Source organism: Burkholderia torrens, from assembly GCF_984668525.1.
This window is the reverse complement of sequence record NZ_OZ480212.1, coordinates 2,512,636-2,567,746: the sequence shown is the minus strand read 5'-3', so window position 1 is coordinate 2,567,746 and position 55,111 is coordinate 2,512,636. Positions and strand designations below refer to the sequence as shown.

Below are 55,111 nucleotides of genomic sequence, written 5' to 3'. Positions count from 1 at the left end.
TCGCGCCGCGATGGCGGCAGCGGTTCTGCAGCACGTTGATCTCGCCGGTCTTGTCGCGCACGACGATCACCGGCTGGCGGCCGATCGTCGTCGTGATGAAGTCGCCGGGGTTCGGCAGCTCGCTTTCGTGCGCGACCCAGATCCAGGTGCGGTAGAAGATGCGGTCGAGCTCGGCTTCGAACAGCGCGGGATCGTGATACATCGCTGGCGCGATGCGGTCGGGCTGCGCGAGACCGTGCAGCGCGCGGGTGTCGATCGTCTGGTAGGAAATGTCGCTCATCGTCGTCGTGGGGAAAGAGTCGCGAAATCGGGCCGCGTCATGCGCGGTATCGGGTACCCAGTCTCGTCTTCCGCTACATATCCGTCAAATTGATCTAAAATTAGCCAGTCAATAAATACGGCCAATAATGGAGGCAACGATGACGTCGGTCGATCATCTCGATCTGAACCTGTTGCGCGTGTTCCAGGCGATCGTCGAGGAACGCAGCCTGACGAAGGCCGGCGAGCGGCTCGCGCTGTCGCAGCCGGCCGTCAGCTATTCGCTCGGCCGGCTGCGCACGCTGTTCGACGATCCGCTGTTCGTGCGCACGCGCGCCGGCATGCAGCCGACGCCGGTCGCGCTCGAGCTCGCGGGGATCGTCGGCAAGGCGCTCGACATGGTGCGCGTGGCGTTGCGCTACGCGGAGCGTTTCGATCCGGCCACCAGCACGCGCACGTTCCGGGTGTCGCTGTCGGATGCAGGCGAGATGGCGTACCTGCCGGCGATCTGCCAGGCGCTGCGCGAGCGCGCGCCGCGCGTGACGCTGAGCGTGCAGCCGCTGCCGGTGGAGGAGATCGAGGAGGCGTTGCGCGCGAGCCGGCTGGATTTCGCGATCGGCAACCTGCCGGAACTGATGCCGCGCACGCGCCACCAGGTGCTGTTCGAGGAAACCTACGTGTGCATGACGGGCCGCCGGCGCGGGCTGCCGGCCGGTGCCACGCTGAGTCTCGAGCAGTTCGTGCGCGCCGCGCACGTGAACGTGAAGTCGGTCGAGCATAGCCACCACGCGCTCGACGACGCATTGCGTGCGCAGGGCGTGGGCCGCAACATCGCGCTCGAAGTACCGCACTTCGTCGCGCTGCCGAGCGTGCTGTCGGTCACCGATCTCTACGCGACGCTGCCGAAGCGGCTCGCGCAGATCCTGAACCGCGACAACGCGTTCCGCCTCTATGACCTGCCCGTCACGCTGCCGCCAGCGCCCGTTACGATGCACTGGCACGAGCACTTCCACGAGGACGAGGGCAACGCGTGGATGCGTGCGCTGCTCGCCGAGCTCGTCGAGCGTTTCGACGACGTGTGACGGTGGCGGCGCGCGTTAGCCGCCTCAGAGATCCAGCACCAGCACCGCCGAACGTGCGCGCGACACGCAGCAGCAGATCACCGTGTTGCTCGCGCGTTCGGCTTTGCTGAGGCAGTGGTCGCGATGATCGGGCTCGCCGTCGACGACGGGCACCATGCAGGTGCCGCACACGCCTTCGCCGCATGACGTATCGACTTCGATGCCGATCCGCGCGAGCGCGTCGACGATCGACGTGTCGGGTGTCACGCGCACCGATTGCCCGCTGCGCTGCAACCGCACTTCGAAGCCGCCGGCCGGGCCGGTGCCGGCTTCGGCGTTGCCTGCCTCTGCGGCGACGGGGGCTGCAGCGAAGCGTTCGAGATGGATCGAGTCTTCGGGCACGCGCGTCGCGGCCGCCGCGACGACCGCATCCATGAACGCCGCCGGGCCGCACGTATAGACATGTGCGTGCGCATCGATCGATTCGACGCAACGGCCGAGTTCGGCCGCGAGCGCAGCGGGTTCGACGCCGTAGTGGAACGTCACGTGCGGCGCGAACGGCTCGGCCGACAGTGCATCGACGAAGGCTGCGTGCTCGCGGCTGCGTGCGAAATAGTGCAGTCGATAACGCGCGCCGCGCTTGTGCAGCGCATACGCCATCGACAGCAGCGGCGTGATGCCGATGCCGGCCGCGATCAGCACGTGTTCGCTTGCGTCATCCGCCAGACGAAACAGGTTGCGCGGCGCGCCGATCGACAGTTCGGCGCCGACGGCCACGTCGTCGTGCAGCGAACGCGAGCCGCCGCGCGACTGCGCCTCCTTCTTCACCGCGAACAGGTAGCTGCCGCGCTCGTCCGGGTTGCCGCACAGCGAGTACTGGCGCGTGATGCCGGACGGCGCGGTGACGTCGATATGGGCGCCCGGTTCGTACGCATCGAACGGCTGGCCGTCGATGCGCGAAACCCGGAAACAGCGGATGTCCTGCGCCGCGTCGATCAGCGCGTCGATCCGGACCTGGTGGCGGTTCGCTTGCATGGGAAATTCCGTGGGGTAGGAGGAAAGCGGCGCGGCAGGCACCGCGCCGTCATGCGATCGAGAATAGGGACGGGCATCGCATAAATCAAATCGATTAAAAAGCGATGCGTGAATCAGTGGAATAAATAATGGTTGGGGGCGCGATTGCGCTCAACGTACGGCAATCGCGTCGCCCGCATCGGCTGCCAGCGGCGCCGCTGCCGACGCGTGACCGCGTTCGCGATCGAGGCTGCGGCGATAGTGCCGGCAGCCGGCGGCGAGCAGCAGCGCCGCGAGCGTGGCCGCCGCGACGTTGACGATCGACATCGAATGGCCGACCGCGGCAGGCGCGCCGAACACGCGATCGGTGAACAGCGCGACGACGGTCGTGCCGATGCCGAGCGCGATCAGGTTCGACACGAGCAGGAACAGCGCGGAGATCTGCGCGCGCATCTGGTTCGGCGCGAGCGTCTGCATCGCGGCGGTCGACGTCGGCATCGGGAACGACGCGAAGAACATCGCGACGACCAGCATCGCCAGCGACGCGGGCAGGCTGTCGAGCTGCGTGAACAGCGTCGCGGGAATCACCATGCACGCGGCACCGATCGCACCGGCGCGCATCGGCGCATCGGTCCGGCCGCGCCGCAGCAGCCAGTCGTTGAGCCAGCCGCCGCAGAACACGCCGGCCGTATTCGCGACGAGCAGCACGATGCCGAGCGTGTAGCCGGCTTCGACTGCCGTCATCCCGAAGCGGCGGATATAGAACGCGGGCGTCCAGCTCAGCAGGCAGTACAGCGTCATCGCGTAGAACGAGAAGCCGAGGTAGTGGCACGAGAAGGTCGCGCGATGCGTGCCGACGAAGCGCAGCGAATCGCGCATCGACACGCGCCGCACGGCACCCGAGCGGTCCTGCGCGAGCCCCTTGCGCTGCGGGTCGCGCACGGTCGCGGCGAACAGCAACGCGACGAGGATCCCCGGCAGCCCGACGATCAGGAACGTGACCTGCCACGCGTGCACCTGCCCGACGACCGGCAGCGTGAACGCGCTCGCATGCTTGAGCAGCGCGATCACGTAGCCGCCGATCAGGAACGCGACGCCGCCGCCGATGAACGAGCCGAGCGAGTACACGGCGATCGCGCGCCCGAGCTTCTCCTTCGGGAAGTAGTCGGCGAGCATCGAATACGCGCCGGGCGACAGCGCGGCTTCGCCGACGCCCACGCCCATCCGCGCGATGAACATCTGCACGAAATGCTGGCTGAGCCCGCACGTGGCGGTCGCGACGCTCCACAGCGCGATGCCGATCGAGATGATGCGCGGGCGCGCATAGCGGTCGGCGAGATACGCGACGGGCAGCCCCATCACCGCGTAGAACAGCGAGAACGCGAAGCCGTTGAGCAGGCTGAACTGCGTGTCGGACAGATGCAGGTCGCGCTTGATCGGCTCGATCATCAGCACGAGGACCTGGCGGTCGACGAACGAAAAGACGTACGCGAGCATGCAGATGACGACGACATACCATTCGTACGTATAGCGCTTGCCGTCGGCAGCGCGGGCCGTGAATGCGGACATGCGGGTTCTCCAGGAGCGGGCGGTGGAAAAGCGCGGCATCGGCCTGGCGGGCCGGGCGCCGTCGCGGCGCGAAAGCGTGCGGGTGACACGATCGGAAACGCAGCGTAGTCGGCCAAATTCGGCCGCCATAGCCGGAGTGACAGCGGCGCCACACGGACATTTACCGACCCGGATAAAGAAAACACCGAGGCCGAGCGCGCGGGCCGCCGCGCAGCGCGCGTGCGGCGGGGCGCGCGCGCCTCATGCGGCGCATCTATAAGCGTTATAGAGCGCATTGCGTCGACGTCCGAAATTGTCGTTCCTAGACTCGGCCCGTTTTTGATCGGCAGCGTTGGCCCGTTGCGGCGGACGCGCATCACACCACGCGGCGCGACGCCGACCGGCGCCGGCACTTCTACGGGACGACGAAGATGAACCAACCGAACGGGCGAGCCGACCGGCTTGCCGCACCGCTTGCCGCGCTGCTCGCGTGCATCGCACTGCCGGCCGCCGCGCAGTCGAGCGTGACGCTCTACGGCCGCATCGACACCGCGATCGAATACGCGAACGCCGGGCCGAACCACGTGACGCGCATGGGCAGCGGCAACCTGTGGGCGTCGCAGTGGGGGCTGAAGGGTGTCGAGGATCTGGGCGGCGGCTACGCGACGATCTTCAAGCTCGAGGACGGCTTCAACGCGGGCAGCGGTGCGCTGTCGAACAGCAGCGCGCTGTTCGGCCGCGAAGCGTGGGTCGGCATCACGGGGCCGTTCGGCGGCGTGCAGTTCGGCGAGCTCTACACGATCCTGCATACGACGCTCGTCACGTACAGCCTGCCCGGGCTCGGCGCGGGGCTTGCATGGGGCAACGCGACCAACAACTTCGTCGGGCCCGCGTTCCTGCGCGTACGCAACTCGATGCGCTATACGTCGCCGCGCTACGCGGGCTTCCTGCTGCGTGCGATGGCCGCGCGCGGCGCCAACGGCGCGGCCGGCCAGCCGGCGACGCTCGGCGATACGTACGGCGCTGGCATCAACTACGTGCGCGGCGGGCTGTCGGTCGACGTCGACTACATGCAGCAGAAGTTCAGCCCGGTCGCCGCATCGACGCTCGGCGCGACGAGCACGGCCGAGAACGGCAACTACACGCTCGGCGCGATTTCGTATGACTTCAATGTCGTGAAGGTGGCCGCACTGTACCTGCGCCACCGCGGCGGCCCGGACGTCGCGACCGCGATCGACAGCCAGAGCGCGTATCCGCACAGCGACATCATGGAACTCAGCGCGACGGTGCCGATCGGGCGCGCGTCGCTGCTGTTGAGCGTCGGCCATTACCGGAAGGTCGCGGATAGCGACGGCAACGCCGATTCGTACGGCATCCGCTTCGACTATCCGCTGTCGAAGCGGACGGTGCTGTATACGGGCGCCGCGATGGTGCGCAACGGCGCGCATGCGCGCTTCGTCGTCAACGGCGCGGCGGGCGGCGGTGTCGCGGTCGCCAGGCCGGGTGCGACCGCGAGCTCGCTCGTCGCGGGGATCCTCACGTCGTTCTAGGCGTTCCGGCGGGCGCGCGCCCGTGCGCGGGCCCGCTTGCGCCGCTACGCGCAGGCGGGCGGCTGCGGCGCGAGCCATGCGTCGAACGGCGCCTGCTCGCCGATGTTGAACAGTTCGAGCAGCAGCGCGCGCAGCCAGCGATGGCCGGGGTCCGCGTCGAAGCGCCGGTGCCAGTACGCGTTGACGGCCCATTCGCCGGCGCCGGCGATGTCGTACAGCACGCACGGCTGCCGCGCGGCGAACGTGATCGCGATCGTCTCCGGCAGGATCAGCGCGTAGTCGCCGTCCTGCAGCAGCGCGGGCACCACCATGAAATCGGGCAGCGCCGCGCGTACGCGCGGCATCAGCGCGTGCCGTTCGAGCAGCTGCATCGACTGCGGATGCGACGTGACCGCGACGAAGCGCAGCGCGTCGGGCGCCGCGCCGTCGAGCACGAAATCGTCGGGTAGTCCGACGCGCTGCGCGGTGCGGCGCGGCATCAGCAGCACGCAGCGCTCGTGCAGCAGTGCGGTGCGCTGGAAGTGGCTCGACGCATCGGCGAAATGCCCGAGCGCGAAATCGATGCGCCCCGATTCGAGCGCGACGTTGAGCTGGCATTCGTCGACGTGCAGCGTCTCGATCACCGCGCCCGGCGCGCGCCGGTCGAACGCGGCGAGCAGCGTCGGCAGGAATGCGCTCGCCGCGAAATCGCTCATGTGCAGGCGGAACACGCGCTGCGTGCTGTCGGGTGTGAAGCGCGAGCCTTCGTCGAGCACGTCCTGCAGGATCGCGAGCGCCTTGTCGACGGAGATCGCGAGCCGCTGCGCGCGCGGCGTCGGCTCGACGCCGGTGCCGGTGCGCACGAACAGCGCGTCGCGGAACATCAGTCGCAGCCGGCCGAGCGCGTAGCTAACCGACGGCTGCGTGACGCCGAGCCGCAGCGCCGCACGTCCCACGTGCCGCTCCTCGTACACCGCACGAAACGTCTTCAGCAGGTTGAGATCGAGGTCCTGCACGCGCAGGCCGTCGGGCGAGTCGGCATCGTGCGCGGAAGGTTCGGCGCGGACTGGGGCCGCCGGGCGGCCTGAAGCGGTGGGCGTCATCGTGGTTGCCTCGCGGTGACGGAAGGCGCATGGCCGTAGCGTCGCGCATACGCCTTCGCGAAATGGCCGAAGCCATGGATGCCGTGCGCGATCAGCACGTCGGTCACACTGCGTGCGTCGCCGCGCTGCAGCGCCGCGTGCACGGCCGCAAGCCGGCGCTCGCGCACGTACGCGGCCGGCGTGGTGTGCAGGAACGTGCGGAACGCGTGCTGCAGCGTGCGCGGCGCGACACCCGCGACCTTTGCCAGCGGCGCCAGCGCGAGCGGTTCGCCGAGATGTGCATCGACGTGATCGCACGCACGGCGCACGTGCGCCGGCAGCAGCGGCGTGCCGCGTGAGAGTGCGTCACTGTACGAGTGCGGCAGGTGCGTGAGCAGCAGTGACATCAGCCACGCGGTGAGGTCGGCACCGAGCACCGGCCACGCCGTGCCGATGCCCGGCTGCGCGCCGAGCCGGCACAGGTACTCGAAGGTCGGCAGCACGAGCGCGGCGCCGGTGCCGCCGCTCGCGAGTTCGAACTGCAACGGCCGCTTGAGTGTCGCCTTCAGCATGTCCTGCAGCTTGCGTTCGAGCGCGTCGCGTTCGAGCCGCAGCACGAGGTTGCGGCAATCGGGGCTCGTGCGCAGTCGGCTCGCGAGCGCCGGCGACGATACCGTCAGCTCGCCGGGGCCCGCGTGTGCGACGACGCTGCCGGCCCGCAGCTCGCACGTCCCGGCGAGCGTCAGCCTGAACAGGAAGTGATCGGCATCGTCGCCGAAATCGATACGCGTTTCGCGGCCGTAGCAGAGTTCGAGCAGCGCACCGTGATGCAGCGGCACTTCATACAGTTCGGCATGAAACGGATCGCGGCCGTACGCGGCCATCCGGTGCGGCCCGAGCCGGTGCGCGACCGCGCGTTCGACTTCGTCGGGCGCCTGCAGCGTGCCGAGCCGGTTCGGCGCATGGCGGGAAAGGGCGATGTCCATCGATAGACCTCGTAGCGGATGCAGGGGCGCGGCAGGATGCGCCGCGCCGCGATTGCGTTGCGCGAACGGGCGTGTCGTTGCGCGTTTTGAAGCGACGCGGCGAGGGCGGCCGCGTAGTCTCGGAAACACTCAATCACCGGGAGAAAACGATGAAGGCATGTGTTCTGGGCGGCGGCCACGGCTGCCATGCGGCAGCGATCGACCTGCTCGAGAAGGGCCACGACGTCACGTGGTGGCGGCGCGACCGCGAGCCGCACGCGCGGCTGCGCGAGTTGGGCGTGCTGAACGTGACCGACCATCGCGGCAGGCGGACAGTGCCGCTCGGCGACGCGCCCGGTGCGATCCGCCTGACCGACGACCTCGCGGCCGCGCTGCGCGGTGCGCAGCTCGTCGTGGTGCCGCTGCCGTCCACGTCGCACGGCGCGCTGGCCGCGCAGGTTGCGCCGCTGCTGGAGGACGGTCAGGTCGTCTTCCTGCCGCCCGGCACGTTCGGCAGCGTCGTGTTCGCGCGTGCGGCGGCCGAAGCCGGCAATCGCTCGCGCGTCGCGTACGCCGAAACGGGCACGCTGCCGTACCTCGTGCGCAAGCACGGCGACAACGACGTCGTGATCAGCGCGTACGCGACGCGCCTGCCGACCGGCGTGTTGCCGGCGAATGCGGCGGGCTGGGCGTTCGACGTGCTGCGCGCGGGCTATCCGTCGGTCGAGCCGGTCGAGGATGCGTTGTCCGGCGCGCTGATGAATGCGGGCCCCGTGATCCATCCGCCGCTGATCCTGATGAACGCCGGTCCGCTCGAACACTTCGATGCGTGGGATATCCACAACGAAGGCACGCAACCGTCGATCCGCCGCGTGACGAATGCGCTCGACGCCGAACGCATCGCGGTGCGCGAAGCGCTCGGCTACCGTGCGCCGCATTTCCCGCTCGCCGATCACTACGCGACCGAAGGCGACGAATGGATGTACGGGCGCGGCGCGCACGGCAAGCTGACCGATAGCGGCGACTGGCGCGAGAAGATCGATTTGCGTACGCATCGCTACATGCTCGAGGACACCCGGCTCGGGCTGTCGTTCATCGTGTCGTGCGGGCGCTGGGCCGGCGTGCCGACGCCCGTCGCGCAGGGGCTGCTGAGCGTCGCGAGCGCGGTCGCCGCGCGCGACCTGTATGCGCAAGGGCGCACGCTGGAACGGCTCGGGCTTGCAGCGCTGTCGAAGGACGCGATGCGCGCGCTGCTCGACAAGGGGTACACGGCATGAAGGCGGCCGCTGATGTGATGCGCGTGCATGTGCTCGGCGCGGGACGCATGGGGCAGGGGATCGCGCTCGTGTTCGCGTTCGCAGGCCTCGACGTGACGCTGATCGACTTCAAGCGGCGCGATGCGGCCGGCTGGCACGTGTTCGAGGCGCGGACGCGCGACGAGATCACAAGGCCGCTGCACGCGCAGGTCGCGCTCGGCCGCATCGATGCCGCACAGGCCGGTGCCGTGGTTGCGCGCATCGCGCTCGTCTCGCATGGCGGCGCGGCGGAAGCGGTGCGCGATGCCGATATCGTGTTCGAAGCGCTGCCCGAAGTGCTGGATGCGAAAGCCGACGCGCTGCGCTGGCTCGGCGACCACATCGATGCCCATGCAACGGTCGCGTCGACCACGTCGACGTTCGTCGTCACCGAGCTGCAGCGCCATGTCGTGCACCCCGAGCGGATGCTGAACGCACACTGGCTGAATCCCGCGCTGCTGATGCCGCTCGTCGAGATCAGCCGCAGCGAGGCGACGGATCAAGCCGTCGTCGACATGCTCGCCGCGCTGCTCGAACGCGTCGGCAAGAAGCCGGTGATCTGCGGGCCGGCGCCGGGCTATATCGTGCCGCGCATCCAGGCGCTCGCAATGAACGAAGCCGCGCGGATGGTAGAGGAGGGCGTCGCGAGTGCCGAAGACATCGACACGGCGATCCGCACCGGCTTCGGCCCGCGCTTCGCGGTGCTCGGGCTGCTCGAATTCATCGACTGGGGCGGCTGCGACATCCTGTACTACGCGTCGAAGTACCTGGCCGGCGAGATCGGCCCGCGCTTCGCACCGGCCGCGAGCGTCGTGCGGAACATGGAAGCCGGGCGCGACGGCGTGCGCACGGGCGCCGGCTTTCACGACTATGCGGACGTCGACGTCCCCGCATACATGCAGAAGCGGCTCGGCGAATTCGCGCGGCTGCTCGATCACCTGGGACTCGCACCGGCGTTCGACAGCGCACGGCACGAAGCCGGGCGCTGACCGTCGCGCGATCATGCGGCGTCGCCGTGCGACCCGTCGGCATGCGTGGTGCGCGTCTCGCGCATCACGCACAGCGTCGCGACCGTCACGAGGCCGAGCGCGACGAGGAACAGCGACACGGGCCACGACGCGTGATAGCGCGCGAGCAGCGCGGTCGCGATCAGCGGCGACATCCCGCCCGCGAAGATCGACGCGACTTCATGCCCGAGCGCGACGCCCGAGTAACGCACCTCGGTGCTGAACAGTTCGCCGACGAGCGCGGGCAGCGTGCCGATCATCGCGCCGTGGCTGACGGCCGTGCCGACCGTCAGCGCGAGCCACACGAGCGGCGTCACGCGCGTATCGAGCAGCCAGAAGAACGGAAACGCGCACGCGACGAGGCTCAGCGCGCCGATCAGGTACACGGGCTTGCGGCCGATCCGGTCGGAGAGCCGGCCCCACGCGAGCATCGCGCCCATTTCGACGATCATCGCGAGCATCACGCCGGTCAGCATCACGCCGTTCGGGATGCCGACGTACTTGCCGTAGACGAGCGAGAACGCGAGGAAGATGTACGCACCGCCGTTCTCGGCCACGCGCAGCCCCATCGCAAGCAGGATTTCCTTCGGATGACGGCGGATGCACTCGACGATCGGCAGATGCGTGTGCGCGCCGCGCTTGCCGGCCAGCTGGAAGTCGCGGCTCTCCGGCAGGTGGCGGCGGATATAGATGCCGATCGCGAAGATGACGATGCTGGCGAGGAACGGCAGCCGCCAGCCCCAGGTGCGGAACATCTCGTCCGGCACCGTCTGCGCGGCCAGGAAGGCCGCCGACGACAGCACGAAGCCGCCGCCCACGCCGAGCTGGCTCCACGCCGCGTAGTAGCCGCGCTGCTCGGGCGGCGCGTTCTCGCTGATCATCAGCACGCCGCCGCCCCATTCGCCGCCGGACGCGATGCCCTGCAGCAGGCGCAGCACGACGAGCGCCGCCGGCGCCCACAGGCCGATCTGAGCATAGGTCGGCAGCAGGCCGATCGCGAAGGTCGAGGCACCCATGATCAGCAGCGTCCACACGAGCGACGCCTTGCGCCCGTAGCGGTCGCCGACGTGGCCGAACACGATCCCGCCGAGCGGCCGCGCGACGAAACCGAGCGCGAATGCCGCGAACGCGGCGAGGCTGCCCGCGAGCGGCGAGGCGCCGGGCGGGAAGAACACGTGGCCGAATACCAGCGCGGCGGCCGTGCCGTACACGAAAAAGTCATACCATTCCATCGCGTTGCCGGCGACGGAGGCGATGACGATCCGGCGTAGTTGCCGGTCGGCGAGCGGCGCGGCAGCGGCGCCCGGGGATTGCACGGTGTCGGTCGGGTACATGGCGGACTCTGAAGGGGGAGGCAGGCGCGTGCCGTCTTTCGCGGCACTGCGGGCTAGTGTTGTCGGCCCGCCGCTCCACGGTCAAATCCGCAGAAAAAGGGGAGTGTCATCACTCCCGCAAATGATGGTCGGCGCGCGGCCGTGCCCGCGCGCGCCCGGCGGCGTTACCGCTCGATCTGCCGATTCCACCGCGTATCCCACTGTGCACGCCGCGCGTTGATCGCGGTCCAGTCGACCACCGTCACCTTGCGCACGAGATCGTCGACATTGCCGAGGCTCTGCTGCATCGCGGCGGGCATTTTCGCGCCGCGGTTGGTCGGAATCTGCTTGCCGGCCTCGGCTGCCTTCGTCTGCGCGGGCGCGGACAGCAGGAACTGCGCGAGCTTCTGTGCGAGTTGCGGATCGGGGTTGTTCGCGACCACGCACAGGTCGACGAGCAGCAGCACGGGGCCTTCCTTCGGGTTCGCGTATGCGACGGGGATGCCCTTGTCCTGCAGGTCGCCGACGCCGGTCGGCGTGAGCGGGAACAGGCCGGCTTCGCCGGTCTGCACCATCTCCGAGATCTTCGCCGAGTTCGGGATGTACTCGACGACGTTCGGCCCGACCGTGCTCGCCCACTTGCTGAAGCCCGGCTCGACGTTCTGCTCGCTGCCGCCGAGCAGCCGGTTGATCGCGAGGAAGCCGTGCAGCCCGAACGTGCTGCTCGACGCCGACTGGAACACCACCTTGCCCTTGTATTTCGGATCGGCGAAATCCATCCACGACGTCGGCGGCGTCCAGCCTTTCTCGGCGAACAGCTTCTTGTTGTACGCGATGCCGGTCATCCCGAGCTGCACGCCCGCGCCGATGTCGTCCTTCATCCGCGCGAACGGGTACAGTTCCTTCAGCACCGGCGAATCGTCGAGCTTCTGGCACACGCCGAGGCTGACCGCGCGCGCCATCACGCCGTCGTCGAGAAACGCGACGTGGATCTGCGGCTTGTTGCGGTTCGCGAGCAGCTTCGCGAGCACGTCCGACGACGTGCCGGGCACGATCACCACTTTCACGTTGTTCGCCTTCTCGAAGTCGGGCAGCACCTGGCTCGTATAGGCCTTCTCCATCGGGCCGCCGTTCATGCCGACGTAGATCGTCTTCGTTTGTGCGAACGCGGGTGCGCCGGCGCCTGCGATACAGAGGGCGGCGGCGGCCGCGATCGTTCCAAGCAGTTTCATCTGTGGGTCTCCTCTTGACGGAAAGGGGCGGTCGGCGCGGCTTCGCGGGCGAAGCGGCCGATCGAGAATGCATCGAGTGGCGTGGCGGTTTCGCCGGTGGTGACGAGATCGGCGAGCACGTCGCCGACGCCGGGCGCGAGCAGGAAGCCGCCGCCGGAAAAACCGAACGCATGCAGCAGGCGCGGCGTCGTGCGGCTCGCGCCGATGATCGGGTTGTGGTCGGGCGTACAGCCTTCGACGCCGCTCCACGTGCGGATCAGCAGCGCATCGCGCAGCGCGGGCAGCAGCGTGCACGCGTCGCGCATCACCGCGCGCGTCGTATCGACCGACGGCTGGCCGAATTCGCCGTCGCCATGGCCACGGCCGCCGCCGATCACGCAGTTGCCGCGTGCAACCTGCCGTGCGTATACGCCGCCGCCGTACACGCCGAGGTTGTGCGTGATGAACGGCGGCAGCGGTTCAGTCACCCACATGTTCGGGTAGATCGGCTCCATCGGCACGGCTTCGCCGAAGCGTTCGGCGATCGTGTTCGCCCACGCGCCGGCCGAGTTGATCAGCCACGTCGCGGTGCAGGCGCGGCCGCCTGCCTGAAAGTGAAAGCACGCGCCGTCGTGGTGAACGTCGTCGACGGGCGCGTGCTCGAATACGTCCGCGCCGGCCGCGCGGGCCGCGCGCGCGAACGCGGGCGACACGAGGCGCGGATTGGCGTGACCGTCGGTCTCGCACAGCGAGCCGCCGAGCGCCGCGCGGCCGAGCCACGGGTAGCGGCGCCGGAACGCATCGCCGCGCATCACCTGCAGCGGTAGGCCGTGTTCGCCGGCGAGCGTCGCGTAAGCGTCGAGCGCGTCGAGATCGGCGTCGCTGCGCGCGAGCCGCAGGTGGCCCGACACGACGAATTCACCGTCGATGCCGATCAGTTCGGGCAGGCGGTCCCAGATGCGCCGCGCACGCAACGCGAGCGGCAGCTGCTCGGCCGGTCGGCCCTGGCAGCGCACGCCGCCGTAGTTCACGCCGCTCGCCTGCGCACCGCAGTCGCGCCGTTCGAACAGGCCGGTGCGCAAGCCGCGCCGCGCCAACGCGAGTGCGGCCGATGCGCCGACGAGGCCTCCGCCGACGATCGCGACGTCGTAATGCCGGATCTCATTCATCGCGCGCCTCGTCGGGAATCGCCGCGACCTCGTCGCCCGCGAGCGCGGCCGAGATCGGGAACGGCTTCACGGGCGGTTGCGCACGCAACCGGCCGACATCGGCGAGCGGGCGGTCGGTTGCGGCGGCCAGCACGAGCGCGGCCGCGTCGCCGCACATGCGGCCCTGGCAGCGGCCCATCCCGACGCGCGTCAACGCCTTCAGCCGGTTCAGTTCGGTCGCCGCACCATCGCGGACGCAACGACGCAGCGTGCCCGCGTCGATTTCTTCGCAGCGACACACGATCGTGTCGTCGGGGCAGCGTGCGGCCAGCTCGACCGGCGGCGCGAACGCCGCTTCGAGGCCCGCGCGGAATGCGCCGATGTGCGCGAGCGTACGTTCGAGCGTCGCCGCATCGGGTTTGCCGGACGGCGCAGGCGACACGATGCCGGCGTCGTCGAGCAACGCGAGCGCCGCGCGCCGGCCCGATGCTTCGGCCGCGTCGGCGCCTGCGATGCCCGCGCCGTCGCCCGCGACGTAAATGCCGCGCACCGACGTGCGGCCGGCCGCGTCGCGCTCGGGCAGCCACGCGCGACTGAGCGGGTCGAACCCGAACCGGCAGCCGGCGAGATCGGCGAGCTGCGTTTCGGAGCGCAGGCCGAAGCCGAGGCCGAGCGCGTCGCAGTCGAGCAGGCGCGGCGGTGAGCCGTTACCGGCGGCGCGCCATGCGATCCCCGTCACGTGCTGGTCGCCGAGCACGCGCTCGAGCGTGACGCCCGTTTCGATTGCGACGCCATGTGTGCGCAGCCAGCCGAGGTAATAGAGCCCCTTCGCGAAGGTCGACGGCACGCGCAGCAGCGCTGGCGTGGCAGCGGCCTGGCGGCGCAGCGGGCTCGTATCGAGCACGGCCGCGACCTGCGCGCCGGCCTTCGCATACTGGTAGGCGACGAGGTAGAGCAGCGGGCCCGTGCCCGCGAACACGATGCGCCGGCCGATCGCGCAGCCCTGCGCTTTCAGCGCGACCTGCGCGCCGCCGAGCGTGTAGACGCCCGCGAGCGTCCAGCCCGGCACGGGCAGCAGGCGGTCGGTCGCGCCGCTCGCGATGATCAGGTGCGAGTACGGCGCCGTCACTTCGCGGCCATCTTGCAGCGTGTCGATGCGGCCCGCGCCGCATGACCACGCGAGCGTATTCGGCCGGTAGTCGACATGCGGCAGCAGCGCGGCCATCGTCCCGTGTACGGCATCGGCCTTCGCGGCCTCGAAGCCGTACAGCGTGCGCTTGCCGCGCGTGAACGCGCCGTCGGCCGGCGGTTGCCGGTAGATTTGACCGCCCCAGCGCGCATTCTCGTCGATCACGACGGGGCGCAGCCCCGCGTCGACCAGCGCTTCGGCCGCGCGCACGCCGGCCGGGCCGGCGCCGACGATCACCGGTTGCGGTACGGCGCTCACGACGCGTCTCCGGTCGTGGCCGGCGGGGCGGCCGTGAGAATCCGCATGCCTTCGGCGATCGGTGTCGAGCACGCGCGTACGCGTGCACCGGTTTCGGTGCGCACCCAGCAGTCCTGGCACGCGCCGATCAGGCAGAAGCCCGCGCGCGGCTGGCCGCTGAATTCGCTGACGCGCACGCAGCGCTGCGCGACGAGAATCGCGGTGAGCACGGTGTCGCCGGCGAGCGCCTGCGCGGGACGGCCGTCGAGCACGAACGCGACGGCGGCGCGCTCGCGTTCGGCGACGCGCACGAACTGCGCGCCGTCGTCCGCGATGCCGGTGGAACGGGAAACGGAAGTCGTCATCAGTGTTGGCCGATCAGGATGCGGTTCAGGCCGTACACGCGATCGAGCAGCAGCATCGCGCCGGCGGTGATGAAGATGACGAGCGCAGACACCGACGCCATCATCGGGTCGATCGATTCGGTCGCGTACATGTACATGCGCACGGGCAGCGTGACCGTCTGCGGCGACGTGACGAAGATCGACATCGTCAGTTCGTCGAAGCTGTTGATGAACGCGAGCAGCCAGCCGCCCGTGATGCCGGGCACGATCATCGGCAGCGTGATGCGGCGGAAGGTCGTCCACGGGTCCGCGCCGAGCGAGCACGCGGCCTGCTCGATGCTGCGATCGAGGCCCGCGACGGACGCGAGCACGAGTCGCATCACGAACGGCGTGATGACGATCATGTGCGCGAGCACGAGCCACGCGAACGAGCCGGTCGCGCCGATCAGCGCGAAGAAGCGCAGCAGCGCGATGCCGAGCACGAGGCCGGGAATCACGAGCGGCGACAGCAGCAGCCCGTTCAGGAACGCGCGGCCGGGAAACGTCGCGCGGCCGATGGCGAGGCCCGCGGGCAGCGCGATCGCGAGCGACAGCGTCGCCGACGCGAACGCAAGCTTCACGCTGTTGAAGAACGCGGTGACGAAGTCGGGATAGTCGAGGATCGCGCGGAACCAGCGCAGCGACAGCCCGCGGGTCGGCAGCGTCAGCGTTTCGTCGGGCGTGAACGCGACGAGTACGACGATCACGAGCGGCGCGAGCACGAACAGGATCACGAGCGTGTGGAAGGCGAGGGCGAAGGGGCCGTTCTTTCTCATCGCGATGCGCCTCCGAGGCTGCGCGCGTAGCGGCGTTCGAGCACGCGGTAGTAAGTGAGCATCACGACGAGATTCGCGACCAGCAGCAGCACCGCGATCGTCGCGCCGAGCGGCCAGTTCAGCGAGCCGAGGAATTCGTCGTAGACGGCCGTCGCGGCGACCTTCAGCCGGCGTCCGCCGAGCAGGCCCGGAATCGCGAACGCGCTCGCCGACAGCCCGAACACCATCAGGCTGCCCGACAGCACGCCCGGCATCAGTTGCGGCAGCACGATGCGGCGCAGCGTCGTGAACGGCGATGCGCCGAGCGACAGCGCGGCATGCTCGGTCTGTGGATCGAGCCGCTGCAGCGCGGTCCACACGGGGATCACCATGAACGGCAGCATGACGTGTACCAGCGCGATCACGATCGCGAAGGTCGTGTATTCGAGCTTGTACGGCCCGAGGCCGGCGAGCCCGAGCGCCTGGTTCACGAGCCCGCTCGTGTTCAGCAGCATGCTCCAGCCGAACGCGCGCACGACGACCGACACCAGCAGCGGCGCGAGGATCGCGAGCAGGAACAGCGAGCGCCACGGGTCGCGCATTTTCGACAGCACGTACGCCTCCGGCGTGCCGATCGCGACGCAGATCGCGGTCGTCAGCGCGGCGATGCCGAACGTGCGCGCGAAGATCGTGTGGAAGTACGACGAGCCGAGCACTTCCGCGTAGTTGCCGAACTGGAACGCGGCGACCGGGCCGGTGGCCGGGTCGAAGCGGTAGAACGTCAGCACGAACGTCATCGCGAGCGGCACGAGCACGAGCGCGGCGAACAGCGCGAACGCAGGCGCGCACATCAGCCACAGCGGTGCATGCGCGCGCCACGTCGCGCGCATCGGGTGCGCGGCGGCGGCACGTGCCGGCACGGCATCGGCGGACACCGCAGCCGACTGCGCGAGCGCGGCCGGCGCGCCGTCGGTCGGGAGCGGACGGGTAGGCTGTCCCATTCAGGCCTCCCGGCGCATCACGCGCACCGCGTCGCTGTGCCAGTCGATCCCGACCGGCGCGCCTTCCGCCAGCGGCTCCACGCCTTCGTTCTGGCAGCACACGAGCACTTCGCCGAGCGCGCTGTCGACGCGGTACAGCCACTGACTGCCGAGGAAGAAGCGGCTCGTGACGGTCGCAGCGAAGCGGCCGGCATCGGGCGCGCACATCCGCAGCTTCTCGGGACGGATGCAGACCGACACCGCATCGCCGACGCGCAGGTCGCGTTCGCGCGGCGGCAGGTGCGCGGTGCGCCCCGTCTCGGCGAGATCGTGCCCGAGGTCGATGCGAATGGCGTCGCCGTCGTGCGCGACGATCGTGCCGGGCAGCAGGTTCGCCTTGCCGATGAACTGCGACACGAAGTGGTTTTCGGGGCGCTCGTATGCGCGGTACGGCGTATCGGTCTGCGTGATGCGGCCGGCTTCCATCACGACCACGCGGTCGCTGATCGACAGCGCTTCCGACTGATCGTGCGTGACCATGATCGTCGTCGTGCCGATCTTGCGCTGGATCGCGCGCAGCTCGAACTGCATGTCCTCGCGCAGCTTCGCGTCGAGGTTCGACATCGGTTCGTCGAGCAGCAGCACCGGCGGCTCGATCACGACCGCGCGCGCGATCGCGACGCGCTGCCGCTGGCCGCCCGACAGCTCGCGCGGAAAGCGGTGCGCGAGCGTGTCGAGACGCACGAGCGAGAGCGCCGCGCGGATGCGCTCGGCGCGCTCGGCCTTGTCGACGCCGCGCATGTCGAGGCCGAAGCCGACGTTCTCGGCGACGCTCATGTGCGGAAACAGCGCATAGCTCTGGAACACGATGCCGAGCCCGCGCCGGTTCGGCTTCAGGTGCGTGATGTCCTGCCCGTCGAGCGCGATGCGGCCGCGCGTGACGTCGACGAAGCCCGCGATCATCTGCAGCGTGGTGGTCTTGCCGCAGCCGGACGGCCCGAGCAGCGACACGAATTCGCCTTGTTCGACCGACAGGTTGACGTCGGCGACGGCGGTGAGCTCGCCGAAGGTTTTCGTCAGATCCGTAAGCGTGAGAAACGACATGGGAAGCTCCGGTTCGCACACCGCGTGGCCGGTGTACCGATGTGGCGGACTCTAGCCAGCCATATTTCGGAGCGTCAATTTCGAATTCTGCTGATCGGGAGGAATTTCTAAAAAATTCCGTTGATCGGAATGAATGGAGATATCACGTGCGAATCGTTCCATTGGATGAGAGGCGCCCCGGCCGCGAAACGGACGCGTCAATCCCGTGCACACCCGGATGCCGCGGGAATATCGGCGGGGCGACAATGGCTGCTACCGTATTCCGTTCAACGAAATCATCGAGGAGAGCCGGCATGCAGGAACCCCATTCGACCGGAACGCCGCCGGCCGCACGCGCATCGCGCCCGGACGAGGACGCCGTCGACGCGGCCGGTGCGGCCGGCGCACCGGGCACCGGCATGCTGCAGCGCGCGTTCGCGATTCTGCGCGCGCTGGCCGGCATGCAGCAGGACGGCGTGCGCGTCACGCATCTCGCGAAGGCCGTCGGTCTCACACAGGGCACCGTGCACCGGATCCTGCAATCGCTGATCGCCGAAGGGATGGTCGAACAGGACGAGCAGTCGAAGCTGTACCGGCTGAGTGTCGACTTCTTCGCGCTCGCCGCGCAGGCCGGCAACCCGAGCAGCATGCGCACGCTGTGCCGTCCCGCGCTGCTGCGGCTGTGCGCGAGCCTCGGCGAGACGATCTTCCTGCTCGTGAAGAGCGGCTTCGACGCCGTGTGTCTCGACCTGTGCGAAGGGCCGTTTCCGATCCGTTCGTTTACCGGCGACATCGGTGGACGCATCGCGCTCGGCGTCGGGCAGGGCAGCCTCGCGATCCTCGCGTTCCTGCCCGAAGCCGAGCGCGAGGAAGTGATCCGCTTCAACGTGCCGCGCATTCGCGGCTACGGCGTACTGGACGAGGTGTACCTGCGCACCGAGATCGAACGCGTGCGACAGCTCGGCTACGCGGGCCGCAACAGCGGCGTGCTCGACGGGATGGCCGGCGTCGCGGTGCCGATCCTCGATCGCACCGGCTACCCGGTCGGCGCCTTGAGCGTCGGCACGCTCGCGTCGCGCCTCGGCGACGACCGGATGCCGATGGTCGTCGAGCTGCTGCGGCGCCAGGCCGACGCGATCGGGCCGCGTACCAATCCGTTCGACGCCGCGTTGCGGCGGCCGATGCACGGGCTGTCAGGGAAAACCGTATAGCGGCCTCGCGCGTCGCCGTTTATCGATAAAGCATGCCGGTGCGCTCACCGTTCGGATCGCATGACGCTTTTCGAGGGTTATACGACCTTTGAGCCATTTGCCCCGCGTTCCATACTTCAGTGGAAGATCAAGCCGTGAACAGCGCGCAAACGCGATGGCGTTTCGAGCTTTCGGCCTGATCCGTCACGACATGAAAAGGAACGGAAGATGAGGCTCAGGAACAAATCGGCGTTGATCACGGGCGGCACCAGCGGCATCGGTCTCGCGACCGCGAAGTTGTTCGTCGCGGAGGGCGCCCGCGTAGCAGTGACCGGCCGCGACGAGGCCGTATTCGAGCGCGTGAAGGCCGAACTCGGCGAGAACGCTATCGTACTCAAGGGCGACGTCCGTTCGCTCGCCGACATGCGGGCGATTGCCGCCGAGGTCAAGGAGCAGTTCGGCGGCCTGGATATCGTGTTCGCTAACGCCGGCTGGGCGTTCCCGTCCGCGGTCGGCGACATCGACGATGCGCTCTACGACGAGATCATGGACATCAACGTCAAGGGCGTGGTGTTCACGCTTCAGGCGGTGCTGCCGGACTTGCGGGAAGGTTCTTCCGTCATCCTCAATACCTCGTTCGTCGCGCAGACCGGCAAGCACGGCATCTCGCTGACGGCGGCCGCGAAGGCCGCCGTGCGATCGCTGGCCCGCAGCTGGTCCTACGAGTTTCTCGACCGGAAAATCCGCTTCAACGCGATCGCCCCCGGTGCGATCGACACACCGCTGCTCTCCAGATGGGGCATGCCCGACGAATGGGTTCGCGACCGCAAGGCCGAGTTCGCCGAATCGATTCCGGTCGGCCGCATGGGCAAGGCCGAGGACATTGCCAACGCGGCACTCTATCTGGCCAGCGACGAATCCTCCTACGTCGTCGGCACAGAGCTGGTCGTCGACGGCGGTGCGTCGCAGCTTTAAGCCGGCAGCGCGCGATTCCGGAGCCCGACAGGTCGTCGCGGCTCATCCACATCCCTGGTCTCACGTCCGCCGCGTCTTTCGCCGTGGCGGTTGTTCAATCCGGCCCGGCCTGGTTGCGCTCGCAGAGGGGCCGCAGTGCAAGGAGAAATCATCTTGACCAACAGTAGCGATAACGACGCTTCCATCAAGCAACTCTCGCGTGCCGGACGTTCGCGCCGCGACGTGCTCAAGCTCGGAAGTGTCGCCACGCTCGGCGCCGTGCTGGGCGGCGGCGCCTTGCTCGGGCACGCCACGCCTGCGCTCGCACAGGCAGGCAGCGACGGCATGCTCGCGCCGAGCGACCCGCTCAATATCCTGATCGTCAATTACGACGGGGGGACGCTGCTCGACTTCGCGGGCCCGAGCGAGATTTTCCATCGGCTGCCGAATACGAACGTTCGCTACGCGAGCCTCAATGGCGGCAACGTGACGCTCGAATTCGGCGTCGTGTACGGCAATACCGAACGGCTGGCCGATATCGAGAAGACGGACGTGATTCTCGTTCCCGGCGGATCCGATCTCAGCGTGCCGATGCAACCCGCGTATCAGGCGCAGATCCGGCGCCTGGCACAAAGCGCGAAACACGTCACGTCGGTGTGCAACGGCTCGCTCGTGCTTGCCGCGACAGGCGTGCTGAACGGCAAGCGCAGTGCCTGTCATTGGGCCTTCGTCAACAAGCTGTCCGAATACGGCGCGATTCCCGTTCCCGAGCGCTTCGTCGAGGACGACAACGGCCGCTTCATGAGCGGCGGCGGCGTGACGGCGGGCATCGATTTCGCCCTCCGAGTCGCCGCGAAACTGCGCGGCCAACAGGCCGCCGAGTTCACGCAACTCGTGATCGAATACGACCCCGCGCCGCCGTTCCATTCCGGTCATCCGAGGGACGCACGGCCGGAACTGATCGCGATGGTCGACAAGAAGCTGCCCGGTGCATCCAGGGGGCTTGCGCGAATCCCCGGCGTTCGCTGAACGCCTTCAGCCAATGTGTGCGAGGCCATCCGCCGGCCTCGACGAACATCGCAGGCGACGCTGCCTGCGCCACCAGCCCGTTCGGGCAACTGCTTCAATTCAAGCCAAAACCGGAAATTACCCGATGCAACAGATTCGTTTTTGTACGGCTGCGCTTGCAGCGTGCGTATCCTTTTTCGCCTTCACGGTGCCGGCTGTCGCCGGTGGTTCGCAACGTCCGCCCGAAGCGGCCATCAAGGCCGAAAACGCGCGATGGGCCGATGCCTTCGCGCGAGGGGACTATGAGGCGATCGGCCGTCTCTATACCGACGACGGCGCACTCCTGCCGCTCGCCGGCGACAAAGTCACGGGGCGCCGTGCGATCGTCGAGTACTTTTCCAACGGATATGCCGGATCGAAACCCGGCACCGTCTCGTTCAGCAACTACGAGTTTTACGGTAACGATCGCGTCGTGACGGAGGTGTCGGATGCGGAGGTCCGCGACCATGAGGGCAAGCTCAAGATCCGCGCGAAGCAGATTCTCGTCTTTCTGAAGCAGGGCGGCACCTGGAAGCTGCATCGCGACATGTGGAACGATTACGCGCCGGTCAGGACCGACGGCCATTGAGCGCCCGGCGACATGGCGCGTCACGTACCGGCGCGCCGCCAGCCTGCCAGGCGCGCTGATCGGCCGGCAGTCGATCAGCGCGCTGCGTTCGATCGGCTCTCGCGTCGAATCGCTTGCGGCGGATGGCCGTGCAGCTTGATGAAGGCCCGCCGCATCCGTTCCGGATCGGTGAATCCCACCGCCAGCGCAATCTGTTCGATTGGTTCGCTGCCGCCTTGCAGGCGCAGCCTCGCGGCTTCGACGCGCAAGCGCTCGACCGCCCGGGCGGGTGTTTCCCCGGTTTCCCGGCGAAAGGCCCGCCCGAACTGCCGCAAACTCAAGCGCGCGGCGTCCGCGAGTCGTTCGACCGGCAACGCTTCCGCCAGATGTTCCCGTGCGAAATTCAGCGCGATGCGGATGCGATCCGATTCCGGTTCCATCTGCGACATCGCGGAGAATTGGGACTGCCCGCCTGGCCGACGATACGGAACGACCAGCAGCCTCGAGACGGCGCGCGCAATCTCCGCGCTCATGTCCCTTTCGATGAGGCCGAGCGCCAGGTCGATCCCGGAGGCGATGCCTGCCGACGTCCAGACGCGGCCGTCCACGACATAGATGCTGTCGCCGTCGACCTTGATGCGAGGATAGAGCGACTGCATCAGCGCGGCGTATCGCCAGTGCGTCGCTGCTCTCAAGCCGTCCAGCGAGCCGGTTTCCGCGAGCAGGAACGCGCCGGTGCACACGCTGGCGACGCGCGCGGTTCGGGCGACCAGTTTTTTGGCGGCGGCGACATTTTCCGCGGACTGCATCGGCTCGATTTCACCGCCGATGAAAACGATGGTGTCGAACGAACGCCGTCCGGCCGGCTTCGTCTCGATCGAAACGCCTGTATTGCCCGCGATCGGGCCGCCGGATTGCGAGATGACGTGAAGGTCGTATGGCGTGTGGCCGGCCGCCGTGGCCACCTGATTGAAGGCCGACAGTGGGCCGCCGAGATCGAGCGCATCGTAGCCACGGCAAACGAAGAATCCGATTCGATGCATGACAGGGCAGATACCGAAAAATCAGGAAGGCGTATTTTACCGAGAACCCTCGAATCATGTCATTCGGCCGGAAACGAGGGATAAACGTCGTTGACATCTCCATCGATGATTCGCGAGGCCGACAGGACGCGACGAGTCGTCAACGCGAAGCGCCCCGTCGTTTGCCGACGGGGCGCGGTTGTCATGCAATGGCGAAAGTCAGCGGCGGTAGATGTATTCAAGGTCGGTCGATTCGCCGACCTTGAAATCGTACGTGCCGACCTGCCTGAAACCTGCCTTCTCGTAGAACGCGATGGCCTTCGCGTTGCCGGACCACACGCCCAGCCATACCGGGCCGGGGCGTGCTTCGGCGAGATAGTCCAGCGCGGCGTCGAACAACGCACGACCGGCGCCGGTTCCCTGCGTACCGCGTCGCAGATAGATCTGATGGACTTCGCCCGAACCGTCCGTCACCTCCGGGTGCGGGAGCTTGCACGGCCCTGCGTGCGCATAGCCGACCAGCGTGCCGTCGTCGCTTTCGGCGATCCACGTGCGGCACTGCGGGTCGACGAGCTGTTCGGCGACCGTTTCGACCGAGTAGCTGCGGGCCTCGTAAGCAGCGAGATCGCCCGGCGGATAGTCGATGTCGAAGCCGTCCTGCAGAAAGGTTTCGCGAAACGTATCGCGCTTCAAGTCGGCAAGCGGGGCTGCATCGGCCAGGGTCGCAACGCGGATCAACATCGGGGGTGTCTCGCTTCGGTAGTCGGGCGGACAGTTTATCGCGAGCGACATCCGGCCGGCGCGTCGTCAGCCGCTAACCGGCGATCGTCGCGGTCGGACGCACGACGATCTCGTTCACGTCGACATCGGCGGGCTGCGCGATCGCATACGCAATGGCTGCCGCGATCGCTTCCGGCTCGAGTGCGATGCTGCGGTACTTCGCCATCAGGTCGGCGGCGGTCGGGTCCGTGATCGTGTCGGCCAGCTCGGACGTCACGACACCGGGGCAGATGCTCGTGACGCGCAGCTTGTCGTTCTCCTGCCGCAAGCCGTCGGAAATCGCGCGCACTGCGTATTTCGTCGCGCAATAGACGGCGGCCGTCGGCGATACGCGCAACCCGCCGATCGACGACACGTTGACGATCTGGCCGAAACCCTGGCGATTCATCACCGGCAGCGCGGCCGCGATGCCGTACAGCACGCCCTTGATGTTGACGTCGATCATCCGGTCCCATTCGTCGACTTTCAGCGACGCCATCGGCGACAGCGGCATGACGCCCGCATTGTTGACGATGACGTCGATCTGGCCATACTCGGCAAGCGCGGCTTCAGCGAACGCGACGTTGTCGTCGCGCTTCGTGACGTCGAGCGCACGCCACGCGGCGGTGCCGCCCTTGGCGCGAATGTTGCCGGCAAGGTCCGCAAGGCGCTCGGTGCGGCGTGCACCGAGCATTAGGCGCGCGCCGCGCTCGCCCAGATAGCGGGCCGTGGCTTCGCCGATCCCGCTGCTCGCGCCGGTGATCAGGATTACTTTCCGTTCGATGTTGTGGCTGGACATGTCCGTTCCTCGGTTCAGGGAGAAGAGTCGACAGCATCGCGCGGAAAGCAGCGCCGCCGTTATCCTGCGAGTCCGCATTTCTTGCACGATTCTCCGAGAATGCAGCGACGGCGATACGCGCCGTCATCCGGCGTGCCGCGTTTTCGTGCGCAGATTCGCCTGCAGGAAGAAGCGCGCCGCCTGATGCTGGCCGAAGGGCGGGCGCGGCGGAGGCGGCGTTCCGCGTCGGGTATGAAAGCCCGCCCCGGTTCAGCCGCGAATACGCGCGCCTGTTCGACACGCCGCCGAAGCGCGACACGGCCACGCGAAAGGCGCTGGCGAGCGCCTGACCGGCGCGGCAACAATGCGGATGGTTGACCGCCGGCGGACATGCTAGGATTTCCGTCAAACAACTTCGGAGACGCTGCGATGCCGTTCATCTGCGAAAACGTTGAATGTCGTGCCGTGCTGGCACGCGGGCAGGTCAAGACCCGCCAGGAGGACGCCGGGTGGTGCTTCTACTGCCCGGACTGCAAGGCCAGGAACGAGTTGATGGACATCGGCACGGTGGTTGGCCACGTCGAGCTGGTTCAGCCGGAGCGGGCGAGCCCGCCGCACAAGGTCGTCGCGACGGCCCGGCCGCTGGACGACGGCAAATATGCGGCGCAGTTGCGCGTTCAGCGCGCGCTCGCGGTGAAGGGAACCTTCGCAGCCGAAGAGCACTGGGATGAACTCGGCATATTCGGCGACGCACAGGAAGCCGTCGCGCATGCGCAGTCTTTCGCATCGGAATTGTTGCAACGAGCGGCGTAATATCCGGCCGCACACCGGACGGCGCGACACCGCGCCACGCGCGGATCGATGCGGGCGTCATGACCGCATCGATTCGCGCGCCGGATGCGACTGTCTCCATTCGCGATCTCACGCATCGGTCTCGTAAAGCAGGCCGTATTCCCCTTTCGTTCGCACGATGCGGGCGAAACCAGGTTCTCCTAAATGCATGCCGGCGATCATCAACCCTTCCGAGCTGACGCGGTCCAGCAACCGTGATCGCGTGGTCGCGGCCTGGGTCGAGTCCTGGTCGAATGCAATCGATACGTCGGGCCGCTTGATCTGGATGTGCGGGAAATGCACGATATCGCCCCACACGAGCAGGCCCTGATCGCCGGATTCGACGACGTATCCGGTGTGCCCGTCCGTATGTCCCGGTAGCGGCATCGCGCGAATGCCCGGCAACACGTCGCCGTCGTCAAACGTGCGCAGCCTGTCGCGATAGCCGTCGAATACCTGGCGCGCGATCAGGAAGTTGCCGCGGGCGCGCTCGCTGGCACGGCTCAGATTGGCGTCGTCCTGCCAGAAGCCGACTTCCCGCCGATGGACGACCAGCTCCGCCTGCGGAAACGTCACGTGCCCGGCGGCATTCACCAGCCCGCCGACATGGTCGGGATGCGCGTGCGTGAGCAGGATCGTGTCGATCGCCGTCGGTTCGATGCCGGCCAGCGACAGATTCGCGATCAGGCGGCCGCCCCATTGCCTGATGCCGCCGGCCCCGGCGTCGATGAGGATCGTGCGGCCTGCGCCGCGCACCACGTAGCAGTTGATATGGATGGCGGACGGTTCCTGCTGCCCGGCTGCGTGCTGCATGCGGGAGGCCTCGGACGCGTCGATGTTCGACAGGAAATCGAGGCTGGCGGTCAGGTAGCCGTCGCTGATCGCCGTGATCGTGAAATCGCCGACTTGCTGAAAGGGAAAAGTAACGGTGGACACAAGGCTTCTCCAGGCACGCTAGTTTCGCGCGTGAATGTTCGGTGCGGCATGGCCGAAGCAACGGATGCGCGCGGTCAGGCCCGTGCGGTGCACGATCGCGTGATCGAGCGCTTCCATGAAGCGGTTCATGATCGCGGGCAGGCGAAACGCGTCGGCACGATACTGGATTTCCGCGAACACGGGGTGCCCGTGTCCGTGCCGAACCTCCATGAAGATCACGTGAACGTTCTTGAGGTCTGCCCGGAGGACGTCGGTGCACAGCGCGACGCAATCGCCGGACAGCGCGGCAAGGTCGTCGGCGGACGGCATGCGTCCCGCCTGAATATGGAAAGTCACGTTCGGCATGGCTGGCCTGTTCGGGTCAGTTGCACGGTGATCGGTGCGTAAAGGTAAAGGCCGGCCGCCGCGTGCCCGGCCAGCGGGGCGTCGTCGCGGGGGAGGACGGCAAGCCAGCGGCGCGCCGGACGCTGCTCCAGCGCGACGGCCTGCATGGCGAGCGGTGCCAGGCCCAGGCGGATCAGCGGCTCGGGGCCGCGCTCGCACAGCACGAGCAGTTCGTCCGCAGCGACCGCCGGCGCGATGCCGATGTCGCTGTAGAGATTGCGGTGCCAGTCGGTGATGTGCTGCTGCCATCGCGCAAAATTACCGCCGCCTTTCTGGCGATATTCGTCTCCGGTCAGCACGTCGAGACCGTCGATCGTATGGACGGCCAGGTAGACGGGGCAACCCTCGCCGATCGCCTTGAAGCGTTGCGACGTGTGAAAACCCGTCACTGAGATGAGGGCCGGCAGCTTTTCAAGGCTGTAGAAGTCGTTCCATTCGGCTTCGCTGGCGCGGTCGGCGAAGCTGCATTCCACGGTGTAGATCATCGGATCGTCCTTCGTAACGGAGTGGCATCGTGCGGCGAATGCACGGTATTCAGTGCAGTGACGTAATGCTAATCTGATATTTACCGTGTAAATAACGACAAAAAGTCAGCATTCAGTGATGTTTGCTCAAGCTGACGCCCAATTCCCCCGACTGGCGAGATCCCCATGCGACGCAAGATTCCCAGCAATTCCGCGCTCCAGGCCTTCGAGGCGGCGGCCCGCCACGGGAGCTTTGCCCGCGCGGCCGACGAGCTGGCGCGGACCGAAGGCGCGGTCAGCCGCCAGATCGGCCGGCTGGAGGCGTTCCTGGGCGTGACGTTGTTCGAGCGCGTGGGAAACCGCGTCAGGCTGGCGCCGAACGGCACGCGCTACGCGGTGCAGGTGCGCGAGATCCTGGACCGGCTGGAACGGGACAGCCTGTATCTGATGGGGCAGCCCGTCGAGGGCGCGAGCATCGAGGTCGCCGCGATTCCGACCTTCGCCACGCGCTGGCTGATTCCACGGCTGAAGCGGTTTCAGGATCGGCACCCGAATATCACCGTGCATATCGCCGAACGAATGGACCCGTTCCTGCTCGCGGGCAGCGGTTTCGACGCGGCCATTCATTTCGAGCATCCGGCATGGGCCGGCATGCATCTGCATCGTCTGCTGGAGGAAGTGCTGGTGCCCGTATGCAGTCCTGCGCTGCTGAAGGAGGCGGGGGCGAACGCGTCGCTGGATGCGCTGCCGCGCCTTCACCGGCGGCAGAATCCGGATGCGTGGCAGACCTATGCGGAAGCATCGGGCATCGCGCTGACCAATTCGGCGGTCGGCCCCCGGTACGATCTCCATTCGATGCTGATCGAGGCGGCACTGGCCGGCTTGGGCGTGGCATTGGTGCCGCGCCTTTACATCGGCGCAGAGCTCGAGCAAGGCCGCCTGGTCGCGCCCTGGCCGGACGGGAAGGCGGTCACCAAGAACTTCTGCGTCGTGCTGCCGGAGCCGCTCGAATTGAGCGCGGGGCCGGTGCGGGCTTTCGCGCAATGGATGCTGGAAGAGGCCGGCGCCCAGTCATCGCGCTGAAGCATCGGCCGAAGCTCACCGCGATGACTGCGTGCCGGCGCGTGTCGGTCAGTACGTGTGTTCGGCAATCACGCGCGCGACCGTTCCCAGCGACCGTTCGAGGGTGGCCGGATCGACGGAACCGATCGCCAGTCGAATCGCATGAGGCACGTGGGCGGAAGTCGAGAACGGCAGGGCGGTCGTCACGGAAATGCGCTCGCGCATCAACGCCATCGCAATCGTATCGGCGCGGACGTCCTGTTCGAGTGGAATCCAGATGAAGTACGACGCCGGGTGTGCGATGCGTTTGAGCCGGCCCAGTGCGCCGGCGGCCACGCGCTGACGGTCCGCCGCGTCGCGCCGCTTCCCGGCTTCGAGCCTGGCTGCGGTGCCGTCTTCCATCCAGCCGCATGCAATGGCCGTCATGGTCGCCGGCGTGTTCCACGTCGTCGCGCGGATGGCCCGCTCGAGCTTCGGTACCCATTCGTGCGGTGCGTGGAGGAAGCCGACGCGCAGGCCGGTCGCGACGCTCTTCGACAGGCTCGACACATACACCGTCGTCTCCGGTGCGAGCGCCGCCAGCGGCGGTGGCGCTTCGTCGTCCAGGAACGCGTAGGCGGCGTCCTCGATCAGGATCAGGCCGTGTTGCCGCGCGAGGGCGACGAGGGCTTTGCGTCGCGTGGCGCTCATCACCCAGCCGAGCGGGTTGTGCAGCGTCGGCATCGCATAGACGGCGCGCACCTTGCGCCGCTTGCACAGTGCGGCCAGCGCGTCCAGGTCGGGGCCGCGCCCGGCGGCCGGGATCGGCGCGAGTTCGAGCCGGGCGGTTTCGGCGGCCAGCTTGAATCCTGGATAGGTCAGTGCGTCCACGGCCACGACGTCGCCGGGCTCGAACAACGCCATGGCCGAGGTCGTCAGCCCGTGCTGCGCGCCGCTCACGAACAGCGTGGTGTCGGCGGTGGCGTTCAGGCCTCGGCCGGCGAGGTGTCGCGCGGCCGTCGCGCGCTCGTGCTCGCGCCCGCCGTGCGGCTGGTATCGCAGCAGCGCTTCCAGGTCGCCGGCCGTTGCAAGCTGGCGCAGCGCGGTTCTGAACAGGTCGGTCTGATCGGGCGACGTCGGGGAGTTGAAGCTCAGGTCCACGGTCTCCGCGCTCCACGCGTACAGGTCGACGCGCTGGTCGCGGGACAGCGGCTCCTTCACGAACGTGCCGCGCCCCGTTTCACCGCTGACGAGTCCCATCGCCTGCAGCTCCGCATACACGCGCGTGGCCGTCACGAGTGCCAGACCTTCGCGGGCGGCGAGGTCGCGGTGCGTCGGCAGGCGCGTGCCCGGACGCAGGCGGCCCGAGCGGATGTCGGCCGCGAATCGATCGACCAGCTGCTTGTAGCGCGGCTCCGGCATCGCGAAATGTATCCATGACAATAATTTGATTGTCTTGATTGTCGGTCCTACCATGGCGCAACACAACCGCTCCACCGTACGAGGACGCCATGCACATCGCCATCCTGACTTTCGAGGGCTTCAACGAACTCGACTCGCTGATCGCGTTCGGCCTGCTGAACCGGGTCAAGACGCCCGGCTGGCGCGTATCGATCGCGAGCCCGGTGGCGCGGCCGCGTTCGATGAACGGCCTGGTGCTGGATGCGCACGTGTCGTTGCAGGAGGCCTGCGACGCCGACGCGGTGCTGGTCGGCAGCGGCAAACTGACACGGGATGTCGTGCGCGATACCGCGCTGATGGCGCAGTTGAAGCTCGATCCGGCGCGCCAGCTGCTGGGCGCGCAATGTTCGGGCACGCTGATACTCGCGAAGCTGGGCCTGCTGAACGACGTGCCGGCCTGCACCGACCTGACCACCCGGCCGTGGGTCGAGGAGGCGGGCGTGGCCGTGCTCGATCAGCCGTTCGTGGCGCGGGGGAATGTCGCGACGGCGGGCGGATGTCTGGCGTCGCACTATCTGGCGGCCTGGATCATCGCGCGCCTGGAGGGCGTCGAGGCCGCACGCAGCGCGGTTCACTACGTCGCGCCGGTGGGGGAGAAGGAGGCTTACGTGACGCGTGCGATCGGGAACATTGCGCCGTTCCTGTGATCGCTTGTCGAACGGCATCCGGGGCGATTCGCGCAGGGACGTCGCGTGTCGATGCGCAACGCTCCTTCGTGGGGCCGATGGGGCTCACGGGGGCGGGTGGCACGGCCCGCCGCGTGCTCATGCATCCGGCATCTGCAATGCGCCGGCCTGTTCGCGGGCCGCGACGAGCGCCCGGATGCGGGCGCGGTCGGCCGGCGTCGCCGGCGTGAAGATCACGAGGCTCAGGTCGGGGCGGCCGGTCACCGCGAACGCCGAATATTCGAGTGCGATCCGGCCGGCCTGCGGATGGCGGATTTCCTTCGTGCCTTCGTCATGCGAACGAATATCGTGGTCGCGCCACATCGCGTCGAATTCGGCGCTCGTCGCGCGCATCTCGTCGACGAACGCCTGCACGGCCTGCGTCGCGCCGCCGCGTGCGACGTCCGCGCGAAACGCGCCCACCGCGAACCGCGCGACGCGTTCCCAGTTCGGCTGCGCGTAGCGCACGGCCGCGTCGACGAAGATCAGTCGCAGGATGTTGCGCGCGGCCGGCGGCAGCGTCGCATAGTCGGTCAGCGTCGCGGCCGCCGCATCGTTCCAGGCGACGACGTCCCACGTCGCGGAGCGCACGATCGCGGGGCTCGCATCGAGCGAATCGAGCACGTGCTGCAGGCGCGGCGTCACGCTGGCCGGTGCGTGATAGCGCACGCCGGGCGGATGGCCGACGCCGATCAGGAACAGGTGTTCGCGTTCGGCGTCGTTCAGCATCAGCGCGTGGGCGAGCCGGTCGAGCACGTCGGCCGACGGCGCGCCGCCGCGCCCCTGTTCGAGCCACGTGTACCACGCCGCGCTCACGTGCGCGCGCTGCGCGACTTCCTCGCGCCGCAGGCCCGGCGTGCGGCGGCGCGTGGCCGGCAACCCGAGCGCGGCCGGATCGAGTTTCTCGCGGCGGTCCCGCAGGTACGCGCCGAGCAGGTTGTCGGGGGCGTCAGCCATATCCTGTTAGTTCGTTTACCGGTAAACCGTCACGACTTCACCGCGTGCGGCGCTCGACAGATAGTAAGCCTCCATTCCATCCGGAGGTGCTGAACATGCGTGTCTTTGTTACTGGAGCGTCGGGATTCGTCGGCTCGGCCGTCGTCGCCGAACTCGTGGCCGCCGGGCACTCGGTGCTCGGCCTTGCGCGGTCCGATGCGGCCGCCGCGTCGGTGGCGGCCGCGGGCGCCGACGTGCATCGCGGGTCGCTGGAGGATCTCGACAGCCTGACGCGCGGTGCCGAACGCGCCGACGCGGTGATCCACACGGGATTCAATCACGATTTCTCGCGCTTCGCGCAGAACTGCGAACTCGATCGCCGCGCGATCGAGACGATCGGCACGGCGCTCGCGGGCTCGGCGCGGCCGCTGGTCGTCACGTCGGGGCTCGCGCTCGTCGCGCCCGGCCGCGCGGCGACCGAGGACGATCCGCACGTGCCGGTGTCGTCGACGTATCCGCGTGCGTCCGAAGCGACCGCGGTCGCGCTGGAGGCGCGCGGCGTGCATGCGTCGGTCGTGCGCCTGCCGCCGTCCGTGCACGGCGACGGCGATCATGCCTTCGTGCCGCGGCTGATTGCGTTCGCGCGGGAGAAGGGGGCGTCGGCCTTTATCGGCGACGGCGACAACCGCTGGCCGGCCGTACACCGGCTCGATGCGGCGCGCGTGTACCGGCTCGCGATCGAACGCGGCGCGGCCGGTGCGCGCTATCACGCGGTCGACGATACCGGTGTGCAGTTGCGCGAGATCGCGGAAGTGATCGGCCGGCGGCTGAACGTGCCGGTCGTCGCGAAGTCGCCGGCGGAGGCCGGTGAGCACTTCGGCTGGTTCGCGATGTTTGCCGGCATGGATGCGCCGGCCACCAGCGAACGCACGCGGGCATTGCTCGACTGGACGCCGACGCAGCCGCGGCTGCTGGCCGATATCGACCGGCCGCGGTATTTCGAAAGCTGAGCGGCCGCCGTGGCCCATCGTCCGCCCTCCGTACGGCGACGATGCATGGCCGCCCGCCGTGTCATTCGACCGGATGCAGGTCCTGCAGCAGCGTCGGCACGAGTTCCGACACGGTCGGGTGGATATGCATCGCGCGGCTGATCGTCGTGTACGGCGCGCCGGCGGCCATTACGTCGAGCATCCCGTGCACGACCTCGTCGCCGGTCACGCCGAGGATCGACGCGCCGAGGATCGCGTGGCTGTCCGCGTCGACGATCACCTTCATGAAGCCCTGGCTCTCGCCTTTCTCGACCGCACGGCCGACGCGCGTCATCGGGCGCGTGCCGACCAGCAGCCGGCGGCCCGTCTGCTTCGCTTCCGCGAGCGTCATGCCGACGCGGCCGAGCGGCGGATCGATATACATCGCATAGGCCGTGATGCGGTCGGACACCTTGCGCGGATCGTCGTCGAGCAGGTTGGCCGCGACGATCTCGAAGTCGTTGTACGCGGTGTGCGTGAACGCGCCGCGCCCGTTGCAGTCGCCGAGCGCCCAGATGCCCGGCACGTTCGTGCGCAACTGTTCGTCGACGACGATATAGCCGCGCGCGTCGGTGTCGACGCCCGCGCGGTCGAGCCCGAGATCGTCGGTGTTCGGCACGCGGCCGACCGCGAGCAGCAGGTGCGAGCCCGCGACCTCGCGGCCGCCGCCCGGGCAATCGAGGCCGACCACGATGCCGTCGCCGTCGCGCCGCGCGCTCAGGCAGTTCGCATCGAGCTGCACGTCGATGCCTTCGTTCTCGAGAATCTCGCGCACGGCCTGCGACACGTCTTCGTCCTCGCGGCGGATCAGGCGCGAGCCCTTCTCGACGATCGTGACCTTCGATCCGAAGCGGCGATACATCTGGCCGAATTCGAGTCCGACATAGCTGCCGCCGACGATCACCAGATGCTCGGGCAGGAAGTCGACGTCCATCATCGTCGAATTGGTCAGGTACGGCACCGAGTCGAGGCCCGGCATCGCGGGCACCTGCGCGCGCCCGCCGACGTTGATGAAGATGCGTTCGGCTTCGAGCAGCTCGTCGCCCACGCGCACGGCGTCGGCGCGCTCGAATCGGGCGTGACCCTGAAACACCGTGGTGTTCGCGAGGCCGCGCACCCATTGCTCGACGCCGTGGTTCGAGCGGCCGGAAATCTGGTCCTTGCGCGCCTTCACGGCTTTCATGTCGACGGTGACGGGGCCGCCGACCGACACGCCGTATTCGCCGGCGCGCCGCGCGAGCTGCGCGGCGTATGCGCTTGCGATCAGCGTCTTGGTCGGGATACAGCCGGTGTTCACGCAGGTGCCGCCGAAGCGGCCGCGTTCGATGATCGCGACTTTCATGCCGGCGGCCGAAAGCCGCGCGGCGAGCGGCGGCCCGGCCTGGCCGGTGCCGATGACGATCGCGTCGAAGTGTTGCGTCATGACGTCCTCCTGTGCGGGGCAACGAGGAAAGGGGCAGGCGCAAGCCTCGTGCCGGCCGGCGGTCGCCGAGCGGCGACGAGCGCCTATGGTAGACCCGTTGGCGCGGTGTCGCGAGCGGTGGGCTGGCGATGGCCGCCGCATTGAAACGCCGGCACCGCGGGCGGCGCCGGCGCGTGCCGGGCGCGGCGGCTAGTCCTTGCGCTTCCACTGCCCGAACGTCACCGGCCGGTGCGCGTCGGCGCGCGTGACGGTGACGTGGTCGGGCTGGCCGTCGAGCGGGAACGATTCGGTGACGATCTGGTTCGAGAACAGCCAGCCGTGCGTGCGCGGGTCGTAGCGGAACGTGATGTAGTCGGTCCAGTGCTGCCCGCAGGCGACGGCGTTTTGCACGGTGAAATAGCGGCCCTTCACCGAGAAGCCGTTGTCGGCGGCATCCTCGGGATCGAACGGATCGCACTGGCCGCCTTCGTTCGCGCGCAGCACGACCTGGTCGTTGCGTGCGGCGAGCCGGTAGGTGTGGTCGGCTTGCTCCTCGTAGATCAGCAGCGGGCGCGGCGACGGCTGTTCGCGCGTATCGACCGCGCGATGCACGACGACGAGAAAGCTGTGGCGCCCGTTGTCGAGATCCGGCCCGGGCTGCGCGAGCAGCGGCTGGTAGCCGGGCGGCAGTTGCGCGGCGATCGACTTCGGCAGGTCGACGGCGCGGGCGGCGGCAGGCAGTGCCGCGAGCAGCGGGAGCAGCAGGGTAGCGAGGCGGAGAACGCGCATGGCGGGAGGTCCGGTCGAAAGGAGGAAAGGGTTACCGGCCGAGGGCGGTGACGGATCGCGCCCGGGAAATTCGGTGCCCGGCAGCGGATTGAACGCGACTGGCGGCGCGGATCTCGATCATGGTGGTGAGGACGAGAAAGAGGGCCAGCATAGCAGCGCGCGGCCGCTTTCTGCCACGCGCGAAGCGTGCCAGAATCAGCGCTTCGACCGTCGGAAACGACACGCCGGCGCCGGCGAATCGGCGTCGCTGACCAAGGGGACTTCGATGACTGCATCGGCTGCCGTATTCGCCATCCTGGGTGCGCTGTTTCTCGGCGCGATGATTCCGGGCCCGAGCTTCGTGCTGGTGGCGCGCAATTCGATCGGGCTGTCGCGCCGCGACGGGCTCGCCACCGCGCTCGGCATGGGCATCGGCGGCATCGTGTTCGGCGGCCTCGCGCTGGCCGGGCTCTACACGCTGCTGCAGGCCGTCGAATGGCTGTATGTCGGCCTCAAGGTCGCGGGCGGTGCGTACCTGATCTACATGGCGTCGAAGATCTGGCGCGGCGCCGACCGGCCGATCGCGATGGACGACCCGCAGGCGATGGCCGGCGGCAGCGCGCGCAATTCGTTCCTGACGGGCCTCACGACCCAGCTCAGCAACCCGAAGACGGCGATCTGGTACGGCAGCATCTTCGCGGCGCTGCTCCCGCAGCATCCGCCGCTGTGGTGCTACCTCGTGTTGCCGCCGCTCGTGTTCGCCGTCGAATTCGGCTGGTATACGCTCGTCGCGCTGTGCTTCTCGACGCGCCGGCCGCGCGAGCTCTACCTGCGTGCGAAGAAGTGGGTCGACCGCATCGCGGCCGGCGCGATCACGCTGCTCGGGCTGCGGCTGATCCTGAACGCGCCGAAAGCGGGGATCTGACCTTTCCGTCCCGATCCGCATCTCGCGGCGGCCAGCCATTCCTCAGGCTGACCGCCGCCTTGAACCGGCCGGGCCGCCACTTGCGCCTGCATCGGCGTTTCGCAAACGCGTGCCTTTCCTCATGACGCGGCCGTTCACCGGGCCGCCGCCGACGCTCCTCCCGACCACCCGCCACCGCCCGCCGAGCCTTGCGCGACGGGCGTTCGCGTGTGTCGCACGACGCGCCGGCCGGCGCCGCCTCCCCGATTCTGACGGCCGACCTCCCGGCGACGTGTAAACTGCTGCCTTTTTTGACGGTTTGCAGCATGGTGCAAGCACCTCCGCGCCCGGCGCTGAGCGGTCCGACGCTCGTCCGGCTGCTCGCGCGCCTGGCCGATGCCGACGTCGCGGAATCCCGGCAGACGCTGTCCGACCGGCTGAGCCAGTGGCTCGGCTGGACCGACGCGATCACGCTGTCGTCCGCGCTGACCGCGAGCCCGCCGGGCGTCGCGGCCGGCGTGCGCGGCTACGATGCGGAACGCGACTGCGCGCGCGTGCGCCACGACCTCGCGCAGGCGATCACGGCCACCCACCGGCCGCGTGCGCGACGCCGGCCCGGCGAACTGCCGCCGCCGGCCGCCGATACGGCCGATTTCGCGGACTTCCGCCAGCGTTACCTGACGCTGCAACAGGATATGGAAACGGCGATCGGCCAGTTGCGCGGCCGACTGCGGGTCGCGCTCGCCGCGCGCTCGTCCGGGATGGCGCGGCTCGCGACGCTCGACACGATCATGGAGCGCGTGCTCGGCGCGCGCGAGCGCAGCCTGTTGTCGGCCGTGCCCGCGCTGCTCGGCACGCGTTTCGCGCGGTTGCGCGACGCGGAACGGCAGGCGCTGGCCGATGCCGAATCCGCTGCTGCTGCTGCGTCCGACGCATCCTGTCCGGCTGATGACCGCGCGGCGGCCGACACCACGGCCGTCGCGGCGATCGTGCCCGGCACATGGCTCGATACGTTTCGCGACGAGATGCAAAGCATCCTGCTCGCCGAACTCGAAGTCCGGTTTCAAACGGTAGACGGGCTGCTCGCGGCCCTTCGCACCAGCTAATCAACACGCTATGTCCAGAATTCGCCTTGATCTCGTTGTCTTCGTCGCCGGTCTGCTCGCAGTGGGCTGGATCGGTGTCGGCTATGTCGCGTCGAACCCGCTGGCGGCGGCTGTCACGCTGCTGATCGGCGCGTGCTACGTCGCCGGCGCATGGGAGCTGCTGCGCTACCGCCAGGCGACCGCCACGCTGTCGCGCGCGGTGGCCGGCCTGGCCGAACCGCCCGCGAAGCTCGACACGTGGCTCGACACGCTGCACCCGGGCCTGCGCGGCGCCGTGCGCGCACGGGTCGAAGGCGCGCGCGTCGCGCTGCCGGGCCCGGCGCTCACGCCGTACCTCGTCGGCCTGCTCGTGCTGCTCGGCATGCTCGGCACGCTGCTCGGGATGGTCGTCACGCTGAAGGGCACGGGCGCCGCGCTCGAAAGCGCGACCGATCTCGACGCGATCCGCGCATCGCTGATCGCGCCGGTGAAGGGCCTCGGGTTCGCGTTCGGCACGTCGATTGCCGGCGTCGCGACGTCCGCGATGCTCGGGTTGCTGTCCGCGCTCGTGCGCCGCGAGCGGATCGATGCGGCCCAGCAGCTCGACGCGAAGATCGCGACGACGCTGCGCGTGCATTCGTCCGCGCACCAGCGCGACGAATCGTTCCGGCTGCTGCAGCGCCAGGCCGACGTGATGCCGGCGCTGGTCGACCGGCTGCAGACGATGATGACGACGCTCGAGGCGCGCAGCGTTGCGTTGCACGATCGCCAGCTCGAAAGCCAGCAGGCGTTTTTCGACCGGACCGAGCGCGCATATGCGGGCCTCGCGTCGAACGTCGGCGACGCGCTGAAGGAAAGCGCCGCCGAAAGCGCGCGCGTGGCCGGTGCCGCGCTGCAGCCGGTCGTCGCCGCGACGATGACGGGGCTCGCGCAGGAGATGGCCGCGCTGCGCGACACCGTGACGGGCGCCGTGCAGCGTCAGCTCGACGGGCTGACGGAAGGCTTCGAGAAGACCACCGGCAACGTGACGGCCGTCTGGAACCGCGCGATCGACGAACAACGTCAGGCGGGCGACGCCGTCGCGCAGCAGCTGCGGACGACGCTCGGCCAGTTCGCCGACACCTTCGCGCAGCGTTCGACCGATCTGCTCGACGGCGTCGCGACGCGCCTCGAATCGACCGAAGGCCGCTTGTCGGAGGCGTGGCGCGATGCGCTGTCGCGGCAGGAGCAGGTCGGCGAGACGCTCGCGAGCCAGCACGCACGTGCGCTGGGCGAAGCCGCCGCGACGTTCGAACGACATTCGGGTGCGACGCTCGCCGCGATGCGCGAGTCGCACGCGGGGCTGCAGACCGAACTGGCCGCGCGCGACGAACAGCGTCTCGCGGCGTGGAACGACTCGTTGTCCGCGATGGCCGCGAAGCTCGGCGACGAATGGCAGCGTGCGGGTGAGCACAGTGCGGGCCGTCAGCAGGAAATCTGCGATGCACTCGCGCAAACCACGCGCGATCTCGCCGCACAGGCTTCGACGTTCGAACAACGCTCGAACGACCTGCTGTCGACGATTCGCGATTCGCACACGGGCCTGCAATCTCAACTGGCCGCACGCGACGAAGCACGCCTGTCTGCCTGGAACGATTCGCTGGCTGCAATGGCCGCGAAGCTCGGCGACGAATGGCAGCGTGCAGGTGTGCATAGCGCCGGCCGTCAGCAGGAAATCTGCGATGCGCTCGCACAAACGACGCGCGATCTCACCGCACAGGCTTCGACGTTCGAACAACGCTCGAATGATCTGCTGTCGACGATTCGCGACTCGTATACGGGCCTGCAATCGCAACTTGAGGCGCGCGACGAAGCGCGCCTGTCGGCCTGGAACGATTCGCTGGCTGCAATGGCGGCGAAGCTCGGCGATGAATGGCAGCGTGCAGGCGTGCACAGCGCCGGCCGTCAGCAGGAAATCTGCGACGCGCTCGCCCAAACGACGCGCGATCTCACCGCGCAGGCTTCGACGTTCGAACAACGCTCGAACGAGCTGCTGACGACGATTCGCGATTCGCACACGGGCCTGCAATCGCAACTTGAGGCACGCGACGAAGCACGCCTGTCGGCCTGGAACGATTCACTGGCTGCAATGGCGGCGAAGCTCGGCGACGAATGGCAACGCGCAGGCGTGCATAGCACGGGCCGTCAACAGGAAATCTGCGACGCCCTTGCGCAAACGACGCGCGATCTCACCGCGCAGGCTTCGACGTTCGAACAACGCTCGAACGATCTGCTGACGACGATCCGCGATTCGCACACGGGCCTGCAGTCGCAACTCGCCGCACGCGACGAAGCACGCCTGTCCGCCTGGAACGATTCGCTCGCTGCGATGGCGGCCGCGCTGCGCGACGAATGGGCGCAGACGAGCGCGCAAGCCGCGATGCGCCAGCAGGACATCTGCGACACGCTGACCCGCACCGCGAACGACATCACGGCGCAGGCGCAGGAGCACGCAAGCGACACGATCAACGAAATCGCGCGCCTCGTGCAGGCCGCGTCGGAGGCGCCGAAAGCCGCGGCCGACGTCGTCGCCGAACTGCGCCAGCGCCTGTCCGACAGCATGGTGCGCGACACCGCGACGCTCGAGGAGCGCAGCCGCCTGCTCGCGACGCTCGAAACGCTGCTCGGCGCGGTCAATCACGCGTCGACCGAACAGCGCGCCGCGATCGACGCGCTCGTCAGCACGTCGGCCGACCTGCTCGACCGCGTCGGCGCGCGCTTCAACGACACCGTCGATGCCGAAACGCGCAAGCTCGACTCGGTGGCCGCGCAGGTCACGGCCGGCGCCGTCGAGGTGGCGAGCCTCGGCGATGCGTTCGGGATGGCCGTGCAGGTATTCGGAGAATCGAACGACAAGCTGCTGACCCATCTGCAGCGCATTGAGGTCGCGCTCGAGAAATCGCTCGCGCGCAGCGACGAGCAGCTGGAGTATTACGTCGCGCAGGCGCGCGAGGTGATCGACCTGAGCGTGATGTCGCAGAAGCAGATCGTCGAAGACATGCAGCAGCTCGCCGGCCGGCGCGCACCCGTCGGAGCGTAACGCATGCACGACGAAATCGACGGCGGCGCGCAATCGGCGCCGGTATGGCCCGCGTTCGCCGACCTGATGTCGGTGTTGCTCGGTGCGTTCGTGCTGGTCCTCGTCGGCGTGATCGGCATGCAGCTGCAGCTCACGTCGAAGCTCGAGGAAGCCGTGCGGGCGCGCCAGCTCGAGGCGCAGCAGCGCAAGTCGCTCGAACAGGCGCTCGCGGGGCCGCTCGCGGCCGGCCGCGTGACGCTCGTGAACGGGCGCATCGGCATCAGCGGCAACGTGCTGTTCGCATTGAACTCCGACCAGTTGCAGCCCGCGGGCCGCGACCTGCTGAAGACGCTGGCCGTGCCGCTCGCCACGTACCTGAAGACGCGCGACGAGATCCTGATGGTCAGCGGCTTCGCCGACGACCAGCAGGTGCATGCCGGCAACCGCCTGTTCGCGGACAACTGGGAACTGTCGGCCAAGCGCGCGTTGACGGTCACGCGCGCGTTGATCGACGCAGGCGTGCCGGCGTCGTCGGTGTTCGCGGCCGCGTTCGGCTCCGAGCAGCCGGTCAGCTCGAATGCGGACGATGAAGGCCGCGCGAAGAACCGCCGGGTGGAGATCGCGCCGGTGCCGCGCAAGTCGGCATCGAACGGAGGGAAGGCGAAGTGACGGACGACGCGACGCACGTGCGCGCGACGCTCGACGCGTGGCGCGAGCAGGGTGCCGACCGGCTCGAACCCGTGCGCTTTCACCGGATCGACGCGCTCGAACGGCGCGCGGCTGCACTCGACGGCGCCGCGCGTGCGTTGCTCGACGCGCGGCTGGCGACGCTGATCGAAGGCTATGCGGCAGTCGTCGCGCGGGCGGAGGAAGCGCGCGCCACGGATGACGGGGCACCGGTCGCGTCGCGTCGTGGCGCGCTCTCGGCGCTCGTCGACCGGCTCGCACGCGACGCGCAGGCCGACCGGCGCGGGCTCGATCCCGAACTGGTCGACTACTTCCGCACGCTGTGGTCGAAGGTCCGCACGGAACAGCAGTACCGGCAGTCGCTCGACCAGGTGCCGCGCAACGCGGGGCCGCTCAATTCGAACAGTCTCGTGCACCGGTCGCTCGCGACGATGCGCGAGTTGTCGCCGGAATATCTTCAGCAGTTCCTGTCGTACGTCGATGCGCTCGCGTGGCTCGAGGATCTCGCCGGCGGCGGCGCGCAGCCCGAGAAGGAAGCGCCGCGCGCGAAGGCGGCCAAACCGGCGAGAAAGACGACGCGCGCCAAGGCGCGATAACGCCGCGCGGCACGTGCTCGCGCGTGCGGGTTGCCTACCGGCCCGGTGCCGGCTCGTCGATCGCCGCGCGCAGCGCGTGCAACGCATCGACCAGCGCCGACGCGAACGGCGGATGCGCGGCGATGCCCGCCGCATCGAGCTGGCTCCCGAGGATCGGCAGCGCGATCGATGCAGGTTCGACGATGCGCGCCGACATGACCGACAACGTTTCCCGCAGCGCCGCGTCCGCATGTGTCGCCCGCGGCGACGCGTTCAGCACCGCGACCGGCTTGTACACGACGGCCTCGCATCCCACGATCCAGTCCAGCGCGTTCTTCATCACGCCCGTCACGCCATGCGCGTATTCCGGGCTGGCGATCAGTACGCCGTCGGCTGCGTTCAGGCGGTCGATCAGATCGCGCACCGCGGCGGGCGTCGGGTATTCGGCATCGGGATTGAACAACGGGAATTTGCCGAGACGATCGAAGCGCGTGACATGCATGCCGCGCGGAGCAACGAGCGCGGCCGCGTCGAGCAGAGCGGCGTTGTACGACTGCGCGCGGAGGCTGCCGCACAGCGCGACGATGTCGATGCGGCGCTCGGAGTCGGTTCGGGGATCGGTGGTCATCGATGGGTGTGTCGGTTGGCGCGCAGTGCGTAGCCGCGTCGCGCGGTCCGGACGGATTATCGCATCGGCGTCCGAGCGGCGCGGCGTGCGCTGCCGACGCTTGCAGCCTGCGGTGCCGCGTTGAAAATCGCCGCGGGATCACACTGCACCGGTTCCGCGTCGCTCATCCCGGCCGCCCGCGCGAATTCCGTCATCGTCCATCCATGGCCGAGCAACAGCCGCCGCGTATGCAGTGCGCCATGCACATCGTCGGCAACGGTATCGCCGAGATAGCGCAGCGCGCGGCCCTCGACATCGACAAAGCCGTGCCGGTAATCGTGCGCGAGCGCCGTCCACAGCTGCGCGGCGCCGACCGACTGGCGCGCGCCGCTGATCAGGCACAGGCCCGCGTCGAGCCCCCAGCGGTACAGCGCCGTCGCGAGGCCCTTGCGTTGCGCCGAGCCGCGCAGCCGCGTATGCGGCGCGCGCAGGTAGCGATCGGCGCGGCGGGGGATTTCGGGCAGGCGGTTGAACACCGTGTAGCCGGCGAGCTGGCGCGCGGCCGGATCCTCGATGTACAGGAAGTATTCGCCGTCCGCTTCGCGGTGGCGGATGACCAGGCCCGAGCGGCCGAGCGCGACGGCCGGCAGGCCGTGCAGGCGATGGCCTGGCTGGTGGAGGCGCTCATGAAGTGTGTCGAGTTCGTCGTCGATGTCGTGTTGGGAATGCTGTACGTCGATACGCATGGCAAAGGCCGCCCGTCCCGGGCGGTTCGGGAAAGAGGTTCATCGCAACAGGGAACAGGAATGGCTGCGGCCCCCGGGCTCGGCGAAGCGAGCCGGGGCCGCGAATCAGCTGGGGATGTGCTGGAAACCGGCGGCGATCGCGGCGAGGCCCGCGATGCAGAGTGCGAACAGGATCAGGACTTTGTGGATCACGCCTCTTTCCTCCTGAATGCGCGGCGCCGGCGGGCGGCATCGCGGAGACGGTGAGCGGCGGGCACGGCCCGCACAGCCGTCGCGCGGGACGACGGTCGGAGTCCGGGCGACGGATCGTGTGCGGACGGCCAGCACCATACGCGACGCTTCGCGGGCGGGCAATCGGACTGGCGGAGAAAAGCGACGAAAAGCGGGGAATCGCGTCGTTTCGCGACAATTGGCCGCAAGGGGCCGTACGTCGACGTGTTCGGCGATGCGGGCTGACACGCGCCGTCACGCGGTGGAAAGCGTACGTGGCGCGCTAGGCGTCAGCGCGAGGCCGCTACCCGTGCGACGGCCGGAACGGCGTGCACCGCCGCCCCGGCACTGGCCGCAACCGCAATCGCAGACGTCACGCCACCTGCCGCCCCCCGAACGCCTGCCGGATCCGCGCGAACAGCCCGTGCTGTGCGATCCATTCGGCATATGCGCGATAGTCGGGATCGCGCATCAGGTGGCGCTCTTCCGTCTTCGCGCGCGTGTAGTAGATCAGGTTGACCGCGACCAGCCCCGCGCAGTGCATCAGCCCGACCTGCCAGCCGAGCGGTTCGACGAACGGCACCGACACCATCCAGTACGACAGGTTCTTCGTGATGTACGCCGGATGCTTGGTGAAGCGGTACGGGCCCGACGTGATGATCCCGCGGTTGGTGAGGTTCGAGAACCGCAGCCCGAACGAGATCGTGCATAGCGCGTAGGTCAGCAGCAGCAGGATGATCACCGCGCCCCAGATCACGCGCAGCGTCGGCGCCGACAGCAGCCAGTTGTCCCAGAACACCGAGCCTTCGTAGCGGATGTAGTTGTTCGAGATCAGTGACCAGAACGGCTGGTAGCAGATCAGCGCGGCCACCCAGCCGAGCGTCGTCGGCTCGACGGTGCGCACGTGGCTGTCGAGGATGCGGAACGTGCACAGGTAGCCGACGGTGCCGAACATCAGGTCCATCGTGAAAGACAGGTCGTACATGAACACGAAGGTCGCGATCGTCATCGGCGCGTGCATCGCGTTCGCGAGCGACGCGCTCAGGTGATCGGCGTCCTTCGACAGGTAGACGGTCATCAGCGGCAGGAAGAACGCCTTCACGCCCCAGCCGGCGAGCATCTCGCGCACCGGCTTCCAGCTCGCGGGCCGCTCGCGGCGGAACAGGAAGCGGCCCCACAGCAGGTATGCGTCGTCGGTTTCGCGCTGGTGGCGGTCCATCCACGCGAAGTAGAACGGCGCGGCGACGATCACGTACGGCGCGAGCGAGCGCAGCAGCGACCAGAACGGCAGGTAGAACGCGCCGTGGTATTCGGGCAGCAGCCAGTAGAGGATGCCGATGCCCGCGTAGATCGACGTCAGCGCGCCGAGCCGCGTCGCGACGCGCGCGATGCCGAGCGGCCGGACGGCCTGCCGCGACAGCCCCGCGCTCGGGCGCAGGTAGACGCGTGAGATGAAGAGTTCGTGCAGCGCGATCGTGCCGATGATCGCGAGGCTGGCGATGACCGCGCGCGTGGCGGCGTCGAGCGTCGGCTGGTCGCGCGTGATCCACAGCGCGAAGAGTCCGGCTGCGATGCCGAGCAGGCCGGCACGCAAGGGCGTGGCGGAACGCGGTGGGCGGTCCTGGGCAGCGACGACGCCGTCGAGCGTGGAGTTCATGATCGGATCCTCGTACGGATGAGGGCCGGCGCCCCCGCTTGGCGGGTGACGCCGGCCGTCGGCCGGGCTTTGTATGGATGCGCGCCCGGCCATTGGCCTGTCGTTCTGATACGTGATGCGTTGACGCTTACTTCTTGGGGGCGGCGCCCAGCAGACCGCCGAGCAGGTTGGTCACCGGCGACAGCAGGTTGCCGGCACCGCCCGCGGCACCACCGTTCGAGCTGCCGGTCAGGCCGGCTGCCACGGTGCCGCTGCCGGCCGGCGTCGTTGCCGTGCCGGCCGCGCCGCCGGGGCTGACCGTGCCGGTGGCACCGGCCGACCCGGCCGGCGTCGTCAGCGCACCCGTCAGCGTGCCGACCGGGCCGCTCGACAGCAGGCCGCCGAGGGTGCCCGACACGTTGCCGCCCGGCGTCGTGACCGTGCCCGTGAGGCTGGCGCCGAGCGGGGTCAGCGAGTTGACGAGGTTCGTGACCGGCGCCAGCAGGGCGCCGATGCCCGCGCCACCGGTACCGCTGGTGCCGCCGGTGCCGCCGGTGCCGCTCGTGCCGCTCGTGCCGCCCGAACCGAGGCCGCCGAGCGCGCCCGTCACCGTCCCGAGCAGGCCGGTGATCGGTGCGAGCGGGCCGCCGCTGCTGGTGCCGCTCGTGCCGCTGGTACCGCCCGAACCGCTCGAGCTGCCGCCGCCGAGCCCGCCCGTCAGCGTGCCGAGCAGGCCGGTGACCGGCGCGAGCGGGTTGCTGCCGCTGCTGGAGCTGCCGCTGGACAGCAGGCCGCCGGCCGACCCTACCGTGTTACCGAGCTGGGACACGCTGTTGCCCGCGCTCGTGCCGACCGGGTTGCCGGTTGCGCTGCCGACCTGCGAGCCGGCGAGGCCGAGGCCGCTGCCGAGCGTGCCCAGCAGGCCGCTGAGCGGGGCGCCGAGCAAGGTCGTGTTGCCGAGCGTCTGGGTGACGCCAGGCGTGGTGACGCCGCCGGTCAGCGTGTTCGTGATGGGGTTGATCACGCTGCCGAGCTGCGTCTCGAGTTGCTGCACCGGCGCGCTGTTGAGCGCCGTGTTCAGCGCCGATGCGGTCGAGTTGACCGCGGTGCCGACCGTGTTGACGAGACTGCCGACCAGGGTCGTCGCAGGCGCGAGCGGCGACAGCGGACCGGTGCCGAGGCTCGTCACCGCATTGCCGAGACTGTTGACCGCGCCGCCGGCGCCGGTCAGCAGGCCGGTGGTCGACGTGATCGTCGGGCCGAGCGGGTTCGGCGACACGCCGATCGAGCCGAGGCCGGCCGCGACGCCGTTGCCGAGCGCCTGCACGCCATTGCCGAGGCTCGTGACGGCATTGCCGACGCTGGTGGCCGTCGCCGGGTTCGTGCCGGGGATCTGCACGCCGCCGATCTGAGCGCCGCCGTTCGCGACCGTCGTGCCGAGCGCCGTCACGAGGTTGCCGGAATTCTGGAGGACATTGCCGAGGGGGGTGACGCCGGCGCCGGAGGTGCCCGAAGTGCCGGAGGTGCCGGACGTGCCGGAGGTGCCCGAAGTGCCGGAAGTGCCGGAAGTGCCGGAAGTGCCCGACGTACCGGAGGTGCCCGACGTACCGGAAGTGCCCGAGGTACCGGAGGTACCCGACGTACCGGAGGTGCCTGACGTACCGGAAGTACCCGATGTACCGGAGGTGCCCGAGGTACCGGAGGTGCCCGAGGTACCGGAAGTGCCCGACGTACCGGAAGTGCCTGACGTACCGGAGGTGCCCGAGGTACCGGAGGTACCCGACGTACCGGAGGTGCCTGACGTACCGGAAGTACCCGATGTACCGGAGGTGCCCGAGGTACCGGAGGTGCCCGAGGTACCGGAGGTGCCCGAGGTACCGGAGGTGCCCGACGTACCGGAGGTGCCCGAGGTACCGGAAGTGCCCGAGGTACCGGAAGTGCCCGACGTACCGGAAGTGCCCGACGTACCGGAGGTACCCGACGTACCGGAGGTGCCCGAGGTACCGGAAGTACCCGAGGTACCGGAGGTGCCCGAGGTACCGGAGGTACCCGAGGTACCGGAAGTACCCGAAGTACCAGAAGTAGTCCCCGAAGTGCCGGAAGTCCCCGAGCTGCCCGAACTACCCGACGTCCCCGAGCTACCGGAAGTCCCCGAAGTCCCCGAACTGCCGCCCGTCCCGGACGTGCTCGGCTTGATCGTCGGCGGGGTCGTCGGTCCATCGACCGATCCGCAGCCGTACAGCGCGAGCAGTGACGAGACGGCCATCGTTACCGTCGTCTTCTTGAAGAATTTGTGCATGTTGGCCTCGACATTGGAAGTGTGTCCAAGCCTCCTCTGCAAATTCCGCGCCACGAAAGGTTTCTCGAAACGGTGTCGCGCTTTGTTGCGGAAATCGGGAATATCGACGCGATTTAAACGGAGGAATGGCGGTTTCCCGCGACGGGCACGTATGGTGCGCGGGCGAGGCCGTCGCGATGTTCCCGTCAGTCGACGTAACGCACGGTGCGATGTTACGTAGCGTCCGACATAGCGGGACACGGGCGGCCGCGAACCGAGGGCCGCGTCTTTGACGAAACGCGCGGGGCCCGGGAACATGGCCGGACAACGCCCGGCGGCCGGCGATGCCGAAGCGGCCACGACTTCAACCAGGACACGGACATGAGCGAACAGGACAGGGAATCCGGCAAGGCGCGGCGGATCGACGTGATGGGCGAGGCATTCGTCGAGCGCGCGATGCGCGACCTCGACGGATTTTCGCGTCCGTTGCAGAACTGGCTGAACGAACACGCGTGGGGCAGCACGTGGCAGCGGGGCGGGATCGACCTGAAGACGCGCAGCCTGTGTACGTGCGCGATGCTGGCGGCGCTCGGCCGCAGTACGGAACTGAAGGGCCACATTCGCGGCGCGCTCAACAACGGCGCGAGCCTCGTCGAGATCCGCGAGGTGCTGCTGCACAGCGCGCTGTATGCGGGCGCGCCGGCCGCGGTCGAGGCATTCCGCAGCGCGCGCGAGGTGATCTCGGATCTCGGGCTGTCGGTGCCCGACGACGAAGCCTGATACCGCCCGCGGTGCCGGCTGCCGGGCGCGGCATCAGGCGTTGCCGCGCGGTCGCGGCTTACTTACGCGATGCGTACCGTCGGCGCGGCCTCCTCGGCCGGCGCGGCGGCGACCTCGAGCAGCCAGTCGGCCGTCGCATCGGGAATCGTGACCGGCAGCATGTGGCCGCCCTCGACGACCTTCAGCCGCACGCGCGCCGACTTCTTCGCGAGCGCGTCGCCGTGCTCGCGCCAGTTCAGGATCGGATCGGCGCGGCCGTACAGCACGTCGACCGGCAGCGCGAGATCCGCGTAGCGCCGCTCCATCGCGGGCAGGTCGGCGGGCGCCGACAGCAGGTCCGTCGCCGTCGCGTAGAACACGTGCGGGCGCATCCCGAGCAGGCCGCCGCCCTTGACCGGGAAGTCGCGCGGCACGTCTTCCGGCGCGAACACCTGGCGCACGGCCTTGCGGCCGGTCAGGATCGTGAGCGGGATCGCGAAGGTCCACGACACGAAGCGGCGCACGAGCGGCGACGGCAGCATCAGCGGCCGGAACGGTGCGGGCGGCTCGGTTTGCTCGTGCGACAGCGGCGCGATCAGCGCGAGCCGGCTCACGCGGTCCGCATGGTTGAGCCCGACCGCCAGCGCGATCGCGCCGCCGAGCGAATGGCCGACCAGCACGGGCTTGTCGAGGCGCAGCGCGTCGATGAACGCGGCGACCGTGCGGGCCTGTGCGTACACGTTCGCCTGCGAGTTCGCGCCGCGCAGCGAGCGGCCGGCGCCCGGCCGGTCGATGAGGATCACGCGATGCTGCTGCGCGAGCCGCGTGAGCGGCAGGTACGCGAAGTTGCGCCAATTCCCCGCGAGCCCGTGAACGAACACGATCGGCGGGCCGTTGCCGTATTCGACGTAATGGATGCGGTCGCCGTCGATGTCGACGAAGCGGCCTTCGGGCGGAAACGCGCGCGTCACGCGCCGGGCCACGTAGCCGGTGAACAGCGCGAGCGCGGCGAGTACCGCGACGACGCCAAGCAGTACGTTCTGGATCAGATGGAGCACAGGGGTCATGTCGGCCTCAACGGGTTTCGAGTGCGGGTTCGGCAACCTGCGTGGTGGTGGCCGGGCCGGCTTTCGCGCGGCGTTCGAAATGCATCGCCGAATCGGCGAGCGCGCTGAACTTCAGCGAGGCGAGATCGCGCACGTAGTTCTGGTGGAATTTCCACGGCTTGTGACGGCCTTGTTTCGGCAGGATGCCGGCCGCGCGCTGGATGTAGCCCGAGCTCAGGTTGACGGCCGGCACGTCGCCGAGTTCGCCGGCACCGAGCCGCGGCACGCACGTGTCGTAGTCGTTCGCGCGCATGTGGTTGAGCAGCCGGCACACGTAGCGCGCGATCAGCTCGGCCTTCAGCGTCCACGACGCGTTCGTGTAGCCGAACGACGACGCGAGGTTCGGCACGTCGCTGTACATCATCCCCTTGTACGACACGGTCTCGGGCAGGTCGACCACGCGGCCGTCGACCGTGACGCGCGCACCGCCGAGCATCTTCACCTTCAGCCCGGTCGCGGTGACGATCACGTCCGCGTCGAGCTGCTGGCCGCTCTTCAGCTTGAGTCCGGTCGGCGTGAAGCGCTCGATCTCGTCGGTGACGATCGACGCGCGGCCCGCGCGGATCGACTTGAACAGGTCACCGTTCGGCACGAGGCACACACGCTGGTCCCACGGCATGTAGCGCGGCGTCAGGTGCTTCGCGACGTCGAAGTCGGGGCCGAGCTGCTTGCTGGCCGCGCGGATGATGAACTTCTTCGTCTGGTCGGGCTTGCGGCGCGACACGTTGTACAGGTAGATCGTCAGCAGTACGTTCTTCACGCGCACGAGCCGGTGCGCGAGCCGCGACGGCAGCACGCGGCGCAGCGCATTCGCGATCTTGTCGCGCGCGGGCAGCGACACGATGTAGGTCGGCGAGCGCTGCAGCATCGTCACGTGCTGCGCATCGGCCGCCATCGACGGCACGAGCGTGACGGCCGTCGCGCCGCTGCCGATCACGACGACGCGCCGGTTCGCGTACGACAGGTCCTTCGGCCAGTGCTGCGGATGCACGAGCGTGCCTTCGAACGTATCCATGTCGGGCCAGTCGGGCCGGTAGCCGGCATCGTAGTCGTAGTAGCCGCTGCACATGAACAGGAAGCGGCAGGTGTAGACGAGCGTGTCGGTCGTGCCGCCCTGCGTGCGCTCGATGCGTACCGTCCAGCGTGCGCGGTTCGAATCCCAGTCGGCCGCGACGACCTTCTGGCCGTAGCGGATCGTTTTGTCGATGCCGTACGTGCGCGCGGTGTCGCGGATGTAGTCGAGGATCGTCTGGCCGTCGGAGATCGCCTTGTCGCTGTGCCACGGCCGGAAGCTGTAGCCGAGCGTGAACATGTCGGAATCCGAACGGACGCCCGGATAGCGGAACAGGTCCCAGGTGCCGCCGATCGCGTCGCGCGCTTCGACGATCGCCACGCTCGCATACGGGCAGCGCTGTTTCAGGTGATACGCGGCGCCGATGCCGGACAGGCCGGCGCCGACGATCAGCACGTCGAGGTCGCGATTGTCGCGATTATCGCCGCTGTCGCGGCGGGCGGCGGGGGCGGGCGGCGCATCGCGCCGGTCGGTCGTCGTCGAGGTCATGCGGGGTCCTTGGCGGGCGTGGTCGGGCGCGCGGCCGGGGTGTGTGCGCGGTCGAGGTTGCGTGCGCGGGCGCGGCGCACGTGGCGCAGCATCAGCCACTGGTAGCCGGCGCCGAGCAGGCGCGCGATCCTGTCGAGCCGGCGCGCGTCGGCGCCGACGAGCACGCGGCGCGCATTGCGCTCGACGCCCGCGAGGATCTGCCGCGCGGCGTCGTCGGCCGTCGTTGCGTTGATCAGCCGGTTCGCCTGGCGGCGGTGGGTTGCTTCGTCCTGGCCCGTCAGCGCGTGGATGCTGGTGTCGACGCGGCTCGCGTCGACGATGCCGGTCGCGACGCCGCCCGGATGCACGCAGGTCGCGCTCACCGGCGCGCCGTCGAGTTCGAGTTCCATCCGCAGCGCCTCGGTGAAGCCGCGCACCGCGAACTTGGTGGCGTTGTACGCGCTTTGCGTCGGCATCGCGATGAGGCCGAACAGGCTCGACGTGTTGACGATGTGACCGTCGCCCGACGCGCGCAGGTGCGGCAGGAACGCCTGCGTGCCGTGCACGACGCCCCAGAAGTTGATGCCGACGATCCATTCGAGATCGGCGAGGCGCGCGGTCTCGGCACTGGCGGCCAGCGATACGCCCGCGTTGTTGAAGATCAGGTTGACCTTGCCGTGCTCGGCGCGCACGAAATCGGCCCACGCGAACACCGCATCGCGGTCGGCGACGTCGAGCCGGCGCTTGCTCACGTGCACGCCGTGCTGCGCGCACGCGGCCGCCGTGCCGGCGAGCCCGGTTTCGTTGACGTCGGCGAGCGCGACCTCGCAGCCGCGCCGCGCGAGCTCGACCGCGAGGCTGCGGCCCATGCCCGAACCGGCGCCCGTGATCGCGGCGACCTTCCCGGAAAACCCCTTCATCCGTCGTTCCTCCCGTTCCGCTTGCGCTGCACCAGCGGTGCGCCTATTGTGGTGTTAATCGTCACCACTTTAGTTTTCGGGTGTCCTGATGTCAAATAGCGGAATGGAGAAAGCACTCGAAACGGAAAAAAGGGGCCGGTCGTATGGCGGCGTGGCGCCCGAGGTACGGGCCGCCGAGCGGCGCGACGCGCTGATCCGCGCGGCGACGCGCGTGTTCGGCACGATCGGGTTCCGCAAGGCGACCGTGCGGTCGATCTGCCAGGAAGCGAAGCTGAACGATCGCTATTTCTACGCGGCGTTCGACAGCACCGAGGATTTGCTGCGCTGCACCTACCTGCATCACGCGCAGCAACTGCATGACGCGGTCGCGCAGGCAGTCGCCGCTCGCGGCGGCGATCTGCGCGAGAGCGTCGACGCGGGGCTCGCCGCGTTCTTCGCATTCCTGCGCGACCCGTGCGCGGCGCGCGTGCTGCTGCTCGAGGTGATGGGCGTGAGCGCGGATACCGACATGACGTACCAGCGCATGCTGATCGACTTCGGCAAGCTGATCATGGCGATCGGCGCGCCGCATGAGGCGGCGACGCCCGCGGAGCGTACCGAGCAGCGGCTGATCGGCCTCGCGCTGGTGGGCGCGATGACGAACGTCGGCGCCGCGTGGCTGCTCACCGAATATCGCGATCCGGAGGCGCAGATGATCGCGAGTTGCAGGAAGGTGCTGCTGGGGACGTTGCAGGCGGTGGGGTAGCGGCAATGCGTGACGTGACGGTTCGCCATCAATCATGGGTCGATACGGGCGGCCATCCGGATCCTGGCCGATTGCAGGCAACGGGAGGTATGTCGTGGATATCGAATCGTCGGGAGCGTCTCAGGCGACGCTGGTGTTGCTGGCGCTGTTGTCTTTAGGCAAGGGCGAAATCGGGCAGGGCCATTTTCGTCCGGTCGAGTCCGTGTTCGCCGATCTCGAGCGCTGCGACGAATGAGTCCCGAAAGTAACGTCGTCCGGTGCGACTGACACGCTAATGCGTGCGGGGTCGCTTCGCGGGTACGACCACGGGCGTCTCCCCGATCCGCGCCTTCATCGCATCGACAAACGCCCGCACCTTCGGCGAAGGCAGCCGCGTCGATGGATACACCGCGTGGATCCCGGCCGGAGCGGAGCGCCACCCCGGCAGCAGCCGGACGAGCCGGCCGGCCGCGACGTCTTCCGCGGTCGAGAAATCCGTCAGCAGCCCGAAGCCGCCGCCGGCGAGCACGATCGCGCGGCACGCGGTCGCGGTATTCGACACGACCGGCGCGACGCAGCGCACGGAAGCGATGCCGCCGTTCGCGTCTTCAAGGTCGACCGTATGCGGGCGCGGCAGCGTCGACAGCATCACGAACGGCAGCGCGGCGAGCGCATCCGCATCGCGCGGCAGCCCGTGTCGTGCGATGAACGCGGGGCTTGCGACCAGCCATTTCTCGTAGGTGCCGAGCTGCACCGCGCGATAGTTCGAATCGGCGAGGCGGCCGATCCGGATCGCGACGTCGAGGTTGTCCGCGACGAGATCGACGACGCGGTCGTTCGCGACCAGTTCGACGTCGAGCGCCGGATGCCGGTCGCGCAACGCGACGACGGCCGGCGCGACGACCAGCGCACCATAGTCGATCGGCACGCTCACGCGCAGCGTGCCGCGCAGCGGCCCCGCGTCGGACGACACCGCATCGAGCGCGGTTTCGGTTGCGCGCACGATGTCGCGGCACGCGTCGTAGAACGCGCGCCCCGCATCGGTCACGCTCAGCCGCCGCGTCGTGCGCACCAGCAGGTTCGCGCCGACCTCGGATTCGAGGCGCTGCATGTGCGTGCTGACGACCGTCTTCGCGAGGCCGAGCCGCTCGGCCGCGGCCGTCAGCGAGCCGGCCTCGACCACCGCGACGAAGATCGCCAGCCGGTTCAGGTTCACGTCGCGCAAATCGGCCATCGTCGATTGTCCTATGAAAGCGGATAATGTTTCCTCGATTATCCGTCTTCTGGCGATGAACGGCGAGCGCTACGCTGGAGCCGTTCGTCGCCGACTCCCGGCGGCGCGAGATTCCGGAGTGTTTTCCATGTCTGCCGCCAGCAAGCCTGCCTCGCCGATCCGCGTCTATTCGTTCCTGCTCTCGGGGCACGCGCATCGCGTCCGGTTGTTCCTGTCGCTGCTCGGCCTGCCGTCCGAGACCGTCGACGTCGATCTCGCGGCCGGTGCACAGCGCGAACCGGCGTTCCTCGCGCTCAATCCGCTCGGGCAGGTGCCGGTGATCGACGACGGCGGCACCGTGATCGCCGATTCGAACGCGATCCTCGTGTACCTCGCGAAGCGATACGGCGATGCGCACTGGCTGCCCGACGATCCGGTCGGCGCGGCCGTGGTGCAGCGCTGGCTGTCGTATGCGGCCGGCCCGATCGCGTCGGGCCCGGCCGCCGCACGGCTCGTGACCGTGTTCGGCGCGCCGCTCGACCCGGAGGCAGCCAAGCGCACGGCCGCGAAGGTGCTCGACGTGATCGATCGCGAGCTGGCCGGCAAGCCGTTCGCGGCCGGCGCTCAGCCGACCATCGCGGACATCGCCGCATACACCTACATCGCGCACGCCCCGGAAGGCGGCGTGTCGCTCGAGCCGTATCCGCACGTGCGCGCCTGGCTGGCGCGTGTCGAGGCGCTGCCGGGCTTCGTCGGCATGCCTGCGACGCGCGCGGGCCTGCTCGCCGCGTAACGCCCACCGAAGCCGCGCCTGTTCAGGGAGAACGCGATGAACGCGCCGACCGCCGTCGTACCGGGTTGGGAACTCGACACCGCGCCGTTTCACGCGGGCGAACTCGCCGTGCAGCAGCGCGCGGGCGTGACGGAGGCCGCGGGCGCGGCCGGCCGGCGCGGGATCCGGCGCTTCATGCCGGACCAGCACCGCGCTTTCTTCGCGCAACTGCCGTTCTTCGTGCTCGGCGGCGTCGATGCGCACGGCCAGCCGTGGGCGACGCTGCGCGCCGGCGAGCCGGGGTTCGTCACGTCGCCGGACGCCCGCACGCTGCGCATCGCGGCGCGCGCGTTGCCGGGCGACCCGCTGACCGGCGCATGGCGGCCGGGCGCGGCGCTGGGCGGGCTCGGGATCGAATTCGATACGCGGCGGCGCAATCGCGTGAACGGCGTCGTGCGCGCGGTCGACGGCGACGCGCTGACGATCGCGGTCGAGCAGAGCTTCGGCAACTGCGCGAAGTACATCCAGGGTCGCAAGCCCGCTTTCGTGGCACGTGAAGTCGATCCCTCGGTTGCGCCCGACGTGTCGGACGCATTGAGCGACGCCGATCGCGCGTTCCTCGCGCAGGCCGATACGTTCTTCGTCGCGAGCGCGAACACGTCGGCGGACGCGGGCGCGGCGCGCGGCGCGGACGTGTCGCATCGCGGCGGGATGCCGGGCTTCGTGCGCGTCGACGATGCACACACGCTGACGACGCCGGATTTCAGCGGCAACCGCTTCTTCAACACGCTCGGCAACCTGCAGCACGATCCGCGCGCGGGGCTGCTGTTCATCGATTTCGACAGCGGCGACCTGCTGGTCGTCGCCGCGCGTGCGGAAATCGTATGGGACGGGCCGCTCGTCGCGTCGTTCGACGGCGCGCAGCGTGTCGTGCGGTTCCATGTGCGGGAAGTGCGGCGCCTGCGCGCGGTACTGCCGTTCCGGTGGTCCGAAGTCGAGCGCGCGCCGCAGTTCGCGGCGATGGCGGCGCGCGCGGACGCAGCGGCGACGGTGGCGCCTGCGCCGGTGTCGTCCGCATCGGCACCCGCATGGCGGCCGTTGCGTATCGCGAAGATCGTCGACGAAGCGCGCGCGATTCGCTCGCTTCATTTCGAACCGGCGGATGGCGGCGCGCTGCCGGCGTACGAAGCCGGGCAGCACCTGACGTTGCGCGTCGCGCTGCCGGGCAGCGAGGCGCCGTCGATTCGCAGCTACACGCTGTCCGATGTGCCGGGCGGCGCCGATTACCGGATCACGGTGAAGCGCGAAGGGCGAGTATCGGCGTGGCTGCACGATCACGCGCTGACAGGCATGACGCTCGACGCGCAGATGCCGCGCGGCCGCTTCACGTTCGACGTCGAGAGCCCGCGCCCGGCCGTGCTCGTGTCGGCCGGCATCGGCATCACGCCGATGGTCGCGATGCTGCGCCGCGCGCTGGCCGACGACAAGCCGTCGCGCCGCGTCGTGTTCGTGCATGGCGCACGTGAAGCAGCCGACCGGCCGTTCGCGACGGAACTGACGCGCATCGCGGCCGCCGATCCACGCCTGTCACTTCACTGGTTCGACAGTCATCCTGACGAAGGCTCGGCCGCACGGGCGGGCCGCATCGACATCGCCCAGTTGAAGCGGATCCTGCCGTTCGACGACTACGACTTCTACCTGTGCGGGCCTGCGGCGTTCATGCGCGACCTGTACGACGGGCTGCGCGCGCTGAACGTGCCGGACGAACGCATCCGCTTCGAGGCTTTCGGGCCGTCGAGCGTCGCGCGCGGCGCGACCCGCGCGTCCGCGACGCCGCCGGCGGCGAGCGTGCCGGTCGTGTTCCGGCGCACGGCGCGCGAAGCCGCATGGACGCCGGCCGACGGCCCGCTGCTCGAATTCGCCGAGGGGCAGGGGATTGCCGTGCCGTCCGAATGCCGCTCCGGGTCGTGCGGCACGTGCGCGACGCGCGTGCTGTCCG

53 protein-coding genes (2 of these 53 running past the window's edge) are annotated in these 55,111 nt (G+C 68.9%); 22 read left to right on the top strand and 31 right to left on the bottom strand.

All coding sequences use genetic code 11. From position 1 onward, the window contains the following. A protein-coding gene (locus tag AC5LXX_RS27725; protein WP_493411808.1) for an aromatic ring-hydroxylating oxygenase subunit alpha crosses the window boundary here: on the bottom strand, positions 1–280 show its 5' portion. It extends 1,004 nt beyond the left edge of the window; only the first 280 of its 1,284 coding nucleotides appear in the window; the start codon lies at positions 278–280; its stop codon lies off the left edge, out of view. A gap of 139 nt (positions 281–419) precedes the next feature. On the opposite strand from AC5LXX_RS27725, the gene AC5LXX_RS27720 reads away from it, so the two are divergent. Further along, complete coding sequence (locus AC5LXX_RS27720; RefSeq protein ID WP_493411807.1) at positions 420–1,340, top strand: LysR family transcriptional regulator; 921 nt, start codon at positions 420–422, stop codon at positions 1,338–1,340. A gap of 24 nt (positions 1,341–1,364) precedes the next feature. On the opposite strand, the gene AC5LXX_RS27715 is transcribed toward AC5LXX_RS27720, so the two are convergent. Continuing rightward, on the bottom strand, positions 1,365–2,354 hold the full coding sequence (locus AC5LXX_RS27715) for a PDR/VanB family oxidoreductase (RefSeq protein WP_493411806.1): 990 nt from the start codon (positions 2,352–2,354) through the stop codon (positions 1,365–1,367). Between the two features lie 150 nt (positions 2,355–2,504). After that, entirely contained in the window at positions 2,505–3,902 is a 1,398-nt protein-coding gene (locus AC5LXX_RS27710) for a spinster family MFS transporter (RefSeq protein WP_493411805.1), read from the bottom strand. 410 nt (positions 3,903–4,312) lie between these two features. Between AC5LXX_RS27710 and AC5LXX_RS27705 the strand changes: the two genes are divergently transcribed. Beyond that, positions 4,313–5,431 carry a porin gene (locus AC5LXX_RS27705; protein WP_493411804.1) on the top strand — a complete coding sequence of 373 codons (1,119 nt, stop codon included), beginning with the start codon at positions 4,313–4,315 and terminating at the stop codon, positions 5,429–5,431. Positions 5,432–5,475: 44 nt separating this feature from the next. On the opposite strand, the gene AC5LXX_RS27700 is transcribed toward AC5LXX_RS27705, so the two are convergent. Together AC5LXX_RS27700 and AC5LXX_RS27695 are read right to left on the bottom strand one after the other, a co-directional pair. After that, entirely contained in the window at positions 5,476–6,513 is a 1,038-nt protein-coding gene (locus tag AC5LXX_RS27700) for a LysR family transcriptional regulator (protein ID WP_493411803.1), read from the bottom strand. Further along, positions 6,510–7,478 carry an AraC family transcriptional regulator gene (locus tag AC5LXX_RS27695; protein WP_493411802.1) on the bottom strand — a complete coding sequence of 323 codons (969 nt, stop codon included), beginning with the start codon at positions 7,476–7,478 and terminating at the stop codon, positions 6,510–6,512. Before AC5LXX_RS27695 ends, AC5LXX_RS27700 begins: the two co-directional genes overlap by 4 nt. A 149-nt stretch (positions 7,479–7,627) precedes the next feature. Between AC5LXX_RS27695 and AC5LXX_RS27690 the strand changes: the two genes are divergently transcribed. Next, positions 7,628–8,734, top strand: a complete 1,107-nt coding sequence (locus AC5LXX_RS27690) for an NAD/NADP octopine/nopaline dehydrogenase family protein (RefSeq protein ID WP_493411801.1) — start codon at positions 7,628–7,630, stop codon at positions 8,732–8,734. Further along, positions 8,731–9,741, top strand: coding sequence for a 3-hydroxybutyryl-CoA dehydrogenase (locus AC5LXX_RS27685; RefSeq protein ID WP_493411800.1), 1,011 nt, complete (start codon positions 8,731–8,733; stop codon positions 9,739–9,741). Before AC5LXX_RS27690 ends, AC5LXX_RS27685 begins: the two co-directional genes overlap by 4 nt. Positions 9,742–9,752: 11 nt before the next feature. Here AC5LXX_RS27685 and AC5LXX_RS27680 read toward each other — a convergent pair whose 3' ends face one another. The 8 genes from AC5LXX_RS27680 to AC5LXX_RS27645 all read right to left on the bottom strand — a co-directional run bounded on the left by AC5LXX_RS27680 (position 9,753) and on the right by AC5LXX_RS27645 (position 18,079). After that, positions 9,753–11,093, bottom strand: a complete 1,341-nt coding sequence (locus AC5LXX_RS27680) for an MFS transporter (protein WP_493411799.1) — start codon at positions 11,091–11,093, stop codon at positions 9,753–9,755. A 164-nt stretch (positions 11,094–11,257) separates the two neighbouring features. Beyond that, entirely contained in the window at positions 11,258–12,304 is a 1,047-nt protein-coding gene (locus tag AC5LXX_RS27675; RefSeq protein ID WP_493411798.1) for an ABC transporter substrate-binding protein, read from the bottom strand. Continuing rightward, positions 12,301–13,452, bottom strand: a complete 1,152-nt coding sequence (locus tag AC5LXX_RS27670) for an NAD(P)/FAD-dependent oxidoreductase (protein WP_493411797.1) — start codon at positions 13,450–13,452, stop codon at positions 12,301–12,303. The genes AC5LXX_RS27675 and AC5LXX_RS27670 overlap by 4 nt, the downstream gene beginning before the upstream one ends. After that, positions 13,445–14,878, bottom strand: coding sequence for an FAD/NAD(P)-dependent oxidoreductase (locus tag AC5LXX_RS27665; RefSeq protein WP_493411796.1), 1,434 nt, complete (start codon positions 14,876–14,878; stop codon positions 13,445–13,447). The genes AC5LXX_RS27670 and AC5LXX_RS27665 overlap by 8 nt, the downstream gene beginning before the upstream one ends. Continuing rightward, a complete protein-coding gene (locus AC5LXX_RS27660) occupies positions 14,875–15,222 on the bottom strand; it encodes a (2Fe-2S)-binding protein (RefSeq protein ID WP_493411795.1) in 348 nt (115 codons plus the stop codon). Before AC5LXX_RS27660 ends, AC5LXX_RS27665 begins: the two co-directional genes overlap by 4 nt. Beyond that, on the bottom strand, positions 15,222–16,016 hold the full coding sequence (locus AC5LXX_RS27655) for an ABC transporter permease (RefSeq protein WP_124451201.1): 795 nt from the start codon (positions 16,014–16,016) through the stop codon (positions 15,222–15,224). Before AC5LXX_RS27655 ends, AC5LXX_RS27660 begins: the two co-directional genes overlap by 1 nt. After that, positions 16,013–16,996, bottom strand: coding sequence for an ABC transporter permease (locus tag AC5LXX_RS27650; RefSeq protein WP_493411794.1), 984 nt, complete (start codon positions 16,994–16,996; stop codon positions 16,013–16,015). Before AC5LXX_RS27650 ends, AC5LXX_RS27655 begins: the two co-directional genes overlap by 4 nt. Further along, a complete protein-coding gene (locus AC5LXX_RS27645; RefSeq protein WP_493411793.1) occupies positions 16,997–18,079 on the bottom strand; it encodes an ABC transporter ATP-binding protein in 1,083 nt (360 codons plus the stop codon). Positions 18,080–18,372: 293 nt separating this feature from the next. On the opposite strand from AC5LXX_RS27645, the gene AC5LXX_RS27640 reads away from it, so the two are divergent. The 4 genes from AC5LXX_RS27640 to AC5LXX_RS27625 all read left to right on the top strand — a co-directional run bounded on the left by AC5LXX_RS27640 (position 18,373) and on the right by AC5LXX_RS27625 (position 21,838). Continuing rightward, positions 18,373–19,269, top strand: a complete 897-nt coding sequence (locus tag AC5LXX_RS27640) for an IclR family transcriptional regulator (protein ID WP_493411792.1) — start codon at positions 18,373–18,375, stop codon at positions 19,267–19,269. Between the two features lie 207 nt (positions 19,270–19,476). Continuing rightward, a complete protein-coding gene (locus AC5LXX_RS27635) occupies positions 19,477–20,223 on the top strand; it encodes a glucose 1-dehydrogenase (protein ID WP_493411791.1) in 747 nt (248 codons plus the stop codon). A gap of 153 nt (positions 20,224–20,376) precedes the next feature. After that, positions 20,377–21,231 (top strand): DJ-1/PfpI family protein, encoded by an 855-nt coding sequence (locus AC5LXX_RS27630; RefSeq protein WP_493411790.1) that lies wholly within the window; start codon positions 20,377–20,379, stop codon positions 21,229–21,231. A 124-nt stretch (positions 21,232–21,355) separates the two neighbouring features. Beyond that, on the top strand, positions 21,356–21,838 hold the full coding sequence (locus AC5LXX_RS27625; protein WP_493411789.1) for a YybH family protein: 483 nt from the start codon (positions 21,356–21,358) through the stop codon (positions 21,836–21,838). Between the two features lie 74 nt (positions 21,839–21,912). On the opposite strand, the gene AC5LXX_RS27620 is transcribed toward AC5LXX_RS27625, so the two are convergent. From AC5LXX_RS27620 to AC5LXX_RS27610, 3 genes are all read right to left on the bottom strand, one after another. After that, positions 21,913–22,860 (bottom strand): GlxA family transcriptional regulator, encoded by a 948-nt coding sequence (locus tag AC5LXX_RS27620; protein ID WP_493411788.1) that lies wholly within the window; start codon positions 22,858–22,860, stop codon positions 21,913–21,915. Positions 22,861–23,058: 198 nt separating this feature from the next. Continuing rightward, a complete protein-coding gene (locus AC5LXX_RS27615; RefSeq protein WP_493411787.1) occupies positions 23,059–23,580 on the bottom strand; it encodes a GNAT family N-acetyltransferase in 522 nt (173 codons plus the stop codon). A 73-nt stretch (positions 23,581–23,653) separates the two neighbouring features. Next, entirely contained in the window at positions 23,654–24,397 is a 744-nt protein-coding gene (locus tag AC5LXX_RS27610; RefSeq protein WP_493411786.1) for an SDR family oxidoreductase, read from the bottom strand. A 408-nt stretch (positions 24,398–24,805) separates the two neighbouring features. Between AC5LXX_RS27610 and AC5LXX_RS27605 the strand changes: the two genes are divergently transcribed. Beyond that, the gene (locus AC5LXX_RS27605) at positions 24,806–25,189 is read left to right on the top strand and encodes a hypothetical protein (protein ID WP_493411785.1); all 384 of its coding nucleotides are present in this window, start codon (positions 24,806–24,808) and stop codon (positions 25,187–25,189) included. A gap of 108 nt (positions 25,190–25,297) precedes the next feature. Here AC5LXX_RS27605 and AC5LXX_RS27600 read toward each other — a convergent pair whose 3' ends face one another. The 3 genes from AC5LXX_RS27600 to AC5LXX_RS27590 are packed head-to-tail and all read right to left on the bottom strand — an operon-like array spanning position 25,298 to position 27,012. After that, the gene (locus AC5LXX_RS27600; protein ID WP_493411784.1) at positions 25,298–26,143 is read right to left on the bottom strand and encodes an MBL fold metallo-hydrolase; all 846 of its coding nucleotides are present in this window, start codon (positions 26,141–26,143) and stop codon (positions 25,298–25,300) included. Positions 26,144–26,161: 18 nt separating this feature from the next. Then, complete coding sequence (locus AC5LXX_RS27595) at positions 26,162–26,488, bottom strand: hypothetical protein (protein ID WP_493411783.1); 327 nt, start codon at positions 26,486–26,488, stop codon at positions 26,162–26,164. Continuing rightward, positions 26,476–27,012, bottom strand: coding sequence for a sugar ABC transporter (locus tag AC5LXX_RS27590; protein ID WP_493411782.1), 537 nt, complete (start codon positions 27,010–27,012; stop codon positions 26,476–26,478). The genes AC5LXX_RS27595 and AC5LXX_RS27590 overlap by 13 nt, the downstream gene beginning before the upstream one ends. Positions 27,013–27,177: 165 nt before the next feature. On the opposite strand from AC5LXX_RS27590, the gene AC5LXX_RS27585 reads away from it, so the two are divergent. Further along, on the top strand, positions 27,178–28,074 hold the full coding sequence (locus AC5LXX_RS27585; protein ID WP_493411781.1) for a LysR substrate-binding domain-containing protein: 897 nt from the start codon (positions 27,178–27,180) through the stop codon (positions 28,072–28,074). 48 nt (positions 28,075–28,122) lie between these two features. Here the strand turns inward: AC5LXX_RS27585 and AC5LXX_RS27580 are convergent, their stop codons facing one another. Further along, positions 28,123–29,454 carry an aminotransferase-like domain-containing protein gene (locus AC5LXX_RS27580; protein ID WP_493411780.1) on the bottom strand — a complete coding sequence of 444 codons (1,332 nt, stop codon included), beginning with the start codon at positions 29,452–29,454 and terminating at the stop codon, positions 28,123–28,125. An 89-nt stretch (positions 29,455–29,543) separates the two neighbouring features. Here AC5LXX_RS27580 and AC5LXX_RS27575 point away from each other — a divergent pair, with 89 nt between their 5' ends. Beyond that, the gene (locus AC5LXX_RS27575; protein WP_493411779.1) at positions 29,544–30,140 is read left to right on the top strand and encodes a DJ-1/PfpI family protein; all 597 of its coding nucleotides are present in this window, start codon (positions 29,544–29,546) and stop codon (positions 30,138–30,140) included. Between the two features lie 117 nt (positions 30,141–30,257). On the opposite strand, the gene AC5LXX_RS27570 is transcribed toward AC5LXX_RS27575, so the two are convergent. Next, positions 30,258–31,115, bottom strand: a complete 858-nt coding sequence (locus AC5LXX_RS27570; RefSeq protein ID WP_493411778.1) for a helix-turn-helix transcriptional regulator — start codon at positions 31,113–31,115, stop codon at positions 30,258–30,260. A gap of 95 nt (positions 31,116–31,210) precedes the next feature. Between AC5LXX_RS27570 and AC5LXX_RS27565 the strand changes: the two genes are divergently transcribed. Continuing rightward, on the top strand, positions 31,211–32,104 hold the full coding sequence (locus AC5LXX_RS27565) for an SDR family oxidoreductase (protein ID WP_493411777.1): 894 nt from the start codon (positions 31,211–31,213) through the stop codon (positions 32,102–32,104). Positions 32,105–32,165: 61 nt separating this feature from the next. Here AC5LXX_RS27565 and AC5LXX_RS27560 read toward each other — a convergent pair whose 3' ends face one another. Then, positions 32,166–33,545, bottom strand: a complete 1,380-nt coding sequence (locus AC5LXX_RS27560) for an FAD-containing oxidoreductase (protein WP_493411776.1) — start codon at positions 33,543–33,545, stop codon at positions 32,166–32,168. A gap of 189 nt (positions 33,546–33,734) precedes the next feature. Further along, the gene (locus AC5LXX_RS27555; RefSeq protein WP_493411775.1) at positions 33,735–34,313 is read right to left on the bottom strand and encodes a hypothetical protein; all 579 of its coding nucleotides are present in this window, start codon (positions 34,311–34,313) and stop codon (positions 33,735–33,737) included. A 265-nt stretch (positions 34,314–34,578) separates the two neighbouring features. On the opposite strand from AC5LXX_RS27555, the gene AC5LXX_RS27550 reads away from it, so the two are divergent. The 5 genes from AC5LXX_RS27550 to AC5LXX_RS27530 all read left to right on the top strand — a co-directional run bounded on the left by AC5LXX_RS27550 (position 34,579) and on the right by AC5LXX_RS27530 (position 40,622). Then, positions 34,579–35,217 carry a LysE family translocator gene (locus AC5LXX_RS27550; protein ID WP_493411774.1) on the top strand — a complete coding sequence of 213 codons (639 nt, stop codon included), beginning with the start codon at positions 34,579–34,581 and terminating at the stop codon, positions 35,215–35,217. Between the two features lie 305 nt (positions 35,218–35,522). Beyond that, on the top strand, positions 35,523–36,302 hold the full coding sequence (locus tag AC5LXX_RS27545) for a DUF3348 domain-containing protein (protein WP_493411773.1): 780 nt from the start codon (positions 35,523–35,525) through the stop codon (positions 36,300–36,302). Between the two features lie 10 nt (positions 36,303–36,312). Further along, positions 36,313–39,360 carry a DUF802 domain-containing protein gene (locus tag AC5LXX_RS27540; RefSeq protein ID WP_493411772.1) on the top strand — a complete coding sequence of 1,016 codons (3,048 nt, stop codon included), beginning with the start codon at positions 36,313–36,315 and terminating at the stop codon, positions 39,358–39,360. 3 nt (positions 39,361–39,363) lie between these two features. Then, positions 39,364–40,008 (top strand): OmpA family protein, encoded by a 645-nt coding sequence (locus AC5LXX_RS27535; protein WP_124451154.1) that lies wholly within the window; start codon positions 39,364–39,366, stop codon positions 40,006–40,008. Next, the gene (locus tag AC5LXX_RS27530; RefSeq protein WP_493411771.1) at positions 40,005–40,622 is read left to right on the top strand and encodes a DUF2894 domain-containing protein; all 618 of its coding nucleotides are present in this window, start codon (positions 40,005–40,007) and stop codon (positions 40,620–40,622) included. The genes AC5LXX_RS27535 and AC5LXX_RS27530 overlap by 4 nt, the downstream gene beginning before the upstream one ends. Before the next feature lie 34 nt (positions 40,623–40,656). On the opposite strand, the gene AC5LXX_RS27525 is transcribed toward AC5LXX_RS27530, so the two are convergent. The 4 genes from AC5LXX_RS27525 to AC5LXX_RS27510 form a co-directional block, all read right to left on the bottom strand. Next, positions 40,657–41,229 carry an NADPH-dependent FMN reductase gene (locus AC5LXX_RS27525; protein ID WP_493411770.1) on the bottom strand — a complete coding sequence of 191 codons (573 nt, stop codon included), beginning with the start codon at positions 41,227–41,229 and terminating at the stop codon, positions 40,657–40,659. A 56-nt stretch (positions 41,230–41,285) separates the two neighbouring features. Beyond that, a complete protein-coding gene (locus AC5LXX_RS27520; RefSeq protein ID WP_493411769.1) occupies positions 41,286–41,954 on the bottom strand; it encodes a histone acetyltransferase in 669 nt (222 codons plus the stop codon). Between the two features lie 583 nt (positions 41,955–42,537). Further along, on the bottom strand, positions 42,538–43,821 hold the full coding sequence (locus AC5LXX_RS27515) for an isoprenylcysteine carboxylmethyltransferase family protein (RefSeq protein ID WP_493411768.1): 1,284 nt from the start codon (positions 43,819–43,821) through the stop codon (positions 42,538–42,540). A gap of 127 nt (positions 43,822–43,948) precedes the next feature. Then, positions 43,949–46,099 carry a collagen-like triple helix repeat-containing protein gene (locus tag AC5LXX_RS27510; protein WP_493411767.1) on the bottom strand — a complete coding sequence of 717 codons (2,151 nt, stop codon included), beginning with the start codon at positions 46,097–46,099 and terminating at the stop codon, positions 43,949–43,951. Between the two features lie 360 nt (positions 46,100–46,459). Here AC5LXX_RS27510 and AC5LXX_RS27505 point away from each other — a divergent pair, with 360 nt between their 5' ends. After that, positions 46,460–46,858, top strand: coding sequence for a carboxymuconolactone decarboxylase family protein (locus AC5LXX_RS27505; RefSeq protein WP_124455817.1), 399 nt, complete (start codon positions 46,460–46,462; stop codon positions 46,856–46,858). A 62-nt stretch (positions 46,859–46,920) separates the two neighbouring features. On the opposite strand, the gene AC5LXX_RS27500 is transcribed toward AC5LXX_RS27505, so the two are convergent. The 3 genes from AC5LXX_RS27500 to AC5LXX_RS27490 are packed head-to-tail and all read right to left on the bottom strand — an operon-like array spanning position 46,921 to position 50,403. Beyond that, positions 46,921–47,904, bottom strand: coding sequence for an alpha/beta fold hydrolase (locus AC5LXX_RS27500; protein ID WP_493411766.1), 984 nt, complete (start codon positions 47,902–47,904; stop codon positions 46,921–46,923). Between the two features lie 7 nt (positions 47,905–47,911). Continuing rightward, positions 47,912–49,504 carry a flavin-containing monooxygenase gene (locus AC5LXX_RS27495; protein WP_493411765.1) on the bottom strand — a complete coding sequence of 531 codons (1,593 nt, stop codon included), beginning with the start codon at positions 49,502–49,504 and terminating at the stop codon, positions 47,912–47,914. Next, the gene (locus tag AC5LXX_RS27490; protein ID WP_493411764.1) at positions 49,501–50,403 is read right to left on the bottom strand and encodes an SDR family NAD(P)-dependent oxidoreductase; all 903 of its coding nucleotides are present in this window, start codon (positions 50,401–50,403) and stop codon (positions 49,501–49,503) included. The genes AC5LXX_RS27495 and AC5LXX_RS27490 overlap by 4 nt, the downstream gene beginning before the upstream one ends. A gap of 88 nt (positions 50,404–50,491) precedes the next feature. Between AC5LXX_RS27490 and AC5LXX_RS27485 the strand changes: the two genes are divergently transcribed. Both AC5LXX_RS27485 and AC5LXX_RS27480 read left to right on the top strand, forming a co-directional pair. After that, complete coding sequence (locus AC5LXX_RS27485) at positions 50,492–51,148, top strand: TetR/AcrR family transcriptional regulator (RefSeq protein WP_493411763.1); 657 nt, start codon at positions 50,492–50,494, stop codon at positions 51,146–51,148. A gap of 94 nt (positions 51,149–51,242) precedes the next feature. Continuing rightward, positions 51,243–51,383: a hypothetical protein gene (locus tag AC5LXX_RS27480; RefSeq protein WP_493411762.1), complete on the top strand. Its 141-nt coding sequence runs from the start codon at positions 51,243–51,245 to the stop codon at positions 51,381–51,383. Between the two features lie 36 nt (positions 51,384–51,419). Here AC5LXX_RS27480 and AC5LXX_RS27475 read toward each other — a convergent pair whose 3' ends face one another. Next, positions 51,420–52,361, bottom strand: coding sequence for a LysR family transcriptional regulator (locus AC5LXX_RS27475; RefSeq protein ID WP_493411761.1), 942 nt, complete (start codon positions 52,359–52,361; stop codon positions 51,420–51,422). A 127-nt stretch (positions 52,362–52,488) separates the two neighbouring features. Between AC5LXX_RS27475 and AC5LXX_RS27470 the strand changes: the two genes are divergently transcribed. Together AC5LXX_RS27470 and AC5LXX_RS27465 are read left to right on the top strand one after the other, a co-directional pair. Further along, a complete protein-coding gene (locus AC5LXX_RS27470; protein ID WP_493411760.1) occupies positions 52,489–53,133 on the top strand; it encodes a glutathione S-transferase family protein in 645 nt (214 codons plus the stop codon). 36 nt (positions 53,134–53,169) lie between these two features. After that, on the top strand, positions 53,170–55,111 hold the 5' portion of the coding sequence (locus AC5LXX_RS27465) for a pyridoxamine 5'-phosphate oxidase family protein (RefSeq protein WP_493411759.1). Its footprint extends 113 nt past the window's final position; the window shows 1,942 of its 2,055 coding nt (coding positions 1–1,942); it begins with the start codon at positions 53,170–53,172; its stop codon lies off the right edge, out of view.

Excerpts from the sequence above, each read along its gene's own strand:
- AC5LXX_RS27720 (WP_493411807.1), top strand. The coding sequence starts at position 420 with ATGACGTCGGTCGATCATCTCGATCTGAACCTGTTGCGCGTGTTCCAG.
- AC5LXX_RS27715 (WP_493411806.1), bottom strand. The coding sequence starts at position 2,354 with ATGCAAGCGAACCGCCACCAGGTCCGGATCGACGCGCTGATCGACGCG.
- AC5LXX_RS27710 (WP_493411805.1), bottom strand. The coding sequence starts at position 3,902 with ATGTCCGCATTCACGGCCCGCGCTGCCGACGGCAAGCGCTATACGTAC.
- AC5LXX_RS27705 (WP_493411804.1), top strand. The coding sequence starts at position 4,313 with ATGAACCAACCGAACGGGCGAGCCGACCGGCTTGCCGCACCGCTTGCC.
- AC5LXX_RS27700 (WP_493411803.1), bottom strand. The coding sequence starts at position 6,513 with ATGACGCCCACCGCTTCAGGCCGCCCGGCGGCCCCAGTCCGCGCCGAA.
- AC5LXX_RS27695 (WP_493411802.1), bottom strand. The coding sequence starts at position 7,478 with ATGGACATCGCCCTTTCCCGCCATGCGCCGAACCGGCTCGGCACGCTG.
- AC5LXX_RS27690 (WP_493411801.1), top strand. The coding sequence starts at position 7,628 with ATGAAGGCATGTGTTCTGGGCGGCGGCCACGGCTGCCATGCGGCAGCG.
- AC5LXX_RS27685 (WP_493411800.1), top strand. The coding sequence starts at position 8,731 with ATGAAGGCGGCCGCTGATGTGATGCGCGTGCATGTGCTCGGCGCGGGA.
- AC5LXX_RS27680 (WP_493411799.1), bottom strand. The coding sequence starts at position 11,093 with ATGTACCCGACCGACACCGTGCAATCCCCGGGCGCCGCTGCCGCGCCG.
- AC5LXX_RS27675 (WP_493411798.1), bottom strand. The coding sequence starts at position 12,304 with ATGAAACTGCTTGGAACGATCGCGGCCGCCGCCGCCCTCTGTATCGCA.
- AC5LXX_RS27670 (WP_493411797.1), bottom strand. The coding sequence starts at position 13,452 with ATGAATGAGATCCGGCATTACGACGTCGCGATCGTCGGCGGAGGCCTC.
- AC5LXX_RS27660 (WP_493411795.1), bottom strand. The coding sequence starts at position 15,222 with ATGACGACTTCCGTTTCCCGTTCCACCGGCATCGCGGACGACGGCGCG.
- AC5LXX_RS27655 (WP_124451201.1), bottom strand. The coding sequence starts at position 16,016 with ATGAGAAAGAACGGCCCCTTCGCCCTCGCCTTCCACACGCTCGTGATC.
- AC5LXX_RS27650 (WP_493411794.1), bottom strand. The coding sequence starts at position 16,996 with ATGGGACAGCCTACCCGTCCGCTCCCGACCGACGGCGCGCCGGCCGCG.
- AC5LXX_RS27645 (WP_493411793.1), bottom strand. The coding sequence starts at position 18,079 with ATGTCGTTTCTCACGCTTACGGATCTGACGAAAACCTTCGGCGAGCTC.
- AC5LXX_RS27640 (WP_493411792.1), top strand. The coding sequence starts at position 18,373 with ATGCAGGAACCCCATTCGACCGGAACGCCGCCGGCCGCACGCGCATCG.
- AC5LXX_RS27635 (WP_493411791.1), top strand. The coding sequence starts at position 19,477 with ATGAGGCTCAGGAACAAATCGGCGTTGATCACGGGCGGCACCAGCGGC.
- AC5LXX_RS27625 (WP_493411789.1), top strand. The coding sequence starts at position 21,356 with ATGCAACAGATTCGTTTTTGTACGGCTGCGCTTGCAGCGTGCGTATCC.
- AC5LXX_RS27620 (WP_493411788.1), bottom strand. The coding sequence starts at position 22,860 with ATGCATCGAATCGGATTCTTCGTTTGCCGTGGCTACGATGCGCTCGAT.
- AC5LXX_RS27615 (WP_493411787.1), bottom strand. The coding sequence starts at position 23,580 with ATGTTGATCCGCGTTGCGACCCTGGCCGATGCAGCCCCGCTTGCCGAC.
- AC5LXX_RS27610 (WP_493411786.1), bottom strand. The coding sequence starts at position 24,397 with ATGTCCAGCCACAACATCGAACGGAAAGTAATCCTGATCACCGGCGCG.
- AC5LXX_RS27605 (WP_493411785.1), top strand. The coding sequence starts at position 24,806 with ATGCCGTTCATCTGCGAAAACGTTGAATGTCGTGCCGTGCTGGCACGC.
- AC5LXX_RS27595 (WP_493411783.1), bottom strand. The coding sequence starts at position 26,488 with ATGCCGAACGTGACTTTCCATATTCAGGCGGGACGCATGCCGTCCGCC.
- AC5LXX_RS27590 (WP_493411782.1), bottom strand. The coding sequence starts at position 27,012 with ATGATCTACACCGTGGAATGCAGCTTCGCCGACCGCGCCAGCGAAGCC.
- AC5LXX_RS27585 (WP_493411781.1), top strand. The coding sequence starts at position 27,178 with ATGCGACGCAAGATTCCCAGCAATTCCGCGCTCCAGGCCTTCGAGGCG.
- AC5LXX_RS27580 (WP_493411780.1), bottom strand. The coding sequence starts at position 29,454 with ATGCCGGAGCCGCGCTACAAGCAGCTGGTCGATCGATTCGCGGCCGAC.
- AC5LXX_RS27575 (WP_493411779.1), top strand. The coding sequence starts at position 29,544 with ATGCACATCGCCATCCTGACTTTCGAGGGCTTCAACGAACTCGACTCG.
- AC5LXX_RS27570 (WP_493411778.1), bottom strand. The coding sequence starts at position 31,115 with ATGGCTGACGCCCCCGACAACCTGCTCGGCGCGTACCTGCGGGACCGC.
- AC5LXX_RS27565 (WP_493411777.1), top strand. The coding sequence starts at position 31,211 with ATGCGTGTCTTTGTTACTGGAGCGTCGGGATTCGTCGGCTCGGCCGTC.
- AC5LXX_RS27560 (WP_493411776.1), bottom strand. The coding sequence starts at position 33,545 with ATGACGCAACACTTCGACGCGATCGTCATCGGCACCGGCCAGGCCGGG.
- AC5LXX_RS27555 (WP_493411775.1), bottom strand. The coding sequence starts at position 34,313 with ATGCGCGTTCTCCGCCTCGCTACCCTGCTGCTCCCGCTGCTCGCGGCA.
- AC5LXX_RS27550 (WP_493411774.1), top strand. The coding sequence starts at position 34,579 with ATGACTGCATCGGCTGCCGTATTCGCCATCCTGGGTGCGCTGTTTCTC.
- AC5LXX_RS27545 (WP_493411773.1), top strand. The coding sequence starts at position 35,523 with ATGGTGCAAGCACCTCCGCGCCCGGCGCTGAGCGGTCCGACGCTCGTC.
- AC5LXX_RS27540 (WP_493411772.1), top strand. The coding sequence starts at position 36,313 with ATGTCCAGAATTCGCCTTGATCTCGTTGTCTTCGTCGCCGGTCTGCTC.
- AC5LXX_RS27535 (WP_124451154.1), top strand. The coding sequence starts at position 39,364 with ATGCACGACGAAATCGACGGCGGCGCGCAATCGGCGCCGGTATGGCCC.
- AC5LXX_RS27525 (WP_493411770.1), bottom strand. The coding sequence starts at position 41,229 with ATGACCACCGATCCCCGAACCGACTCCGAGCGCCGCATCGACATCGTC.
- AC5LXX_RS27520 (WP_493411769.1), bottom strand. The coding sequence starts at position 41,954 with ATGCGTATCGACGTACAGCATTCCCAACACGACATCGACGACGAACTC.
- AC5LXX_RS27515 (WP_493411768.1), bottom strand. The coding sequence starts at position 43,821 with ATGAACTCCACGCTCGACGGCGTCGTCGCTGCCCAGGACCGCCCACCG.
- AC5LXX_RS27510 (WP_493411767.1), bottom strand. The coding sequence starts at position 46,099 with ATGCACAAATTCTTCAAGAAGACGACGGTAACGATGGCCGTCTCGTCA.
- AC5LXX_RS27505 (WP_124455817.1), top strand. The coding sequence starts at position 46,460 with ATGAGCGAACAGGACAGGGAATCCGGCAAGGCGCGGCGGATCGACGTG.
- AC5LXX_RS27500 (WP_493411766.1), bottom strand. The coding sequence starts at position 47,904 with ATGACCCCTGTGCTCCATCTGATCCAGAACGTACTGCTTGGCGTCGTC.
- AC5LXX_RS27495 (WP_493411765.1), bottom strand. The coding sequence starts at position 49,504 with ATGACCTCGACGACGACCGACCGGCGCGATGCGCCGCCCGCCCCCGCC.
- AC5LXX_RS27490 (WP_493411764.1), bottom strand. The coding sequence starts at position 50,403 with ATGAAGGGGTTTTCCGGGAAGGTCGCCGCGATCACGGGCGCCGGTTCG.
- AC5LXX_RS27485 (WP_493411763.1), top strand. The coding sequence starts at position 50,492 with ATGTCAAATAGCGGAATGGAGAAAGCACTCGAAACGGAAAAAAGGGGC.
- AC5LXX_RS27475 (WP_493411761.1), bottom strand. The coding sequence starts at position 52,361 with ATGGCCGATTTGCGCGACGTGAACCTGAACCGGCTGGCGATCTTCGTC.
- AC5LXX_RS27470 (WP_493411760.1), top strand. The coding sequence starts at position 52,489 with ATGTCTGCCGCCAGCAAGCCTGCCTCGCCGATCCGCGTCTATTCGTTC.